A 57,671-nucleotide genomic window follows, 5' to 3' on the forward strand; every position below is an offset into this window, starting at 1 on the left:
TGACTTATCACAAGATAAGAGAACTAGCGTTTTACGTAAGTTCAAAGCTGGTAAATTAGAGTTCCTTGTTGCAACTGATGTTGCTGCTCGTGGTTTGGATATTTCTGGTGTATCACATGTTTATAACTTTGATATTCCTCAAGATCCTGATAGCTACGTTCACCGTATTGGCCGTACTGGTCGTGCCGGACACTCTGGTGTGTCAGTAACTTTCGTTACACCTAACGAAATGGGTTACTTACGTACAATTGAGAACCTTACAAAGAAGCGTATGGAACCATTAGCTCCACCAACTGATAAAGAAGTTCTTAAGGGACAACTTGAATCAGTTAAGGAAGATATCAAAGATACCTTGGCACATGACAAGCACTTGGATCGTTTCAACGATGCAGTTGAAGAATTGTTGTCAGAATATTCTGCTGATAATATTGCTCGTATATTCTTGAGCGAGTCAATCAAGGATGCTGAAAGTGTTCCTGTTAAGATTGCTCCTGAAAGACCACTTCCATCAAGAAAAGTTAGTCACAGCCGTTCAGGCCATGGCCGTCGTGGTAATGGAAGAAGCAATGGTGATCACAGTAATGGTGGTAACCATCGTGGTGGCGGAAACAGACGTAGTAGTGATCGTCACAGTAGTGGCAGTCGTAATCATGATGATAAGGGTGGCAAACGCCGCGAACATGACAACAAACGTAATGGTCGTAGCAAGAAGTCATTCAAGATCAGAACAAATCTTGAAAAATAATTAGAATTTTAAAAAAGACAAGGTAAATTATTTTACTTTGTCTTTTTTTGTACAGTAAAATGGCTAAAGGATGCCGTTTCCAGAGCTGAAAGTATTCAATTGCTGCGCGGAACGGCCCGAGCCTGGGAAGCGGTCTCGAGCCTCGGTTGAAGCCTCGCAAAACCTGCGAGTCTCCAACGCGCCCGGTGGTGTAATTGCTAAAGCAATAACTCCACTTTCGCTGCAAATGAATACTTTCAACTCTTCCAACTAGGTTTTTAATAATAAGAATGTCCAATTGTAATTTTTTGCTGTTTAAATAAATTGGTAAATAAATTTTATTTAGGACTGTCACAACAATGTTTATATTACTTTTTTACCTTTCAACCTTCCGCAAAATAAATATACTGAAGTATTTTGCGGGTGATAGACGGGGATGTAGTCTGCTGTGAGGTTGGTAAAACACTAATAAAACAGCACTATAACTGTGAAATTCATCCGAATCCACCATATACCAGTGTCTTATTTTGTTTTAATATTTTTAAAACCCTCGAGAATTTCAAATTGTGTGTATAATCAAATTTTTGAATAATTTTTTAGAGGGATACCATCAGATCTAGAGCTGGCATAACGCCAATCGTATTAAACAATGTAAGTTTGCATATGAACCTGTATCTATATAACTATTACTATGTAACTGTGTTTATATCAATGGTATGTGGTTAGTCAATGTTATCCACAGGAAACAAATTGATATGTTTTATGTGTTAATGCTCTCATCTCTGGAGACGGGAAAAGAAAAATTGAGTATACTCTAGGTATTAAGTTTTATGAATTTTATAAAATGGAGAAAAACATATGATCAAAGGTTTAGGTATTGATATTGCGGAGATCGACCGTGTGCGTAAGATTTATGGTCGTCATCCAAGATTCTTGGAAAAAATTTTGAATGCTGATGAAATGGAAATTTTTAATTCTTTGAACACTGAGAAATCGAAAATGTCTTACTTAACAGCTAGATTTTCAGTTAAGGAGGCTTTCACAAAAGCTATGGGAACTGGCTTGCGTGGAATTGGCTTTCATGATTTGAGCGTTTTGAACCACGAGTCAGGGCAGCCTTACATTAAGACTGATATTTTTAAAGGTAATATCCACGTTTCAATCTCGGATACAGATGAACTAGTAATAACTGAAGTTATTCTAGAGGAGGCAGAGTAAAATGTTACCATCAATTCACCGTCCAGCCTATGTTGAAGTAGACTTGAAGAAGTTACAACAGAATCTTAAAAATGAACTTGCACGAGTTCCAGAAGGCACAAAGGTTTTTGCGGTTGTGAAAGCTAATGCTTATGGTCACGGATTGGTTCGTGTGGCTAAGGCAGAAATTGAATTCGGAGCAGGTGGATTATGTGTTGCTACATTAGATGAAGCTTTGGAACTTCGTAATAACGGCATAGAAGCACCTATTTTAGTTCTGGGTATAGTTCCTGTTGAATATGCCAAAGTCGCAGCACGTGCTAATATTTCGCTAACCGTGGGTAGTTTGGACTGGTTGATGATTGCTGTTCAACTTAGAACAACCAATTTGAAAGTTCACTTAGGAATTGACAGTGGTATGGGTCGAATCGGTTTTCAAAAAAAAGCCGATTTAATTGAGGCTTGCAAGTTTTTGAATGACCATAAACAGGCCTTTATTCCGGAAGGGTTGTTCACACACTTTGCAACAGCCGATAATCCTGATGAAAAATATTTTGAAAAGCAAGTCGAAACTTTCAAAGAAATGTCGAGCGATTTACCAACTAAATTCACATACGTTCACTGTGCTAATTCAGCTACTGCGCTTTGGCACAAAGACTTGGCAATCAATATGGTCAGATATGGTATCGCATTGTACGGATTGAATCCATCACAAACTGATATTCCAGATTTGCCATATACATTGCAACCAGCCTTAAGCTTGTATTCTGAATTGGTTTTTGTTAAGAAAGTTAAGGCAGGAGACAGTATCGGTTACGGTGCTACATATACAAGTGAGAAGGACGAATGGATCGGGACCGTTCCGATTGGTTATGCGGATGGCTGGTTGAGAAGAATGCAAGGGTCAGACGTTTTAATCAATGGTGAACGTTGTCAAACTGTTGGACGTATTTGTATGGATCAGTTTATGGTACGTTTGCCAGGAGAATTGTCTGTTGGAACTAAGGTAACGATTTTGGGAAAAGATGGCGATGAAGAAATTACGGCCACCGATGCTGCCCAATATTCAGGAACAATCAATTATGAAATTCTTTGTTCATTGAGTGAGAGATTACCTAGAGTTTATAAGAATTAAAGATGATTGAGGCTATGAATTTTTCAATGTGTATGACAAAATAATAGCCGTTGATAGGTCAATAAACAGTTTCTATGGCGTTGTTTAGCATAATTAAGTCAAATACCAATATAAATTATAAAAGGGCGACTGAGAGCCTGTACGTATGTTTAAAAAATGTTCCGCTGCTCCTGAGTTGAAATAATATAATTTATTCAAAAAAAATCCATACCGGTTGCGTCGGTATGGATTTTTAGGTTTTGTTTTAGAACGGGTTTTGTTTTTAGAAACATTTAAAACAAATTACAAAGTATTCTTGTCGATAATCTTTCCAGACTTCAAATCATCAATTTCAGAAACGATGAAACTCTTCTTTTCCAAACGCTTGATGATTTCCTTCAATGTATCAATATCAGTTCCTGATGGCAATGTGAATAATGTTCGACGGACAACTTCATTTGATTTGGCGTCCAAGGTCATACAGGCAGCGACTGAAACATACTTTGCAAAGATTTTTGACATCTTTTCAAGATCTCCACGATCACCGGAAGAACTGACAGTTAGTACGTAGCTACTAATGTCGAGGTTCCAAGCATCTGACAACATGCTCAAGAGTCTTGAGTGAGTCAAAATACCGTAGAAAAGATTAGTTTCATCAAGAACAGCGATATATGGCAAGTCCTTGATGTTGAAAAATACTTTGAAGAAAGGTGAGTCAACACTGATTGTTTTTGTAGCATTTTTCATCAAAGTTGTTACTGGTAAACTCATGTCGCCACCACGTGACTTGTGGCGGTAGATGTGCATCTTATAGATGTTACCCCTAAATATTTGTCCGCTCTCGTCAAGAATTGGTACACAGCGATAGCCGGAATCTTCGAGGACTTTTAAGGCTTCCTCTAGTGTTACAGTTTCTTTAACTGTAGTAAGCTTGTCCTTTTTCAGTACAAGTGATTTCACTAACATATATATTCACATCCATTCAATTATAATTGAATTAATAATACAGTAATTCCGCGAAAAAAAAAAGCTGAAACAAATTATTCATTTGTTTCGGCTTTTTAAAAGCATGATATTTCGGATTATTGACGACCTTCGATACCTGTTGCTTCGAAACCATCTTTAAGAATTTTTTCAAGTTCTGCAGCTGATTTCTTCATTTGTGCTGATTCTTCATCATTCAATGGTACTTCGATGATTTGTTTTAGACCTTTACGGTTAATGATAGCAGGTGAACCGATATAAATGTCTGAAACGCCATATTGGCCAGTCATCATGTTTGATAATGGAAGAACAGTGTTTTCGTCGTTTAGCAAAGCCTTGCAGATTCTTGCAAGAGCAGTACCAATACCGTAGAATGTAGCACCCTTAGTATTGATGATGTCGTAAGCAGCGTTAACAACCTTCTTGTAGATTGCGTCAAGAGTAGCTTGTGTAACTTCTGGGTGTTGTTCCATCCATTCAGCCATTGTTACTCCACCGATTGACAAGTGTGACCATGCAGCAAATTCTGAGTCACCATGTTCACCCATGATGTATCCGTTAACTGCACGAGGGTCGATGTCTAATTCTTCACCAACGAATTTTTGTAGTCTAGCTGAGTCAAGTGATGTACCTGAACCAATTACACGTTCCTTAGGGAAGCCTGAAAGTTTCCAAGTAGCGTATGTCAAGATATCAACTGGGTTAGCAGCAACCAAGAAAATACCATTGAATCCTGATTCAACGATTGGGTCAACGATTGTCTTCAAGATGTTCAAGTTCTTGTTAACAAGGTCAAGTCTTGTTTCACCTGGTTTTTGTGGAGCACCAGCAGTGATAACAACGATATCAGCATCTTTAGCATCTGAATATTCACCAGCGTGAATGTTCTTTGGGAATGAGAATGGAAGTGCATCTGCAAGATCCATTGCGTCACCCTTAATCTTGTCTTTTGCGATATCACAGATAACTAGTTCTTGTGCAATACCTTGAAGTGTCATTGCGTAGGCGAAAGTTGAACCTACAGCACCGTCACCAACTAGAAGTACTTTTTGGTGATTCTTTTCATTTGTTGGAGTTGTCATTATAAAATATCATCCCTTCGAAAATAATATGTTCCGTGGTTCATTATACAAATAATTAAGGGTAATTAACAAGTTGATTGTGAAAAAAGTGAGAAATTAATGAAATTATGGTTTTGGGCCGCCTCCGGTTGTCAGTGAATTATCCGCTGTGAGGACCGGCTCGAGCCAAAGTGCGGTCTCGACCCTCGATTTTGAGCTTCGCAAAAAACGCGAATCTCAAAATACGTCCAGTGGTGTAAGACCGGAAAATCGCCGGTCTAACACCACTTTCACTGCAGAATAATTCACTGACAACCGGAGGCTAGTGTTTTTAAGGGGCGATGGATTACTAAGATTATTTGTTTTGAAACTTTGAAGATTTAAACATCAAAAAAATGAAAGAATTGTTGTAATATATCTAATCGCAATTTATTTATTAATGATAATATCGGTAATCCATTTGTGATAATAGTGAATAAAATATTCTTAGTCTCTAGAGACAGAAAACTTTCAACTCATCATGAAATTAACATGATATAATGTAAGTTCGAAATGAGGTATTAATATGAAACTAATTGTTGGCCTAGGAAATCCAGGTAAAAAATACGATCGTACAAAGCATAATATGGGCTTTATGACCATCGATAAATTGATGGATGAATACGGCCAATCACAAATGAAAAAAGACTTTGAAGCTGAATACTGTAAATTCAAAGTTGATGGCGAGACTGTCTTCTTAGTTAAACCTTTAACGTTCATGAATGAATCAGGGCGCGCTGTTAATTTTTTGATGGGCTACTATCAAATCCAACCTGATGAAATGATGGTCATTCAAGATGATCTAGATATGCCAATTGGTAAAGTTAGATTACGGACAAAGGGTTCTGCTGGTGGTCATAATGGTATTAAGAGTATAATCTCTGCTGTGGGTACGAAAGACTTCAGCCGTATCAAAATTGGTATACAACATCCCTCTAAGCAATCTGTTGTTAATTGGGTTTTGACACCATTTTCTAAAGATGAAGAACCTGTCGCTTTAGCCGGTATTGATCAGGCAACAGCAATGGTTAAAGATTGGGTCAATGGTACGTCAATTGATCAATTAATGAATAAGTATAATTAAATACGCAAGGGGGCAAAAATTGGATTTAATAAATTTCATTACGAATAAGCTCGACCTTGGGGAATTTATTAATCAAGTTAAGCCAGACACGAAGAATTTATTGACTGGTTTGACTGGATCAACGATTTCCCTTTTTGCACTGGAAACTTTGAAACAAAAGGGCAAAAAAATTCTAATTGTGGAAAATACTAATTTTCACGCTAACAAGATTTACGATGATCTTAATTTGTTAAACAGCGATGCAGTTCATATTTTTCCAGTTGAAGAATCTATTTCAACGGAATTAGCAACAAGTTCACCGGATGAATTGAGTCAGCGACTTGATTCTTTGAGCTTTTTAGCTAGTGATGAGGCTGGGATCTTGGTGACCTCAATTGCCGGGATGGAATATGAATTGTCAGCTAAGGAATTATTTAAAGCTGCTCAATTAGATATTAAAGTGAATGAAGAGTATGACCTAGAGAATCTTAATCAAACATTCGTACAGATGGGTTATGTTAAGGATAAGTTAGTTGCTAAACCTGGGGATTTTGCGATCCGTGGGGATATTGTCGACATCTATCCATTAAATGTTGATAACCCTGTACGAATTGATTTCTTTGGTAATCAAGTAGAAAAAATTAAATTTTTTGACACTGAAACGCAACGTAGTATGGAAGAACTTACTGAAATTAAAGTTTTACCTGCTAAGGATAGAATTGTGACTGACGAGCAAGTGGCAACTGGTTTGAAAAAACTTCAAAAGAGTTATCAACGCCAACTCGATTCAACTAAAGATAAAGATATTAAAGAAAATCTTGAAGTCAATTTCGGACAGACGATTGAAGAATTATCTGAAGGAATGCGTCCAGAAAATATCGGTCGGATTGCGGACTATATTTTGGAACACCCAAGTAGCTTGTTAGATTATTTGGGTAGAGACGATATTATTTTATTTGATGAATATAATCGTTTGATCGAACAGTCAAATGACAGTGCTGCCGAAAATCAATCATGGCTGGCCAGTCAATTGGAATTTGGTAAAGCTTTGCCTGAGCAAAAAATTCGTCAGAGTGTAACTGATTTGATCAAGGAAGATGAGCATGCCCAAATTTATATTTCGGCGTTCCAACAAGGAATGGGACATATTCGTCTCAATCAGCTACACAATGTGTCAATCCGTTCAATGCAACAATTCTTTAGCCAAATGCCGCTTTTAAAATCAGAAGTTGAGCGTTGGCAAAAACAGGATTATACCGTTATTTTGGTGATCAATAACGAGAAACGAATCGGTGCTATCAACAATACATTGGTTGATTTTGGCATCAAGGCTACTTTAACTGGTAAAGATAAGGTGATTGAAGATCAAACACAGATTCTCAATGCAAGTCTTAGTGCCGGCTTTGAAATGCCTGATGAGAAGCTTGCTATTATTACCGAAAAAGAACTCTTTAACAAACAGCCTAAGAAACGTCGTCATCAAACCTTGGCGAATGCGGAACGTTTGAAGAGTTATAACGAATTAAAACCTGGAGATTACGTTGTCCATGTCAATCATGGTATCGGTAAATTTATCGGTATGCAGACAATGGAAGTTGATGGCAAACATCAAGATTATATTACGATTGAGTATCGTGATGATGGACGCCTATTCATTCCGGTTACGCAATTGGATATGGTTCAGAAGTATGTTTCTGCTGAAGGTAGATCACCTAAGATCAATAAACTTGGTGGAAACGAATGGCAAAAGACCAAACGAAAAGTGCAGTCAAACATTGAAGATATTGCGGATGATTTGATTGATCTCTATGCCAAACGTGAGGCTGAAAAGGGCTTCCCATTTCCTAAAGATGATCAAATGCAACATGATTTCGATAACGCCTTCCCTTATCCTGAAACACCAGATCAATTGCGGTCAGTCGATGAAATTAAACGTGATATGGAAAAGCCACATCCGATGGATCGTTTGTTAGTCGGGGATGTTGGTTTTGGTAAGACTGAGGTTGCCTTAAGAGCAGCCTTTAAAGCCGTTGAAGCAGGTAAGCAAGTCGTGTTCTTAGCGCCAACAACGCTACTGGTTCAGCAACATTATGAAACTATGAAAGACCGCTTTGAAGATTTCCCCGTCAATATTGGAGTATTGTCACGTTTTCAAACTCGTAAACAAAGTAAGGAAACAATCGAAAAACTCGAAGATGGTTCGATTGATATTGTAGTTGGAACTCATCGATTACTATCAAAAGATGTTAAATTCAATGATATTGGATTATTGATCATTGATGAGGAACAACGATTTGGCGTTAAGCACAAGGAAAAAATTAAGCAACTAAAGGCTAATGTTGATGTCTTAACCTTAACAGCGACACCAATTCCACGTACTTTGAACATGTCAATGCTCGGCGTTCGTGATTTGTCATTGATCGAAACAGCTCCAAGTAATCGTTATCCTGTACAAACTTATGTTATGGAACAGAATTACGAAGTTATCGCAGGTGCTATCAAACGAGAAATGGCTCGTGGTGGACAAGTCTTTTATCTGCATAATCGAGTTGAGGACATGGATCAAGTGGCAGGTCAATTGCAGGCTTTGATTCCTGAGGCACGTATTGCTACAGCTCACGGACGAATGACGGAAACTCAGATGGAAGGCGTAATTGCCGATTATTTAAATGGTGAATATGATGTCTTGGTCACGACAACAATTATTGAGACGGGTGTTGATATGCCTAACACCAATACATTGATTGTGGAAAACTCCGATCGATATGGACTCTCACAGCTTTATCAAATTAGAGGACGAGTGGGTCGTTCTAATCGTGTTGCCTATGCTTATTTGATGTATAAACCCAACAAGGTTTTAACAGAAGTTGGCGAACAGCGATTGGAAGCTATCAAGAACTTTACTGAATTAGGATCAGGATTCAAAATTGCTATGCGTGATTTGTCGATTCGTGGTGCTGGGAACCTATTGGGTAAGCAACAACACGGTTTCATTGATTCTGTTGGTTTTGACCTCTATACACAAATGTTAAATGACGCTGTTGCCAAAAAACGTGGCCATACGAAAGCTGAAAAAACTAATGCTGAAGTTAATCTGGCACTTGAGGCTTATTTACCGGCTGATTACATTACCGATCAACGCCAAAAAGTTGAATTGTATAAGCGAATCAGACAGATCGACTCTTTGGAAAATTACCAAGAAGTGAGATCGGAATTATTGGATCGTTTTGGCGAATATCCTCAGGAAGTTGAAAACCTATTAGATATCAGTTTGTTGAAGAATTCTTTCGACGAGTCATTAGTTAAGAGTGTCATCATGCGAAATGGTATGATTGCGATTAAGTTTTCAAAGAAGGCTAGTGATTATTTAACTGGTGATTTAGTGTTTAAATTCTTAGCTAATACGACAATGAAAGCTAAGGTTAACGACAAGAATGGTGAATTTACGATCACCTTAGATTCAGGTAGTGTTAAAAAAGACGATTGGTTCGGTCAATTACAGACATTTGCCGAGAAGATGGCAGCTGAGTTCGATAATTTAAAGAAAGAAAAAATTAAAAACTAATATGCAAAAAGAAGTGTCTAGGGCTATTAAGGGGACCTGGATTCTGACTATCGCCTCACTGTTCTCGGAACTTTTGAGTGCTATTTATCGGATTCCATTACAGAATATTGTTGGGGATCGTGGCTATTTTATTTATCAACAGGTGTACCCCATTTACGGTATTTTTTCCGTTTTGGCTTTGTCTGGTTTGCCAGTAGTTATTTCTAAGACATTTGCTCAACAGGAGACGATTGCTGCAAAACATAATTTGTTGAAGAAAACATTCGGAATTTTGATGGCTGGTAGTGTGGTCATTACAGGACTTCTGTGGGTGTCGGCTAGGTATCTGGCTAGTTTGATGGGAGATCCTAACTTGTATCCAGAAGTACGAGTGGTGGCATTGACTTTTCTATTGGTTCCCTTTGAAGCGAGTCTGAGAGGATATTTTCAGAGTGATTTAATTATGGAACCGAGTGCTATTTCACAAGTATCAGAGCAATTCTTCCGTATTGTTATCATTATTGGAAGTGCCTTGTTATTTGGACATGGAATTTTGGATGTTTATCAGATGGGAACATTAGCCAATTCAGGAGCGTTTATCGGTGGTTTATTGGCAGTGGCAATCTTAGTCATTAAGTTTTTAAAAACTAAAGCGACGGAAGTTGAGACGCCAAAAGCCGATAATTCTATTAAATTGGAACATGGTTTAGCGTTAGAAATTGTTTTGATCGTAGTTTTTACAGGTATCACAATTTTTTATCAGTTTATCGATTCCTTTTCTACCGTGAGATTATTGTTACACACAGGGATGGCTTTAGATTTAGCTGAGGTTCAAAAAGGTGTCTTTGATCGTGGACAACCGTTGTTACAACTGGGAATTGTTATTTCCTTATCATTTGTCTCAACTATCATGCCGCAATTGAAGGAGACCAATCGAGTTAAACAAAATAAGAGTATGATTCAAAAGATGGTTCGTGTCTGTTTGTGGTTATCAGTAGCGGAAACGGCGGGTTTGATAGCGTTAATGCCTGAAATAAATACAATGCTTTTTACCGATACAAACGGTTCCAGGACCCTGAGCATTTATATGCTATCGATATTAATTGTTTCATTTATTAATTTATTAATAGCTGTTACAAGTGGTGATGATGAAAAAAACTTTCATAAGTTGATTTTATTCGGGATGTCATTAGTTACGAAGGTCGCCTTGAATGTTATTTTAGTGCCGAAGTTTGGAATTGCTGGTGGAGCTCTGGCGACAGTTTTGAGTGAATGTGTAATCTTGTTTGGGATTTTGACGATTTATAAGTTTGATCGAAAATTCTTGTCACTGGATAAGAAATTTATTCATAATATGATTATGCTTGGTTTGATTATGGCAATTTTTGTCAGGATTGTTGTCAAAATTTTGGCTGGATATCTAGTTATGACGCGAGCCAACTGTGTTTTGATCAATATTATTGCAATACCTTTGGGAGCGTTCGTCTACTTGAAGCTTTCAAAGCGCTGGCATCTGTTGACCAAAGAAGAGTGGGAAATTTTACCAATGGGTAAATATATTACTAAGTTTATGAAAATAGAGGATTAATTATGAGATTAGATAAGTATCTAAAAGTAAGCCGTATTATCAAGCGCAGAACTGTTGCTAAAGAGTTTGCAGACAATGGTCGTGCCTCAATCAATGACCATGTTGCCAAATCGTCTAGTGAAGTTTCAGTGGGTGATGTATTAGAATTACACTTTGGAGAGAGAACCATGAAAGTTAGAGTTCTCAATATCAAAGAAACAACTAAGAAAACTGATTCTACGGATATGTATGAAGAGGTTTAACTAGCGTATTGGGTAAGTATGCCGTATGCCGTTTCCAGAGCTGAGAGTATTCAATTGCTGCGCGGAACGGCCCGAGCCTGGGAAGCGGTCTCAGACCTCGGTTGAAGCCTTACCACAAACCGGTAAGTCTCCAACACGCCCGGTGGTGTAATTGCTGAAGCAATAACGCCACTTTCGCTGCAAATGAATACTCTCAGCTCTTCCAACTAATTTATTTTTTATGGCAGGGACAATGGAGTGAAGATTTCTGAATATTTAAATAAATTAGTTCGGGGTCCGTAACAACAATAGTTATATTGATTTTTCGTTGTTAAATCTTCGGTTGTGTAGAATTGGTTTTAAATAACAATTGATTATTAACTAGCAAAATACGTTTAACTAAGGATATTGTATTTGGAGTTGATTCGAGTATGGAAAAATGTTTCGAACTCTTCAGCTTTTTCAACTAATTTGTTTTTTTATGTTGGTTGAATTAACCTGACTTAGGTGAATTATGCAAGCGTGTAAATGTCCGCATTAATTATATTTGGTAAATTAAATTTTAGAATTTGTCTTTAAAAAGGTCGGATATAAAAGCAATTGAATATTTTTACATTCAAATAATAACGATTAATTAGTCGGAAGAGCTGGGAAATATTTGTGTGCCGTGGAAGTGTTGTAATGGCTTTAGCCATTACAACACCGGGCGTGTTTGGAGACTTGACGAACTATGTCAAGGCTTCAAACCGAGGTTCGAGACCGTCTCTCAGGCTCGGACCGGTCCGCACAGCTAGTGAATATTTCCCAGCTCTGTAGACGGGATACTTACTTAGCACCACACGTTAATTAATAGAAACATATTGATTTATTTTACCCGCTCAATCGGCAGCAGCATTTTTTAATAAAAAAATTCAACCTAAAAATTAGAAATGCATTAAAATTAGCAATTTAATCATTCAAATAATGGCTTAAACTTGTTATACTCAAAGTAATCATTTCTAGGGGAGTAGTGGCATGGAAATACGTAAACTAAATTCTAACGTTTCTGTATTACAACCAAAAAAAGCACCAACTCCTAATCCTGGTCATCATGACTATGCTAAAAAAGTGCATCGCAGACGGATGGCTATGATTGGAATTGTTTTTGCAGTGATTTTGGTTGTATTTGGCGTTCAAATTTTCAATTCTCATCGAACTTATGCCAATACGATGGAACAGATAGAAATTAGCAAACAGAAGTTGAGCAAGCAAAAATCGACACAGCGTGATTTGAAGCTTGAAGTGAGTCAGCTTCATGACACGAATTATATCGAAAAGTATATTCGTGAAAAGTACATGTATAGCAAACCGGGTGAACAAATCTACAATTTGCCTGATGATGTGAAGACCACTACTATTCAAAAATAGGGAAAGGAATTATTTTTAATTAGATGACAGTTGAAGTAGGAGCTAAAACAGAAGGTAAAGTAACGGGAATTACAAATTTTGGGGCTTTCGTAGACCTTGGAGAAGGACAAAGCGGAATGGTGCACATCAGTGAAGTTGCTGATGGTTATGTCAAAGATATTCATGATGTGCTAAACATTGGCGATACTGTTAAGGTTTTAGTTCTTAGTGAGAAGGATCATAAAATTGCACTTTCAATTAAACAAGCTTCAGATAAGCCTAAGCCAAAATTTCATGCACATCGTTCACATGAACGTAATGATAGAAAACCACAACAACGTAAACCAGAAAGCTTCGACGATATGATGTCTGGATTCATGAAAGAAAGTGAAGAAAGACTCAGTGTTATCAAGAAGAATACAGAAGGTAAACGTGGTGGTCGTGGCGGACGCCGTAGTTAATAAATGTAAATCAGGGGTTGGGACGATGTCTCAGCCTTTTTTAGTTTTATGGAGGGGCAAACGATGGATCTAGATAATCGAATTATAGATGTAGTAAAAAAAGTTTTACAACAATATCATGCTCAAAGGGTTTTGATTGCCGTCTCCGGTGGAGTTGATTCAATGGTCTTGTTGAATGTTATCGCCCAAATTTTGCCACGAGATAAGTTTGCCGTCGTCAATGTTGATCATGATCTACGGCCAGAAAGCAGTGCTGAAGTTGCTTTTGTCCAAGACGGTTGTGTTAAAAATGATTATCAATTTTTTACCACTAAGTGGGAAAATCAACCGAGTGATGATATTGGTATGGAAGCGTCAGCTCGCAAGTTTAGGTACGGATTTTTTAAAAAGATTATGGCATCGGGGCATTTTGATACGTTATTGACAGCGCATCATGGCAACGATTTGGCTGAGAATATTTTGATGAAATTGATTCGTTCAGGTAATGCATTTGAAGTCGTTAGTTTGAAAGAACAACGTCCTTTTGGAGAGTCTGGACAAATTTTACGACCATTGTTGGATTTTTCTAAACGTGAATTATCTGAATATGCGGATATCCATAATATAAAACATGTTCAGGACGAAACTAACTTTGATAATATAACGTTAAGAAATCGACTTCGAAATAATATCTTCCCTGAATTACAAAAGGAGAATGGTCAGATGCTGGCACATTTCCGCTTTTTTGACCAGCAATTAACAGCTTTGATTAGTCTTGCAAAGCAGCAATTCAGCCAAACTGAAACTGAAATGTCGTTGGAAGAGTCACCGCAAAAAATTATCGGTTTGATAAAACCGATATTAAAATTAGATGCTGACCAACAAACGTTATTCTGGGGTAATTTTTTTACGAAGCGAAGACTTGATATTTCAATCAGTAATCGTCAAATTAGGCAAATCATTGAAATCGTCTGTTCAGATGACGCTAATGCTGCAATCAATTTAGAAGATTCTTGGCAATTTATTCGAACTTATGACCAGTTTGTTGTCAAAAAAATAGCGCCACAAGTATTAACTGAGCTCGTAGTGCCTCTGAATAAAAAAATAATATGGAATCATAAAACTTTGACCGTGACAGCTGACGATAATGATTACACATTAGCTGTTGAGAGTATTCCAGAGACGATTACATTGAGAACACGCCGTGCCGGTGATAAGTTGCTTTTGTCGAATGGCCGCCATCAAAAATTAAATAAACGTTTTATAAATGAAAAAGTTCCTGCTTATGAACGTGATGATTATTTAGTTTTATTATTTGATAATCAGATAGTTTGGGTTGAAAAAATTTATAATTTGGGTGATTATTTACAAAAAGGTAAAAATCATTACAAAATTAACTTTGTTGAGGTAAAAGAATGAATTCAGATATTGAGAAAGTTTTAGTTTCTAAAGAGGAGATTGAAGCAGCCAACCTACGTCTTGGGAAACAATTAACTGAAGAATACCGTGGGAAGAATCCGTTGTTTGTCTGTATCTTACGTGGTGCCGCCATGTTTATGATGGATCTAGTTAAGCAACTGGATCTTGAAATGGAATATGATTTCATGGACGTCTCCAGTTATGGTGGTGAAAATACTGTGACAACGGGTGATGTTCGAATTATTAAGGATTTGGATACACCGATTCGTGATCGTGATGTCGTTATTATTGAAGACATTATTGATACTGGATACACTTTGGATCGTCTGAAGGAACTTTTTGATGCTCGTTATGCTAAATCCGTTAAGATTGTTTCATTCTTGGATAAACCTGCGCGTCGAATCAAGCATGTCAAAGTTGATTATGTTGGTGTTCAAATTCCTGATGAATTCGTTGTGGGTTATGGAATGGATTATAATGAGCATTATCGTAATTTACCTTATGTGGGTGTATTGAAACGAGAGGTATATAGCACAAAATAATTTAGTTAGAGTTACAATTATTATTGTGTTACTGTTCACCAATGTTACAATATGTAACGTCTAAGTAATTAGGAGGAAATGTATGAAAAATAATCGAAATAGGTTAATCAATAATAGCCTGTTTTACATCTTGCTCTTTGTTGTTTTGGTTCTTGCAGCGAGTTGGTTTGCTGGTGGTCAATCCTCAGACCAATCAAAAACATTAAGCCAAGACCAATTCATCACACAATTGAAGCAAGGTAAAGTGAAAAACTTCAAGCTAGAGCCTATTGGTGGAGCTTATCAAGTAAACGGTGAATACAAGAAAGCTCAAAAAGCTGAAACAACTCGTTCCGTTTCTTTGTTCAGCCGTAACCAAGCTACTACTACTAGTGAAGTAACTTCATTTAGTTCAACTGTTTTGCCTAACAACGATACGTTAAAGATGATCAATAGTGCCGCAATGGCTAAGGGAGTTAAAACTACAGCTGCTCCTAAGTCACAGTCCGGACAATGGATTTCATTGATCTTAACGGTTATTGTTCCATTTGCATTATTCTTCTTTATAATCTTTGCAATGATGGGCCGAGGAGGCCAAGGTGGTGGCGGTGCAAACCGTGTCATGAACTTTGGTAAATCCAAGGTTAAACCAGAAGATCCAAAGAAAAATAAAGTTAGATTTTCTGATGTTGCCGGTGCTGAAGAAGAAAAACAAGAACTTGTTGAAGTTGTTGAATTTCTAAAAGATCCAAGAAAATTTGTCTCCTTAGGTGCCCGAATACCAGCTGGTGTTCTTCTAGAGGGTCCTCCCGGGACTGGTAAAACTTTACTAGCTAAGGCTGTTGCTGGTGAAGCTAAAGTTCCTTTCTATTCAATCTCTGGTTCAGATTTCGTTGAAATGTTTGTTGGTGTTGGTGCATCACGTGTTCGTGACTTGTTCGAAAATGCCAAAAAAGACGCTCCATCAATCATCTTTATTGATGAAATTGATGCCGTTGGTCGTCAACGTGGTTCTGGTACCGGTGGTGGTAATGATGAACGTGAACAAACTCTTAACCAATTATTGATTGAGATGGATGGATTTACAGGTAATGAAGGTGTCATCGTTATGGCTGCTACTAACCGTTCCGATGTACTTGATCCTGCCTTGTTACGTCCAGGTCGTTTTGACAGAAAGATTCTTGTTGGTCGTCCTGACGTTAAAGGCCGTGAAGCTATTCTTAAAGTTCACGCTAAGAACAAACCATTTACAGATGATGTTGATTTGAAAGCAATTGCTCAACAAACTCCAGGTTTTGCTGGTGCTGATCTTGAAAACTTACTTAATGAAGCTGCACTTGTTGCTGCAAGACGTGGTAAGCAAAAGATTGATCCAACTGACCTTGATGAAGCTGAAGATCGTGTTATTGCAGGTCCAGCTAAGAAGAACCGTGTTATTCCTGAACAAGAACGTCACACAGTGGCTTACCACGAAGCAGGACATGCTTTAATTGGTTTGGTATTGAGTGATTCTCGAGTTGTTAGAAAGGTTACCATCGTACCTCGTGGACGTGCCGGCGGTTACGCTATCATGCTTCCTAAGGATGATCAAAACCTTGCTACTAAGAAGGAATTGAACGAACAAATTACTGGATTACTTGGTGGTCGTACAGCCGAAGAGATTATCGTCGGTCAACCTTCATCAGGTGCTTCAAATGACTTTGAACAAGCAACACAAATTGCTCGTACAATGGTTACTGAATATGGTATGACAGATCGTTTAGGTACTGTTCAACTTGAAAAGAATGGTCAACCATTCAGTGGCGGTAATTACCGTGCTGAACCAGCATATTCACAAGATACTGCTATGGCTATTGATCAAGAAGTTAAACGCATTATCGATGAAGATCACGAACGTGCTAGAGAAATTCTTCAATCACATCGTGAACAACATAAGATTATTGCCGAGGCTTTGTTGAAGTATGAAACACTTGATGAAAAGGAAATCTTGAGTTTGTATAACACAGGAGCAATGCCTGCAAACGATGCAAATCAACAATTCCCAAGTGAAAGTGCTGCAACATTTGAACAAGCTAAGAAGGCTGCTGAAGCCAAAGATGCTGCTAAACAAAAATCAGAAGAATCAACTAAAGATGATTCATCAACATCAGATGATACTGACGTTGATAAAACAGCATACCCTTCAGAAAATGTTGATAAACCAGCTGATGATACTAAATCAGATACTGATTCATCTAATGACAATTCTAAGGATAATAATTCTGACGATTCAAACAGCAACAATGATGATAATAATAATCAATAATAATCAATCAAAAAAAGCGACTCGAGAGAGTCGCTTTTTTGAACGGAGGAATCAAATATGACGGATACTTTAACCAAAGCAGTTTCAACTAATGGTAAATTTCGTGCTTATGTTGTAAACGCTACAGAAATGATTCAAGAGGCACAGAAGCGTCATGATACATGGAGAAACTCAAGTGCTGCTTTAGGCAGGACCATGGTTGGGTCACTATTAGTTGCCACTTCAACTTTAAAAGAGGATGAAGTTTTGACAACAAGAGTACAAGGTGATGGACCAGTCGGAACAATTGTTGTTGATGCTAATGCTAAAGGTGATGTTAAAGGATATATTTCCAATCCACATATTGCTTTGAAGGCTAGAGAAGATGGACACATAGATGTTAAAGCAGCCGTCGGAACTAAAGGTACATTGAGCATCACTAAAGATTTACATTTGAAAGCACCATTTACCGGCTCAGTGCCATTAGTCTCTGGAGAAATTGGGATGGACTTTGCGTATTATATGGCAAAATCTGAACAAATACCTTCAGCAATCGGTGTGTCGGTTTTCGTAAATCCTAACGAAACTATCGGAGCTGCCGGCGGCTTTTTGATTCAAACGTTACCAGGAGCAACAGATGCAGATATTGATAAAATTGAAGCCAATTTAAAAGTTGTCCCCAACATTTCGACGTTGCTGAAAGAGGATTTGAGTAATAAAGACATCATGGAAAAAATTATGAATGGTGTTGAAATGAAGTATCTTCAAGACATGCCAGTCCAATTTCAATGTGACTGTTCCAAAGAAAGATTTTCAAAAGCTTTAGCAACACTTTCAAGAGCAGAATTGCAAGCAATGATCAAAGAAAATCATGGTGCTGAAACAGTCTGCAAGTTCTGTGGCAACAAGTACCAATTCTCAGAAGCAGAACTTAAAGATATCGTTGCTAACAAAGACTAAAGTATAAAATTTAATTTACCAAATACATGTGGTGCTAGTTAAGTATGCCGTCTACAGAGCTGGAAAATATTCATTAGCTGTGCGGAACGGTCTGAGCCAAAATACGGTCTCGAATCGGTCCGCATAGCAGGTTAATACTCTCGGTTCTGGAGACGGCAAAAAAGAAAGAACCGTCAGTTTATCATTGTCTTTTAGGTAGAAAATTTGTTATTATTACGAGTTGTAATCGAATAATAAGAGGTAAAAAGCATGGAGTGGAAAATAGGCAACGTAACAATTCCTAATCAAATTGTCGTTGCACCTATGGCAGGTATTACCAATTCGTCCTTTCGAGTTACGGCTAAAGAATTTGGTGCAGGATTAGTTGTCTGTGAAATGATCAGTGATCAGGGTATTAAGTACCGCAATCTAAAGACTTTGGGCATGATGTTCGTTGATCCGAAAGAACATCCAGTCAGTATTCAAGTTTTTGGTGGTACGACTGAATCTTTGGTCAATGCTGCTAAGTATGTAGCTGAAAATACGGGTGCCAATATTATTGATATTAATATGGGCTGTCCAGTGAAAAAGGTTACTAAGATTGGTGCTGGCTCAAGCTGGCTTCGTGATCCTGATAAACTTTATAATATGGTCCGAGAGGTTACTTCAGCTGTTAACAAACCAGTTACCGTAAAAATGCGGACTGGTTGGGACGGTGACCATATTCTGGCTGTTGAAAATGCTTTGGCAGCTCAAGAAGCTGGAGCAGCGGCAGTGGCAATGCATGGACGGACCAAATCACAAATGTATTCTGGCCATTCCGACTGGGAACTTTTACATGAAGTAGCTCAACATTTAACTATTCCATTTATTGGTAATGGTGATGTTAAGACGCCTCAAGACGCCAAGACAATGATTGATGAAGTAGGCGCTGATGCTGTAATGGTTGGCCGGGCAGTCCTCGGTAACCTATGGCTTTTAAATAAAATGAACCATTATTTGGAAACTGGCGAGATACTTCCTGAACCAAGTGTTGGAGAAAAAATTAATATAGCTAAACTTCAACTCCAACGTCTGGTAGACTTAAAAGGTGAGCATGTTGGTGTTCCAGAATTTCGTCAACAGGCAGCATATTATCTAAAGGGGATTCCCCACGCAGTCAGAACTCGTGCTAAAGTAATGAATGAAGATTCGATGCAGGAAGTTTTTGACACATTAGATCAATTTGTTGAAAGTTACGAACAACGAGAAGCGAGATCTTCAAAAATTTCGTAGACAGGGGGAAAAATTTTGAGTAACGAAAATAATAAGAAGCAACCAACTAAAGAAGATATAAAGAAAACAAGAGTCATGAATGACCAACTACGGGTTAGACGTGAAAAACTTCAAGAATTGTATGATGAAGGCGTTGATCCATTTGGTTCAAGATTCGAAAGAACTGCTTTAGCCCAAGATATTCACGATAAGTATGGTGACGAGGACAAAGAAACTCTTGAAGAACAAGATTTGCCTGTAGTTATTGCTGGTCGTATGATGACAAAACGTGGTAAAGGTAAAGTTGGTTTTGCCGATTTACGTGATAGAAGTGGTAAGATTCAAATTTACGTTCGTAAAGATGTTGTCGGTGAAGAAAACTATCACATTTTCAAGCGTTCTGATATTGGTGATCACCTTGGTATTCATGGTGAAATTATGAAGACAGACATGGGTGAATTAACTATTAAAGCAACCCACGTCACAATGCTTTCTAAATCACTTCGTCCATTACCTGATAAATTCCATGGTTTAACAAACGTTGAACAAATTTATCGTCAAAGATATTTGGATTTGATTGCTAACCAAGACAGTTTTGACCGTTTCAAGAAACGTACTAAAATTATTTCAGCTGTTCGTGAATATTTAGATGGTGAAGGATTCATGTCTGTTGAAACTCCCGTTTTGAATACTCAAGCCGGTGGGGCTAGTGCTCGACCATTTATTACACACCACAACGCCTTAGATATGGAAATGTATCTACGTATTGCTTTGGAATTACCTTTGAAGAGATTGATTGTTGGTGGTTTCGAACGTGTCTACGAAATTGGTCGTGCTTTCCGTAATGAAGGATTGGATACGCAACATAACCCTGAGTACACTTCATTGGAAACATATGCTGCTTATTGGGATATGACGGACGTTATGAAAGAAGTTGAAGGAATGTTCAGACATGCTGCTGAAAAAGCTAATGGTTCACAAATCGTTAGTTATCAAGGCGGAGAAGTTGATTTGAGCAAACCTTTCAAACGTATCAAGATGGTTGATGCTATTAAGGAACAAACAGGTATCGACTTTAGCGAAGATATGGATCTTGAACAAGCTCGTAAATTAGCTGACGAGAAAAAGGTTCATTATGAAGAGTTCTGGGGAGTAGGGCACATCATCGCCGAATTCTTCGAAGAATTTGTTGAAGATACTTTGCAAGAACCAACATTCATTTACGAATATCCACTTGAAGTTTCACCATTAGCTAAGAAGAGTAAGGATAATCCTAAATTTACCGATCGATTTGAAGTTTATATTTTAGGTCATGAATTTGGTAATGCCTTTACTGAATTGAATGATCCAATTGATCAAAGAGAGCGTTTTGAAGCTCAAGCTGCTGAACGCGAAAAGGGTAATGACGAAGCCGAACATATTGATAACGATTATGTTGAAGCTATGGAATACGGTATGCCACCAACTGGTGGACTAGGAATCGGTATTGATCGTTTGGTTATGCTATTAACCGATGCACCTTCGATTCGTGACGTTATTCTGTTTCCAACAATGAGACCAGAAGATAACAATGAAGATTAAATTTTAATGTAAGTAAAACCTGTAATTAGATTTAGATTCTTTTTCAAATTTGGTTATAAGGGAGAACATTACAGAAGTATCATTGTCTGATTAGTAATACGAACAAAGAAGTTGTCCACTTAGGATAGCTTCTTTTTTTCGTATTACTAAATATTGAACTAAAGGTTGAAAGTTTAATTAAGTATGCCGTTTCCAGAGCTGAGAGTATTCAATTGCTGCACGGAACGGCCCGAGACCGAACCTCAGGCTTGAACCGGTCCGCATAGCAGGTTAATATTCTCAGCTGTGGAGATGGCACCCAAAATTAATTAAAAATTCTGTTGACAGTTTTCTAGCTCAAAAGGTATACTAATATAGTTGTTTCAAACGAAACACATATGGAGGATTAGCTCAGCTGGGAGAGCATCTGCCTTACAAGCAGGAGGTCACAGGTTCGATCCCTGTATCCTCCATTAAGCAAAATGCTTAGTGGAATGTAATAAGTTTTTTGCGGGTGTGGCGGAATTGGCAGACGCGCTAGATTTAGGTTCTAGTGTCCAGTGGACATGAAGGTTCAAGTCCTTTCACCCGTATTAATAATTGGTCTTGCAAAATGATTAATTATTATGTATTATGTTAATTGTTGTTGACATAATGCCGACTTAGCTCAGTTGGCAGAGCACCTGTCTTGTAAACAGGGGGTCGGAGGTTCGAATCCTCTAGTCGGCATCGTCATAATGCGGAAGTAGTTCAGTGGTAGAACATCACCTTGCCATGGTGGGGGTCGCGGGTTCGAATCCCGTCTTCCGCTTTAGAGAAATTGATAAATAAAAGGGTAATTAATTCTAAACGTAGAATTGATTACTTTTTTTTCGTTCTCTAAAAATAAATCTAGCATATATGTATATCTGAATTGAGTATATTAATTCCTTGAATGTGGTACGATTCTTAAAGAGGGCAATTATTTTTATACTTTTTGCCCCCTCCGTCATACCTAATAAGTAGTGCGTGGTGCTAGTTATTCGTAGCAATTGTATTTTAGAATCTGAAGATTGAAAGGCGAAAATTAATCTAATCATTGTTATTACAGCCTTAGAACTAATTTATTTAAACAGCTAAAAAATCTTTGTTTTATATTGTTCCTGCTATTAAAAATAAACTAGTTGGAAGAGATGAGAGTATTCATTTGCAGCGAAAGTGGCGTTAGGACTTTAGTCCTTACGCCACCGGGCGCGTTGAAGACTCGCGGATTTTGCGAGGCTTCAACCGAGGTCTGAGACCGCACTTTGGCTCAGGCCGTTCCGCGCAGCAATTGAATACTCTCATCTCTGGAAACGGCATACTTATCTAAACTCTCAACCTTCAGTTTAGAATTTAAAATAGACGGATATTTAACTAGCACCACACGTAATAAGATAAATTAATTGCTTTTTTAGAAAACACAATTATACTTTCTAAACAGACACTTAAAAAGTAGAGGTAACATTAATGGACAAAGTATTTACCGAAAGCGCCAAGAATGCACTTGTTCTAGCACAAGAACAAGCTAAAAAATTTCATCATAATGCCGTAGGAACAGAACATATTCTGCTGGGCTTAGTAATGGAAAATGATGGTATCGCCGGTATTACTTTGAGGGATCTAGCTGTTAGTGATCGAGATGTTGAAGAGGAGATTGAACATCTAACTGGTTACGGCGATGTCTCATCTAATACTGCAAAGGGGATTTATTTACCATATTCTCCAAAGGGACAATTGATTTTAAGTGAATCAGAAGAAACTTCAAATTTATATAAGGCCAATCGAATCGGAACAGAGCATATTTTATTAGCTATTCTTGATGATACTGATAATTTAGCAAATCGTATTTTGGTCAATTTAGGACTCAGCTTAGCCAAGACTAAGTCGTTACTATTGAGCAAAATGGGCGTTTCTAACAAAGCTGCTCGTCGAGGATTTGCCGCCAATGTAGCTGCAGCCCAAAAGAAACAACAGTCTAAAGCTAATGGTAATGGTGGTACTCCAACACTTGATTCGTTATCGCGTGATTTGACAAAGATGGCTCAGGAGAATCAAATTGATCCTGTTATCGGACGTAAGCCTGAAGTTGAAAGAACTATTCAAATTCTTAGCCGAAGAACTAAGAATAATCCTGTCTTAGTCGGTGAACCAGGTGTTGGTAAAACAGCGATTGCCGAAGGATTAGCTATTGCTATCGTTAAAAAAGACGTTCCTATCGACATGCAAAATAAACGTATCATGATGCTCGATATGGGTTCATTAGTAGCTGGTACTAAGTATCGTGGTGAGTTTGAAGACCGATTGAAGAAAGTTATTGAAGAAATTTATCAAGACAAGCATGTTATTTTATTTATTGATGAATTGCATACTTTGATTGGGGCCGGTGGTGCTGAGGGTGCTATTGACGCTTCAAATATTCTGAAACCTGCTTTAGCTCGTGGCGAGTTGCAATTGATTGGTGCAACAACTTCTAATGAATATCAAAAATATATTGAAAAAGATACTGCGCTAGAACGTCGTTTTGCCAAGGTTCATGTTGAAGAACCTAGTGCTGATGATTCAATCAAGATTTTGGAAGGACTTCGTCCAAGATATGAACAACACCATGGCTTGACGATTTCTGACGACGCAGTGGAAGCTGCTGTTCGCTTGTCGACACGTTACTTAACAAATCGTTTCTTACCTGATAAGGCCATCGATTTAATGGATGAAGCATCAGCTAAAGTGAGAATCCATAACGTATCGAAGAATAACAAACTTGAAGAGCTAACAGATCAATCAATGAAATTATTGAACGATAAGAATAATGCCATTCTTGATCAAGATTTTGAAAAGGCTGCTAAGATTCGTGAAGAAGAGCAAGATGTTCAAGAACAACTCACTAAACTAAAGAGCAAGAAAACTGCTGCCAATAAGAAACCAGTTGTTACAGCCGATGATATTGCTGAAGTTATCGCTCAATGGACTGGAGTTCCTGTTAAGCAAATTACTCGTAAAGAGAGTGAGAAACTGCTTAACCTTGAAAAAGAGCTCCACAAGCGTGTTATTGGACAAGATGATGCTATCAATGCAATCTCACGTGCTATCCGACGTGCCAGAAGTGGTATGAAAGATCCAGCTCGTCCAATTGGTTCATTTATGTTCTTAGGACCTACTGGTGTAGGTAAGACTGAATTAGCTAAGTCAATTGCTGAAGTAATGTTTGGTTCTGAAGACAATTTGATTCGTGTCGATATGTCTGAATACATGGAACAATACAGCACTTCGAAGTTGATTGGTTCAGCTCCAGGTTACGTTGGATTTGACGAAGGTGGTCAACTAACTGAAAAAGTTAGAAATGAACCATACTCAGTCGTCCTACTTGATGAAGTTGAAAAGGCTCATCCAGATGTCTTTAATCTTTTATTGCAAGTCCTTGATGATGGTATTTTAACTGATGCCAAGGGCCGTAAGGTTGATTTTAGAAATACAATTATTATCATGACTTCAAACCTAGGCGCTAGATCACTTGAAGAAAACAAGTCAGTTGGTTTTGGTGCTCGTGACGTTCATGATGACTATAAGGAAATGCAAGATCGAATCAATACTGAATTGAAGAAGTTCTTCCGTCCAGAGTTCTTGAATCGTATCGATGAAACTATCGTCTTTAAGTCACTCAACAAAGAACAACTTAAGGCTGTTGCCAAGATTATGAGTAACAACTTGAGAAAACGTCTTGCTGAAAGAGATATCAAGCTAGTTATCTCACCATCAGCTTACAGTGACCTTGTTCGAGATGGGTATAATCCAGAGTATGGTGCTCGTCCAATGAGAAGAACGATTCAACGTGAAATCGAGGATCCAGTCAGCGAACAACTCCTAATGGGGAATGTTAAAGCTGGAGACGAAATTAAAGTTGGTTCTAAAAAGGATAAGTTAACAGTAGTTGTTAGCAAGCCTGAAGAAAAGAAAACACTAACTCATCAAAAGTAAGACCTTGACTATTGACATTAATAGTGGTTAAGAGTATTATCTTTTTTGAGATTCAAAGTTCAAATCGCATATCACGATCTATTGTCCGTGGTTATGCTAAATAAAAAACACAAAAATAGATATTTGATTCTATTTTTGGTTTTTTTTTGCCTAAAAATGGTTTAAAAAACCGCTTTCATGCAAAATGTAATCAAACTGTAATATTCAGATTTGATTGCGATTTGGACAAATTAAATGTTGAGGTGAAAAATTTGACTTATCATAACGTTAATTATGGTGCACACCGTGTTCGTCGTAGTTATGCAAAGATCAAGGAAGTTCTTCCACTGCCAAATTTAATTGACATTCAAACAAATTCTTATAAGTGGTTCTTAGATGAAGGACTTAAAGATATGTTTGACGACATAATGCCAATTGACGATTTTGCGGGAAATCTTTCTTTGGAATACGTTGATTACAAGTTACTAGAACCAAAATATACTGTTGAAGAAGCTAGAGCACATGATGCTAACTTCTCAGCACCATTACATGTAACTTTGAAATTGACTAATCATGAAACTGGTGAAATCAAAACCCAAGATGTTTTCTTCGGTGATTTCCCTATCATGACTGATGAAGGAACTTTCATCATCAACGGTGCTGAACGTGTTATTGTTTCTCAATTAGTACGTTCACCTGGTATTTATTACAATCAAGATACTGATAAAAATGGCCGTGTAAACTTTGGTACAACTGTTATCCCTAACCGTGGTGCTTGGTTGGAATATGAAACAGATGCTAAAGGTCTTGGTTATGTAAGAATCGATAGAACTAGAAAATTGCCTATTTCTGAGTTAGTTAGAGCCTTAGGTTTTGGTGAAGATTCAGAAATTCTTGATATTTTCGGTGATAACGATACTTTGAACCTTACTATGGAAAAAGATGTTCATAAGGATACTAGCGATTCACGTGTCGAAGAAGCCTTGAAAGACGTTTATGAAAGACTTCGTCCTGGTGAACCAAAGACTGCAGATAGTTCTCGTTCATTGCTATATGCTAGATTCTTTGACCCACGTCGTTATGATTTAGCTCCAGTTGGTCGTTATAAGATCAATAAGAAGTTAAACCTTAAGACAAGACTTTTAAATAAAACTTTGGCTGAAACACTTGCTGATCCAGACACTGGTGAAGTTGTCTTAGCTAAGGATACATTGCTTGATCGTGAAGCTATGCAAACTTTGAGTACATATCTTGATCGTGAAGACTTTAAGACTGTTACATTGAATCCTTCTGACGAAGGTGTTTTGACAGATCCTATTACTGTCCAAATTATCAAAGTTTACTCAGAAAATGATAATGAAAAAGTTGTTAACATAATTGGTAATGGTCACATTCCAGCAACTAACCGTACAATTACACCCGCTGATATTTTGGCTGGTATCAACTACTTCTTGAACCTTAAAGAAGGTATTGGTACAACTGATGATATTGATCACTTGGGTAACCGTCGTATTCGTTCAGTTGGTGAATTGCTACAAAACCAATTCCGTATTGGTCTATCACGTATGGAACGTGTTGTACGTGAAAGAATGTCAATTCAAGACTCAGCAACTGTTACACCTCAACAATTGATCAATATTAGACCCGTTGTTGCTTCAATTAAGGAATTCTTTGGTTCATCACAATTGTCACAATTCATGGATCAAACTAATCCACTTGGAGAACTAGAGCATAAGCGTCGTCTATCAGCCCTTGGACCTGGTGGTTTGACTCGTGATCGTGCCGGATATGAAGTTCGTGATGTTCACTATACTCACTATGGTCGTATGTGTCCTATTGAAACTCCCGAAGGACCTAATATCGGACTTATCAATAACTTGGCCTCATACGCTATCATCAACAAGTATGGTTTCATCGAAACACCATATCGTCGTGTTTCATGGGATACACATAAAGTAACTGATAAGATCGATTATTTGACTGCTGATGAAGAAGATAACTATGTTGTTGCTCAAGCAAATACACCATTGGATGATGATGGTTCATTTACTGATGATTCAATTTTGGCTCGTCACAAGGATGACAATATTGAAACAACTCCAGAAAAAGTCGATTACATGGATGTTTCACCTAAACAAGTAGTTTCTGTAGCTACTGCATGTATTCCTTTCTTGGAAAATGATGATTCAAACCGTGCCTTGATGGGTGCTAACATGCAACGTCAAGCTGTTCCTTTGATCAATCCACATGCTCCAATCGTTGGTACTGGTATGGAATATATTGCTGCCCATGATTCTGGTGCTGCTTTGTTAGCTGAACATGCTGGTATCGTTGATTATGTTGATGCTAAGAAAGTTACTATCAAACGTGACGAAGATGGCACAACTGATGAATATAAAGTAACTAAGTTCCGTCGTTCAAATAATGGTAAGAGTTACAACCAAAGACCTATTGTCCACAAAGATGAGGTTATTAAGAAGGGTGATATTATTGCCGATGGTCCAGCAATGGAAAACGGTGAATTAGCTCTTGGTCAAAACCCATTGATTGCCTTTATGACATGGAACATGTACAACTACGAAGATGCGATTGTACTTTCAGAAAAATTAGTGCGTGAAGATGCTTATACTTCAATTCATATTGAAGAGTACGAATCAGAAGCACGTGATACAAAACTTGGACCTGAAGAAATCACACGTGAAATTCCTAACGTTGGTGAAGATTCATTGAAGGATCTTGACGAATTCGGAATTATCCGTATTGGTGCTGAAGTTCGTGATGGCGATATCTTAGTTGGTAAGGTTACACCTAAGGGTGTTACAGAATTATCAGCCGAAGAAAGATTGCTACATGCTATCTTTGGTGAAAAAGCTCGTGAAGTCCGTGATACTTCACTTCGTGTACCACATGGTGGTGGCGGTATTATCCAAGATGTTAAGGTCTTCACTCGTGAAGCCGGTGACGAACTTGATCCTGGTGTTAACATGTTAGTTCGTGTTTACATTGCTCAAAAGCGTAAGATTCAAGTTGGTGACAAGATGTCTGGACGTCATGGTAACAAGGGTACTGTTTCAATTGTTGTACCTGAAGAAGATATGCCTTACATGCCAGATGGTACTCCAGTAGATATCCTATTGAACCCAATGGGTGTTCCATCACGTATGAATATCGGACAAGTTCTTGATCTTCACTTAGGTATGGCTGCTAGAAAACTTGGTATCCATGTTGCAACACCTGTTTTTGATGGTGTTAGTGATGATGAATTATGGGACATTGTTAAAGAAGCTGATATGGATTCTGATGGTAAATCAATTCTTTATGATGGACGTACTGGTGAACCATTTAAGAACCGTGTTTCTGTTGGTGTCATGTACTACTTGAAACTAGCTCACATGGTTGATGATAAGATTCATGCTCGTTCAATCGGACCTTACTCACTAGTTACTCAACAACCACTTGGTGGTAAAGCACAATTTGGTGGTCAGAGATTTGGTGAAATGGAAGTTTGGGCTCTTGAAGCTTACGGTGCCGCTTATACACTTCAAGAAATTTTGACATACAAGTCTGATGATGTTGTTGGACGTGTTAAGACTTATGAAGCTATTGTTAAGGGTGAAAGTATTCCTAAGCCTGGTGTTCCTGAATCATTCCGTGTTCTTGTCAAAGAATTACAAGCTCTAGGACTAGACATGAAAGTTCTCGATTCACACAAGAAGGAAATCGAACTTAGAGATATGGACGATGACGAAGATGCTGTAAGTATCGACGCTCTATCTAAGTTTGCTAAACAACAAGAACAAAAACGTGCTGAAGAGGAAGCTAAGAAGCTTGAAGCCTCAAAAGATTCAGCTGAATCAACTAGTACAAAATCAGAAAACTAGTCAAAACTTTAGGGAGGTTACCTTTTGATAGACGTTAATAAATTCGAAAGTATGCAAATTGGTTTAGCATCTCCGGACAAGATTCGTAGTTGGTCTTATGGAGAAGTTAAGAAACCAGAAACTATCAACTACCGTACTTTGAAACCAGAAAAAGATGGTCTATTCGATGAAAGAATTTTCGGACCAACTAAAGACTGGGAATGTGCCTGTGGTAAATACAAACGTATCCGTTATAAGGGTATTGTCTGTGACCGCTGTGGTGTTGAAGTTACACGTTCAAAGGTTCGTCGTGAACGTATGGCTCATATCGAACTAGCTGCACCAGTCTCACATATCTGGTACTTTAAAGGTATCCCATCACGTATGGGACTTGTTTTGGACATGAGTCCAAGAAACTTGGAAGAAATTATCTACTTTGCATCATACGTAGTTATCGATCCAGGCGAAACAGATCTAGAAAAGAAGCAACTTTTAACTGAAACTGAATATCGTAAGAAACGTGAAGAATTTGGTAACAAATTCGTTGCTAAGATGGGTGCCGAAGGTATTCGTGATTTACTTAGCCAAGTTGATATGGTGACAGAAGTTAAAGAACTTCGCGAGACTTTAAAGAGTGCTCAAGGTCAAAAACGTACACGTGCCATCAGACGTTTGGATATTTTAAGTGCTTTCCAAAAATCAGGTAACAAGCCAGAATGGATGATCATGGAAGCTATTCCCGTTATCCCACCTGACTTACGTCCTATGGTTCAACTTGAAGGTGGCCGTTTCGCTACTTCTGATTTGAACGATTTGTACCGTCGAGTAATTAACCGTAACAACCGTTTGAAGAGATTGTTGGACTTAAATGCTCCTAACATCATTGTTCAAAATGAAAAGAGAATGTTGCAAGAAGCTGTTGATGCTTTGATCGATAATGGTCGTCGTGGCCGTCCTGTTACAGGACCTGGTAACCGTCCATTGAAGTCACTTTCTCACATGCTTAAAGGTAAGCAAGGACGTTTCCGTCAAAACTTACTTGGTAAGCGTGTTGATTATTCAGGACGTTCAGTTATTGATGTTGGACCTACATTGAAGTTCTATCAATGTGGACTTCCACGTGAAATGGCTTTGGAATTGTTCAAACCATTCGTTATGCATGAACTTGTTAAACGTGAAATTGCTTCTAACGTTAAAAACGCTAGAAGAAAAATTGATCGTCAAGATGATGACATTTGGGATGTTCTAGAAGACGTTATCAAAGAACGTCCAGTATTGCTTAACCGTGCCCCTACACTTCACAGACTTGGTATTCAAGCTTTTGAACCTGTTTTGGTTGATGGTAAGTCAATGCGTTTGCACCCACTTGCTTGTGAAGCTTACAATGCCGATTTTGATGGTGATCAAATGGCTATCCATGTGCCACTATCAGACGAAGCTCAAGCTGAAGCACGTATGTTGATGCTTGCTGCCCACCATATCCTTGCTCCTAAAGATGGTAAGCCTATCGTTACTCCTTCACAGGATGTTGTTTTGGGTAACTACTATCTAACAATTGAAACAAGACATATGACTGGTGAAGGTAAGATCTTCAAGGATTCTAATGAAGTTCAAACAGCCTTATTGAACGGTGATATTCACTATCACACAAGAATTGGTATCGCTGTTGATTCAATGCCTAACAAGCCATTCAAGGATGATCAAATAAGCAAGATTATGATTACTTCTGTTGGTAAGGTTATCTTTAACGAAATTCTTCCTGAAGATTTCCCTTACTTGAATGAACCAACTGATGACAATTTGATGCATGGTGTTCCTGATAAATACTTCCTTGGTAAAGGTGAGGATATTAATCAACGTCTTGACGAAATGGATTTGACTGACCCATTGAAGAGTGGTTATCTTTCAGATATCATTGCTCAAGTCTTCAAAGTTTACCGTGTTCAAAGAACATCATCATTGCTTGATGACATGAAAGAATTAGGTTACACAATTTGTACACTTTCTGGTTTAACAGTTGGTGTTACTGATGTTCCTAATTTGACTGAAAAACCTGAAATTATTGAAAAGGCCCACAAACAAGTTGCTGCAATTTCTAAGCAATTCCGTCGTGGACTAATCACTGACTCAGAACGACATGATCGTGTTATTAGTGTTTGGAATGATACTAAGGATGATATTCAACAAAGATTGATCGATTCCTTCGATCCTACAAACCCTATTAACTTGATGTCTGATTCTGGTGCCCGTGGTAACATCTCAAACTTTACACAACTTGCTGGTATGCGTGGACTTATGGCCGCTCCTAATGGTGGTATGATGGAAATCCCTGTTATTTCTAACTTCCGTGAAGGCCTATCTGTTATGGAAATGTTCATGTCAACCCACGGTGCCCGTAAAGGTATGACCGATACAGCCTTGAAGACAGCCAACTCTGGTTACTTGACTCGTCGTTTGGTTGATGTTGCTCAAGATGTTATTGTTCGTGAAGAAGATTGTGGTACTGACCGTGGACTTGTTGTAAGTTCAATTATGGAAGGTACAGACATGATCGAACCATTGTATGACAGACTTGTTGGTCGTTATACACAAAAGGCAGTTAAGAATCCTGAGACTGGCGAAGTTATCGTACCTCGTGGTGTCATGATGGATGAAACTATCTCACAAAAGATTGTTGATGCCGGCGTTACACACGTTACAATTCGTTCAGCATTCACATGTGATACAAAGCATGGTGTATGTAAGAAGTGTTACGGTCGTAACCTTGCTACTGGTGAAGAAGTTGAAATTGGTGAAGCAGTTGGTACTGTTGCTGCTCAATCAATCGGTGAACCAGGTACACAATTGACAATGAGAAACTTCCATACCGGTGGTGTTGCTGGTGGTGACGATATTACACAAGGACTTCCTCGTGTTCAAGAAATCGTTGAAGCTAGAAACCCTAAAGGTCTTGCTATCATTTCAGAAGTTGACGGTATCATTACTTCAATCGATGAAAATCAAGCAGAACATACTAAGGAAATTACTGTCGAAGGTGACATTGATTCTAGATCTTATAGTGTTCCTTATACATCAAGCGTTGCGGTTGCCGAAGGTGATCACGTTAAACGTGGTGGTAAGTTGACACAAGGTTCAATCGATCCTAAGGAATTGATCAAAGTTACAAACGTTCTACATACAGAAAACTACTTGCTTGCTGAAGTTCAAAAAGTTTACCGTATGCAGGGTGTTGATATCTCTGATAAGCACTTTGAGGTTATGGTTAGACAAATGCTCAGAAAGATTCGTATTCTTGATCCTGGTGATACAGATGTCTTGCCTGGTCAACTGATGGATATTGCTCAATTTACTGATCATAACCGTGAAACATTATTTAATGGTGGTATTCCAGCTACTGGACGTCCAGTTCTTCTTGGTATCACTAAGGCTTCTCTTGAAACAAACAGTTTCTTGTCAGCCGCTTCCTTCCAGGAAACAACAAGAGTTCTTACTGATGCTTCAATTCGTGGTAAGAATGATCCACTTCTTGGACTTAAGGAAAATGTTATTATTGGTAAACTTATCCCTGCCGGTACTGGTATGGCTAAGTACAACCACATGGAACCAAAGAAAGTTGGTCCTATGGCAGATAACTCATTAAATGGTGCCTACACAATTTCTGACATCGAAGCTCAAATGAAAGCTGAAGATGCAGCTAAAACAGAAAAACGTTAATCAATAAAAGACGACCCTCGGGCCGTCTTTTTTTGTATAATGATATGGTAATTGTGATATGCTAGCCACGGATTTGGTGTGATGAGTGTTAATAGAAACTATTTAGGTAAGTATGCCGTTTCCAGAGCTGAGAGTATTCAATTACTGCGCGGAACGGCCCGAGCCAAAGAACGGTCTCGAACCTCGGTTGAAGCCTCGCAAAACCCGCGAGTCTTCAACACGCCCGGTGGTGTAATTGCTGAAGCAATAACGCCACTTTCGCGGTAAATGAATACTCTCAGTTCTTCCAACTAGTTTATTTTTTCATGGCAGGAACAAATAAAAGGAAGACTTCTGCTTACTTAAATAAATTTGTTCTATGCCTGTAACAATAATGGTTATATTAGTTTTTCATCTTTCAACCTTTAGCATAGAAATAAAGGAATATTATTGAGATATCACTGGTGCAATCCGTTACCAATATATTTCCATTTATTAAAGAAAAAGCCGCAAAAAACTAGTCGGAAGAGTCGAGAGATATTTGTGGGCAGTGGAAGTGGTGTTAGAGCTTCAGCCCTTACACCACCGGGCGTGTTTGTAGACTTACCGTTTTTTGGTAAGGCTTCAACCGAGATTCGAGACCGCTTCCCAGGCTCGTGCCGGTCTGCATAGCAGGTGAATATTCTCAGCTCTGGAGACGGCACAAACAAAAAATGTTCAATAATTTTGGAGGTCAAGATTTTGCAAAAACAAGAATTAGCTTATCAAGATACTAAATTTAACTTGGATACTTACTGGGTTGATCCAATCGCTGACTTTGGAACGCCAAATAAACGTCCTTTGGCTATAATTTGTCCAGGTGGGGCCTTCAAATTTTTAACTGACCGTGAAGCTCAACCAATTGCTTTTAACTTTAATTCATTGGGTATGCATGCCCTTGTTTTGGACTATCAATTGGTTGATGATGAACACAGTGTTTATCCATTAGCATTGCAAGAATTGGCTACGACTTTGAATTGGTTGAAATCTCAAGAAGATACACATCATATTGATTTGAGCAAAGTCGTCTTAGTTGGTTTTTCGGCCGGAAGTCACGTTGTAGCTGACTTTAACTCGATTGTTTTGGATCCGGATCAAAAAGAGAAGGTCTTTTCTGATGAACTAACTGTTATTCCAGCTGTCGACATTCTCTGCTATCCGGTAATTGATATGACTATTGGTTGGCCTAAAGATGAAGATTGGGCGATGAAGATTGCTCCTGATATTTATTATTGGCAGGCTCAAGAACATTTAACTAGTCATGGTAGACCAACGTTTATTTGGCAGACGGTGACTGATGCAAGTGTGCCAGTAATGAATTCGATTTTGTATGCTCAAAAAATGGATATGCTGGGAATTCCTTACGAAATGCACCTCTTTGGCTCTGGAGCACATGGATTGTCTCTGGCTAACTATGTGACTCAAAATCCTGGTAATGAAGCTAATTTGAACGCTTATGATACAAAATGGTGGGAATTATGCGTTAACTGGCTCAAGTTGCGGGAGATTATACCTAATCGTTAAATTGTAAGTATGTTAAAAGATAAGATCATGTAGATGAAACCTGTTGCAATCGCAATGTATGGGATAAATCTGAATGATCTTTTTTGGTTGAATAAGAAACTGATGATACAAAATAGGCAAGCAATCATTAGAATCCAAAGCGCCATCTTCAAGCCTAATATCAGACTTAGAATTGCTAGAATTTCGATGTCTCCTAAACCAAAGGGATATTTTCGGCTGATCAATAAGAGGGCAAAGTAGGTCAGAAGAGCATTTAGAATATGTAATGGTGTGAAAAATAGTGTAGGTACTATTATGAGATAAGTTATAGGGTAAACATAACCGTAGTACGCATCGGTGAATGCTAAAATTACTAAGCCAATGAATAATGGTAGGTAAATTAAGTCCCCAAAATGAATCATGCTCAGGAATATTATGCCGCCAATAAATTCCCAGAAAGGATTCCAAAAATCAATTTGATTTTTACAGCTCAAGCACTTACCATTAGTTATGAAATAGCCCGCTATAGGGATGATTTCGAACCATCGTAAGATCCTACCGCAGTAGTCACAATGTGAGCGACGTTTGACGTCGATTTGCGGATAATCATGTGCAATTACTTTTAGAAAGGAGATAATGCAAGCTCCTAGTATGAAAATGATAAAGTATAGAAAGTATTTCAATTTAATCACCTCAGTAGAAATTACGGGGACTTGTGGATAACTTTTTAAAAATGTTGCATTGACATGGCTTTTTTAAGATGGTATTCTAGTAGACGTGCTTTTATTGGCAGCAATATTAGTTTGTTTATTAAATATAAAGCTCATAACGTACGCCACTCATGTGGTTTATTATTTTACAAAATTATGAACCACCTGGATGTGTGTACTTAAAATTTTTAGGAGGAACTTTGAATGCCTACAATTAATCAATTAGTTCGCAAAGGCCGTAAGTCACAAACTTCTAAGTCCGATGCACCTGCATTGAACTACGGCTACAATAGTATGAAGAAAGTTGCCACAAAGAACCCTGCACCACAAAAACGTGGTGTTGCAACTCGTGTCGGAACAATGACACCTAAGAAACCTAACTCTGCCCTACGTAAGTATGCCCGTGTTAGATTATCAAACCTTATTGAAGTAACAGCTTATATCCCTGGTATTGGCCATAACCTACAAGAGCATAGTGTTGTTCTTGTCCGTGGTGGACGTGTAAAGGATCTACCTGGTGTTCGTTATCACGTTGTCCGTGGTGCCTTAGATACTGCCGGTGTTGATGGCCGTATGCAAAGCCGTTCAAAATATGGTGCTAAGAGACCTAAGAAATAACATAAATTAATTATTTTGAAATAATGTAATAACGGAGGAATTTAATATGCGTAAAGGTAGAGCTCCAAAACGCGATGTTTTGCCAGATCCAATGTACAACTCAAAGCTAGTAACTCGTTTGATCAACCATTTGATGTATGATGGTAAAAGAGGTACAGCTTCAACAATTTTATATCGTGCATTCGATATTATTAAGGATAAGACAGGTAACGAACCATTGGACGTGTTTGAAGAAGCAATGAACAATGTTATGCCTGTACTTGAAGTTAAGGCTCGCCGTATCGGTGGTTCTAACTATCAAATTCCTATCGAAGTTCGTCCTGACCGTCGTACTACTTTAGGACTTCGTTGGATCACAAGTTATGCTCGTCTACGTGGCGAACACACAATGGACCAACGTCTTGCAAATGAAATTATGGATGCAGCTAACAATACTGGTGCTGCTGTTAAGAAACGTGAAGATACACATAAGATGGCCGATGCTAACCGTGCATTCGCTCACTATCGCTGGTAGAATCTAGTTTTTAAAACTAGTTAAATTGAGAGGAGAAACAATTTTTCATGGCTAATAAACGTGAATTTGCACTAGAAAAAACCAGAAATATTGGTATCATGGCTCATATCGATGCCGGTAAAACTACAACCACTGAACGTATCTTGTACTATACTGGTAAAATTCATAAAATTGGTGAAACACATGATGGTGCTTCACAAATGGACTGGATGGCTCAAGAACAAGAACGTGGTATTACTATTACATCAGCTGCTACAACTGCTGAATGGAAAGGTAATCGTATTAATATCATCGATACACCAGGACACGTTGACTTCACAATCGAAGTTGAACGTTCACTCCGTGTGCTAGATGGTGCTATCACGGTTCTTGATGCTCAATCTGGTGTTGAACCACAAACTGAAAATGTTTGGCGTCAAGCTTCAACATATGGCGTTCCACGTATTGTCTTTGTTAACAAGATGGACAAGATTGGTGCTGATTTCGATTATTCAGTTGGTACACTTCACGAAAGACTTCAAGCTAATGCGCATGCTGTTCAAATGCCAATTGGTGCCGAAGATAAATTCGAAGGTGTTATCGACTTGATCGAAATGAAAGCCGACCTTTATGATGAAGATGAATTAGGTACAAAGTGGGATACAGTTGATGTTCCTGAAGAATACCGTGCTGCAGCTGAAAAGAAACGTTCAGAGTTGATTGAAGCTGTTGCCGATGTTGATGACGATATCATGGAGAAATATCTTGATGGTAAAGAAATCAGCAACGATGAAATTCGTGCAGCTATTCGTAAAGCTACAATCGATTTGAAGTTCTTCCCAGTTCTTGCAGGTTCTGCCTTCAAGAACAAGGGTGTTCAAATGTTGATGGATGCGGTTGTTGATTACCTACCATCACCACTCGATGTACGTCCTTATAAAGCTACAGATCCTAAAGATGATTCAGAAGTTGAACTTATGGCTGATGACAGCAAACCATTTGCTGGTCTAGCATTTAAGATTGCTACTGACCCATTCGTTGGACGTCTAACATACATCCGTGTATATAGAGGTTCACTAGAATCAGGTTCTTATGTCTTGAACTCAACAAAAGACAAGCGTGAACGTGTTGGTCGTTTGTTACAAATGCATTCTAACCACCGTAAAGAAATCCCTGAAGTTTTCTCAGGTGATATCGCCGCTGTTATTGGTTTGAAGAACACTACTACTGGTGATTCTTTGACTGATCCAACAGATCCATTGGTTCTTGAATCATTGGATATTCCAGATCCAGTTATTCAAGTTTCTATCGAACCTAATTCAAAGGAAGATAGAGATAAGATGGATATTGCTATCCAAAAACTTTCTGAAGAAGATCCTACTTTCCAAGCTGAAACAAATCCTGAAACTGGTGAAACACTTATTGCCGGAATGGGTGAATTACACTTGGATATCATGGTCGACCGTATGAAACGTGAATTCAACGTTGCATGTAAGGTTGGTGAACCTCAAGTTGCTTACCGTGAAACATTTACACAACAAACAAGTGCTCAAGGTAAGTTCGTTCGTCAATCTGGTGGTAAAGGTCAATATGGTGATGTATGGGTTGAATTTACACCTAATGAAGAGGGTAAAGGCTTCGAATTCGAAGACGCTATCGTCGGTGGTGTTGTTCCACGTGAATACATTCCATCAGTTGAACAAGGTTTGAAGGAATCAATGGAAAATGGTGTTCTTGCCGGTTATCCATTGATCGATGTTAAGGCTAAGTTATATGATGGTTCATATCACGAAGTCGATTCATCAGAAGCTGCCTTCAAGATTGCCGCTTCAATGTCACTACGTAACGCATCTAAGACTGCTGGTGCCGTAATTCTTGAACCTATTATGAAGGTTGAAATTGTTACACCAGAAGAATATCTTGGAGATGTTATGGGACAAGTTACTGCTCGTCGTGGACGTGTTGAAGGAATGGAAGCTCGTGGTAATGCACAACTTATCAATTCTTTCGTACCGCTAGCAGAAATGTTCGGTTACGCTACAACACTTCGTTCAGCAACTCAAGGTCGTGGTACATTTACAATGACAATGGATCACTACGAAAAGGTTCCTAAGTCAATTCAAGCTGAAATTATTAAGAAAAACGGTGGTAACCCTGAAGACTAGTCTTTAGGATGAAACCAAAAAAGAGAAGATCAATTTGATCTTCTCTTTTTTTTGCGTTCACATAAACTGCTAATAATTGAATGATTAAGACTCACTGTAAAAAGCAACGATACTTCCTTTATCACCAGATACAAAGCCGAACTTTTCATAAAAATTTCTAACGTCCGGAGCTTCTTCTGTCAATAATACCTTTTGACGAACGTCTTTATATTTATTCAAAATTTTATTCATTAAATTGGTTCCAATATTTCTATTTTGAAAATCAGGTTTAACCAAGATATCTTGAATGTATAATATCGTATACCCATCACCGACTACTCGAATTAAACCAACTAATTGATCCGAGTGCCATGCAGTGATTACTAATAAAGAATTCTCGACAGCTTTTTCTAACGTATCTAGGTCATTAGTATAGGCAAACCATCTGACACTAGAATAAAGTTGACCCAGATTCTTTTTGTCTATTTGAGCGTTCACTTTGTAATTTATCATTATATATCTTCCAACACATGGTGCTAGCACCATAAGTATCTTCCTAATTAATTTTGTAGTTAAATGACGCATTCCTTCTATTATAAACAGCAACAAGTAATAGAATCGCTACTGCAACGAATAGCCCGGTCTCAAAAACGGTTAAGAGGCTGTCGACGATTGTTACCTTGCCGGACATCAATTCGCCTGAGACGCTAAATACTAATGTATCAAGCAGGGTGTGAAAAATCACCGGTATATAAAATAAATCGGTATAGAGATAGATGCCACACATCAATAGTCCCATTCCAAAGGCAAAAATGGCTTGATTAACAGTATTAGCCAAGCTTTGTCCCGCTGACACATTACCTAAGTGAATCAGGCCAAAGCAGAGACTACTAATTCCGGCAGCGTAGAAGATTTTATAACGATTATTTTTAAAGGCTACTAATAAGATAGTAAGAAATGCATATCTGAATAGTAACTCTTCAGCAATCCCGGCTTCCAAGCCACTGAGGATAAATTGGGGTTTCCAAGAGATCCCGGCAAAACTAAATGTGAAGAAGGATTTCAACAAACTGTTGCCACCGCCAAAAGCGTTCCACATGATAAACCAGATACTTACTATTAATAGAGGAACCATAACCTTCAAACTGGCAGACTTTGACAAACGCATCTTTGGAAAACCATAACCCCAACGACGCATAATGAATAATGTTAAGACTAGAAATATTATCGCACCAAGAAAGGCAGAATTAGTTATTACTCCAATAAAAGGATTGAAGTAAAGTATCGTGCCATATGTGACAATGCTAGAAGCACCCATAGCTACTATTTCAAATAGAAAGAAGACGACTAGCAGCTGCAGTAACTTATTCCTGATTCTTCCATAGAATACCAATGTATATGGAATGTACATGACGAGCATTGAAACAAGTAGCAGTCCGATTGAACTTGGTAGGTTCCAATTATATAGATGCATCGTGACACTGATCAGGTAGAAGTATGATTCTGCAATGATAAAAACTTGGAAGAACAATTGAAAAATGAAATTAATCCGCTCTAGAATTTTTTCGGGATTAGGTTTAATGTACAGAGCTAGCAAATTAAGAATGATGGGACCAAACAAATATAGGTTTTTAGTCGCGGCACTGTAGCTAAATATAAAGAGAGCATTTAAGATTACTTGGGTCTTAAACAAAATAAAATAAAGTTTATCTTTATTATTTGTTGGAAACCTGTTATTATAACTAAATTCGAGATTATTATTCAAATCACACCTCCACGTTTTCTTTTAGAGTATAGTTGAAAATTGCATTTTAAGAAAGCGGCAAACAATTTTAAAAATGCTTGATTTTACCTTGAAAATGTGAAGTTCATCGTGTAGTATTATAAGAGTGCTTATTTCATATAGAAGTATGTACCAAATTGATATTAAAATAATATCGACGGCTTAGAAGTGAGAGGTTGCGACACACCCGGCCGCTTTGCCACGGCAGGGCTGTTGGAAATTTTCACGGAGCCGGTCATCTTGAAAGAGATAAAAAGGAGGTAACCCCATGGCAAGTCAAAAGATTCGCATTCGTTTGAAGGCTTATGAACATCGTATTCTAGATCAATCAGCTGACAAAATTGTGGAAACAGCAAAGAGAACTGGAGCTCAAATTTCAGGTCCAATTCCATTGCCTACAGAACGCTCACTATATACAGTGCTAGCTTCACCACATAAGCATAAGGATTCTAGAGAACAATTCGAAATGCGTACACATAAAAGACTTATCGACGTTGTTAACCCAACAAAGAAGACCGTAGATTCACTTATGAAGTTGGATCTACCATCTGGTGTTGACATTGAAATCAAATTATAATTATTAAAAATAAATTATTGGAGGTGCAAACATGGCCAGAAAAGGAATTCTTGGTAAAAAAGTCGGAATGACTCAAATTTTCACTGACAACGGAGAACTTGTTCCCGTTACAGTTGTTGAAGCAACACCAAACGTTGTTATGCAACTTAAAACAGTTGAAAATGATGGTTATGAGGCCGTTCAACTAGGTTTTGAAGATAGACGCGAAGTTCTATCAAACAAACCAGCCAAGGGTCATGCAGAAAAGGCAAATACAACTCCTAAACATTACATTCGCGAATTTCGCAATGTTGAAATGGGAGACTATGAATTAGGTGCCAACGTTACAGTTGATACATTTAATTCTGGAGATATTGTCGACGTTACAGGAACAACAAAGGGACACGGAATGCAAGGTAACATCAAGATGTTTGGACAAGCTCGTGGTCCTGAAACTCATGGTTCTAGATATCACCGTATTGCTGGTTCAATGGGTGCCATCATCAACCGTGTATTTAAAGGTAAGATGCTTCCCGGTGTCATGGGTAACAACCGTGTTACTACACAAAACCTTGAAGTTATCAAAGTTGATACTGAACGTAATGCAATCATGATCAAGGGAAATGTTCCCGGTGCAAACAAATCATTAGTTAAAATTCAAACAGCTATTAAAGCTAATCAAAAATAGGAAGGAGGAACTGAGTTATGACAAAAATCACAGCTTACAAAGATAATGGTGCTGAAAACGGTGCTGTTGAAGTAAAAGACACAATCTTTGGTATCGAACCAAACAATAGTGTTGTTACAGATGCAGTACTTATGCAACGTGCATCAATGAGACAAGGTACTCATGATGTTAAGAACCGTTCTGAAGTACGTGGTGGTGGTAGAAAACCATGGCGTCAAAAGGGTACAGGACGTGCTCGTCAAGGTTCAATTAGATCACCTCAATGGGTAGGTGGTGGTGTCGTATTCGGCCCTACACCAAGATCTTATGCTTATCACCTTCCTAAGAAGGTTAGCCGTTTGGCATTGAAGTCTGTACTTTCACAAAAGGCTGCTGACGGTAACGTAATCGTTATTGACTCAATTTCATACGACAAACCAAGTACAAAAGCTTTTGCACAATTACTAAACACATTAGGTGCTGACAACAAAGCTCTTGTAGTTCTTGAAGATGGTAACGACAACGTTGCTTTATCAGCAAGAAACATTGATAAAGTTACAGTTGTTGCTCCAGAAGGTGTCAACGTACTTGACGTTATTAACGCTAACAAGCTAATTGTTACACAAGCAGCACTTTCTAAGATTGAGGAGGTGCTTGGATAATGAGCGCAAGAGACGTAATTATTCGCCCCGTTGTAACTGAAAGCTCAATGGATGCTATGAGCGACAAGAAATATACTTTCGATGTTGCCCTAGATGCTAACAAGGTTCTTGTTAGACAAGCCGTTGAAGAAGTTTTCGGTGTTAAGGTTAAACAAGTAAATATCATGAATGTTTCTGGTAAGAAGAAGCGCCAAGGCCGTTATGTTGGTTTTACAGCAAAACGTCGTAAGGCTATTGTTACTCTTACAGCAGATTCAGACGAAATTAAGATTTTTGACGAAGAATAAATAAGGAGGTCCAATAATGGCGATTATCAAGTATAAACCAACCACAAACGGTCGTCGTAATATGACAGGTTCTGACTTTTCCGAGATCACTAAGACAACTCCTGAAAAGACACTTCTAGAATCTCAAAGCCATACTGCTGGTCGTAATTCATACGGTCATATTACAGTGCGTCACCGTGGTGGTGGACACAAACAAAAGTACCGTGTTATTGATTTCAAACGTATTAAAGATGATGTAAAAGCTACAGTTAAGTCAATCGAATATGATCCTAACCGTACTGCTAATATTGCACTTATTCAATATTCAGATGGTGTTAAATCATACATCTTAGCTCCTAAAGGTCTTGAAGTAGGACAAGTTATTCAATCTGGTAAAGAAGCAGATATCAAACCAGGTAACGCACTTCTACTTTCTGACATTCCTGTTGGTTCAACAATCCATAACGTTGAATTGAAACCTGGCAAGGGTGGTCAAATTGGTCGTTCTGCTGGTACTTCAATCCAATTGTTAGGTAGAGATGGAAAGTATTCAATCCTACGTTTGCCTTCTGGTGAAGTTCGCTTGGTTCTTTCAACTTGCCGTGCAAGTATTGGTTCAATCGGTAATGAACAACATGAACTTATTAAGATTGGTAAAGCTGGTCGTAAGCGCTGGTTAGGTATTAGACCTACAGTTCGTGGATCAGTTATGAACCCTAACGATCACCCACACGGTGGTGGTGAAGGTAAAGCTCCTATCGGTCATCCATCTCCTATGTCACCATGGGGTAAGAAGACACTTGGTAAGAAAACTCGTTCAACTCATGCCAAATCTGAAAAGCTTATCGTTCGTCATAGAAAAGGTAAGTAGACTATTTATTAGAATAATATAAGGAGGACATAAGATGAGTCGTAGTTTAAAAAAAGGACCATTCGCTGATGCACACCTTCTAAAGAAGATCGATGCACAAGCAGATTCTGACAAGAAGTCAGTTATTAAAACATGGTCAAGACGTTCAACAATTTTTCCTAGTTTCGTAGGATATACAATCGCAGTTCATGATGGACGTAAGCATGTTCCAGTTTATATCCAAGAAGATATGGTTGGACACAAGTTAGGTGAATTCGTACCTACACGTACATTCCATGGTCACGCAACAGATGACAAGAAGACAGTTAAGAAATAAGAAGGGAGACTTAAATGATGGCAGAACAAGAAATTACATCTGCAACAGCTAAAGTTACTAACGTGCGTATTGCACCTCGTAAAGCTCGCCTTGTTATTGATCTTATCAGAGGCAAGCAAGCTGCTGAGGCACTTGCAATTTTGCAATTCACACCTAGAGCAGGCTCTCCAATTATTGCTAAAGCTCTTAAGTCAGCAATTGCAAACGCAGAACATAACTTTGATTTAGATGCACAAAACTTATTCGTTAGCGAAGCATTCGTAGACGAAGGACCAACTCTAAAACGTTTCCGTCCTAGAGCTAAAGGTTCAGCATCACCAATTAACAAGAGAACAAGTCACATTACAGTAGTTGTAAGTGAAAAAGAATAGTATTGGAGGTAACTTGAGTGGGTCAAAAGATTAATCCAGTCGGATTCCGTGTCGGCGTTATCCGTGACTGGGATGCCAAATGGTATGCAAACAATAAAGACTTTTCTACATTTTTACATGAAGACCTTAAGATTCGTAAGTATATTGAAGACAAACTTTCAAATGCTTCTGTCTCAAGAATCGAAATCGAACGTACTGCAAAGAACGTTACTGTTTCAATTCATACTGCTAAACCTGGTATGGTTATCGGTAAGGGTGGTTCTGAAGTTGAAAAATTACGTAATGAATTAAATAATTTAACTGACAGAAGTATTCACATCAACATCATCGAAATCAAGAAACCTGATCTAGATGCAAAACTTGTTGGTGAAAGTATCGCTCGTCAACTTGAAGGTCGTATTGCTTTCAGACGTGCACAACGTCAAGCAGTTCAACGTTCAAGACGTGCCGGTGCTAAAGGTATCAAGGTACAAATTTCTGGTCGTTTAAACGGTGCCGATATGGCTCGTCGTGAATGGCATACAGAAGGAACTGTTCCTTTGCACACATTGCGTGCTGATATCGATTATGCTTGGGTTGAAGCAAAGACAACTTATGGTAATTTAGGTGTTAAAACTTGGATTTACCGTGGTGAAGTTCTTCCTGCAAAGCCACAACATAACAATGAACCCAAAAATGAAGGGAAAGGAGAATAATCTATGCTAGTACCAAAACGTGTAAAACACCGTCGTGAATTCCGTGGAAAGATGCGCGGAGAAGCTAAAGGTGGCAAAGAGGTTACATTTGGTGAATATGGCTTGAGAGCACTTGACTCAAGTTGGATCACTAACAGACAAATTGAAGCAGCTCGTGTTGCTATGACTCGTTACATGAAGCGTGGTGGTAAGGTTTGGATTAAAATCTTCCCTCATAAATCATACACTGCTAAAGGTGTAGGTGTTCGTATGGGTAATGGTAAAGGTGCTCCAGCTGGATGGGTAGCTCCAGTTAAACGTCAAAAGATTTTGTTTGAAATCGGTGGCGTTACTGAAGATGTTGCTCGTGAAGCTTTAAGACTTGCATCACACAAACTACCTGTAAGAACTAAGTTTGTAAAACGTGAGGAAGTAGGTGGCGCTGATGAAGGCTAGTGAAATCAAAGAGCTAACTGCTGCTCAATTGCAAGACAAAGTTAAAGAATATAAAGAAGAACTATTCAACTTGCGTTTCCAACAGGCTACTGGTCAATTGGAAAACACAGCCCGTTTAAAGGCTGTAAGAAAGAACATTGCAAGATTAAGAACAGCTCAAAACCAAAAGAATAACGAAAAATAATAGACAGGAAGGGGACATCAAGTTGAGCGAAACACAAGAAACTCGTAACCGTCGTAAGGTATATCAAGGACGCGTCGTTTCAGATAAGATGGATCAAACAATCGTTGTAGTTGTTGAAACTACAAAGCAACATCCAGTTTATGGAAAACGTGTCAGATATTCTAAGAAATATTACGTTCAAGACGATAACAACGAAGCAAAAGTTGGAGATATTGTACGTATCATGGAAACTCGACCTTTGTCAAAGACAAAGCGCTTCCGTTTATTAGAAATCGTCGAAAAAGCAGTCAAAATCTAGACTATAACTGATGAGAGGAGGGCCTAAACGTGATTCAACAAGAAAGTCGTCTAAAAGTTGCAGATAATTCTGGAGCTCGTGAAATTCTAACAATTAAAGTTCTTGGTGGTTCAAACCGCAAGACAGCTAATATCGGTGATATTATTGTTGCTACTGTTAAACAAGCAACACCAGGTGGCGTTGTTAAAAAGGGTGACGTTGTTAAAGCTGTAATCGTAAGAACTGTATCAGGTGCTCACCGTACAGATGGTTCTTACATCAGATTTGACGAAAACGCCGCAGTTATTATTAATGCTGATAAAACACCAAGAGGAACACGTATCTTCGGACCCGTTGCTCGTGAACTACGTGATAACGATTTTATGAAGATCGTATCCCTAGCACCAGAAGTGCTATAGAAAGAACAATTAAATTCAGGAGGTGCTGATTAGTGTTTGTAAAAACTGGAGACAATGTCAAAGTTATTGCAGGTGATGCTAAAGGTAAGACAGGCGTAGTTAAACAAGCTATTCCCGCTACTAACAAAGTTATCATCGAAGGCGTTAACGTTGTAAAGAAGCACTCTAAGGCAAGCAGCTCACAACCCCAAGGCGGGATTGTTGACGTTGAAAGACCTATTAGCGCAACTAACGTTAAAGTTGTAAGTAAGACAACTGATAAAGAAGATAAATAAGAAAGGAGAAAACTAAATGGTTAACGCATTAAAAGAAAAGTACGTTAGCGAAATCACACCATCAATGATGAAGAAGTTTAACTATTCATCAATCATGGAAGCACCTAAGGTTGAAAAGATCGTTTTGAACATGGGTGTTGGTGATGCAATTGCTAACTCAAAGAATCTTGACGAAGCTGTTGAAGAATTAGGTTTGATTGCTGGTCAAAAACCTTTGATCACAAAAGCTAAGAAATCAATCGCTACATTCAGACTTCGTGAAGGTATGTCAATCGGTGCTAAGGTTACACTTCGTGGTGACCGTATGTATGACTTCCTTGACAAACTAATCAACATTGCTTTACCACGTGTTCGTGACTTCCGTGGTGTATCAACACGTTCATTCGATGGTCGTGGTAACTACACACTCGGTGTTAAAGAACAATTGGTTTTCCCAGAAATTGACTACGATAAGGTTAACAAAATTCGTGGATTGGACATCGTTATTGTTACAACTGCTAACACCGATGAAGAATCACGTGAACTATTAACTCAAATCGGTATGCCATTCACAAAATAATAGGAGGTAAATTCATTGGCTAAGAAATCACAAATCGTACGTAATCACAGACCTGCAAAGTTCTCATCACAAGCTTATACACGTTGCGAACGTTGTGGACGTCCACATTCCGTATATCGTAAATTTAAGCTTTGCCGACTTTGCCTTCGTCAATTGGCTCATGAAGGTCAAATCCCTGGTATGAAAAAAGCTAGCTGGTAAGATTTTTAATATAAAAAGGAGGCAAATCAAATGGTCATGACAGATCCTATTGCAGATTACCTAACACGTATTCGTAATGCAAACATGGTTAAACATGAATCTCTAGACATTCCTGCTTCAAACATCAAGAAGAGTATGTCAGAAATTCTTAAGAATGAAGGATTTATCAAGGATTACGAAGTTATCGAAGATAACAAGCAAAACGTACTTCGTATTTTCTTAAAATATGGTAAAGATCAACAACGCGTCATTTCAGGCTTGAAACGTATTTCAAGACCAGGTTTACGTAGTTATGTTGATTCAGATAACGTGCCAAAGGTTCTTAATGGATTAGGTATCGCTATTCTTTCAACTTCAAAAGGTGTTATTACTGACAAAGAAGCCCGCGCTCAACACGTTGGTGGAGAAGTAATCGCTTATATTTGGTAATATACTTATAAAGTAAGGAGGTGCACTAATTTGAGTCGTATCGGTTATAAAGTAATTGAAATTCCAGCTGGAGTAACAGTTACTCAAAAAGATGAAAACATCACTGTTAAAGGCCCTAAGGGTGAATTAACAAGAGAATTCAACCAAAAGATCAAGTTAACAATCGAAGGTACTGAAGCTAAGTTCACACGTGAAAGCGACAATGATAAAGCTCTTCACGGAACAATGCGTTCAAACCTTAACAACATGATCATTGGTGTTACAGAAGGTTACGAAAAGAAGCTTGAACTACGAGGCGTTGGTTACCGTGCACAAGTTAAAGGTGACACACTAACACTTTCAGTTGGTTATTCACATCCAGTTGTTATGGATGCACCAACAGGTATCAAGATCGAATCTCCTTCAAATACAGAAATTAACATTCTAGGTATTTCAAAGCAACGTGTTGGTCAATTTGCTGCTGAAATCCGCGATGTACGTTCTCCAGAACCTTATAAAGGTAAAGGTATTCGTTATGTTGGCGAATATGTACGTCGTAAAGAAGGTAAAACTGGTAAATAGTAAATAAATCTATGAGGTGAAAATTGTGATTACAAAACCAGACAAAAACAAAGCACGTCAAAAACGTCAAAAGCGTATCCGTGCCAAAATCTCTGGTACTGCTGAGCGCCCACGCTTAAACGTATTCCGTTCGAATAAAAACATTTACGCTCAAATTATTGATGACGTAAAGGGTGTAACGCTAGCAAGTGCCTCAACTCTTGATAAAGAAATTAAAGATGGTTCAAAAGTTGAACAAGCTGAAGCTGTTGGTGCATTAATTGCACAAAAAGCACAAGAAGCTAAAATTAGCGATGTTATCTTTGATCGTGGTGGTTATTTATATCACGGACGTGTTCAAAGTCTTGCTGAAGCTGCTCGTGAAAATGGGCTAAAATTCTAGAAGGAGGAAACCAAATTTATGACATATATCGATCCATCTCAATTTGAATTAGAAGATCGCGTTGTCTCAATCAACCGTGTTACTAAGGTTGTTAAAGGTGGACGCCGTCTACGTTTTGCTGCTATCGTAATTGTTGGTGACAAGAATGGTCACGTAGGTTTCGGTACTGGTAAAGCTCAAGAAGTTCCCGAAGCTATTCGTAAAGCTGTTGAAGATGCTAAGAAGAACCTTATCAACGTTCCTATGGTTGGTTCAACAATTCCTCATGAAGTTATTGGTACATTTGGTGCCGGTAGAATCATGTTGAAGCCTGCTGAAGAAGGTTCTGGTATTGCTGCTGGTGGTGCCGTTCGTGCCGTTATCGAATTATCAGGTGTTGGTGATGTTACAAGTAAGTCACTTGGTAGAAATACACCAATCAACGTAATTCGTGCAACAATTGCTGGATTAAAACAACTTAAGACTGCCGAAAGCGTTTCAGAAATGCGCGGAATCTCAGCCCAAGAATTGCTTAACTAGAAGAAAGGTGTGTAATAATGGCTAAACTTAAAATTACTCTAATTAGAAGTGCAGCTCACCGCCTTCCTGCTCAACGTAAAACTGTAAAGGAATTGGGACTCGGAAGAGTTTCAAGTTCTGTTGTTAAGCCGGATGATGCTGCAATTCGTGGTGCTGTACGTAAAATCGCTCACTTAGTAAGCGTTGAAGAAGTTAAAGATTAATAAAATTACAAAAGATTAGGAGGTGCAATAATGGAACTAAACGAACTTAAGCCAAGTGCAGGCTCAAGACACTCAAGAAAGCGTCTAGGTCGTGGTACTTCAAGTGGTACAGGTAAAACTTCTGGTCGTGGTCAAAAAGGTCAATTGGCTAGATCAGGTGGTAAAACACGTATTGGTTTTGAAGGTGGACAAATGCCTTTGTTCCGTCGTATGCCAAAACGTGGATTCAATAACATCAACCGCAAGGAATATGCTATTGTCAACCTAAGTGAATTAAGTAAGTTTAATGATGGTGCTGAAGTTAATGTTGAAACATTAAAGGCAGCAGGAATCGTTAAGAAACAATATAATGGTATTAAGTTGCTTGCTAACGGTGAGGTTAGTGCTAAGTTAACTGTTAAAGTTGCTAAGAGTTCAGCCGCAGCTACTAAAGCAATTGAAGCCGCTGGTGGCACTGTAGAGGTGATCTAATGCTTGGAACTATCAGAGATGCTCTAAAGGTAAAGGAAATTCGTAAGAAAATCCTATTTACCTTGATGTTACTTGTTATATATCGTTTGGGATCACAAATCACAGTGCCTGGCGTTAATGCTGCGGCAATGGATAAGGTTGGATCTACTGGATTAGTTCCTTTGTTGGATACTGTTACCGGTGGTGGTCTTTCAAACTACTCTATTTTCTCAATGGGTGTTTCGCCATTCATTACGGCCCAAATCGTTGTGCAACTTCTACAAATGGACATTGTTCCAAAATTTGTGGAATGGAGCAAACAAGGTGAAGTTGGTCGTAGAAAGTTAAATCAAGTAACGAGATATTTGACGATTGTTTTAGGTTTTGTTCAGTCAATCGGTATTACTGCCGGTTTTAACCAATTAAGTGGTTTGGGATTAGTTAAATCTCCTAATATGAGAGCCTTCATTACTATCGGTATTATCTTAACTGGTGGTACGATGCTTCTTACTTGGATTGGTGAGCAGATTACTGACAAAGGTTTGGGTAATGGAGTTTCCGTAATTATCTTCGCCGGTATTATTGCTAGATTCCCTAAGGGGATCGAACAAATTTACCGTGATTATATTACGAACGCTAGCTCTGCAGATCTTGCAAAGAATATCGGATTCTTGGTTGGCCTTGTGGTCATCATCTTGATTGTTGTGCAATTTGTTACATTTGTTCAACAAGCAAGTCGTAGAATTCCTATTCAATACACAAGACGTGCAGCAGGTAGTGGTAGTGAAAGTTTTCTACCATTGAAGGTTAACGTTGCTGGTGTTATTCCTGTTATCTTCGCTAGTTCATTTATTGTAACGCCTCAAACAATTTTGATGGCATTCCAAGCAAATCATAGTGGAGATCAATGGTATCAAGTATTAACAGAAATATTCAGTATGCAAACTACAACAGGTTCGATCATTTATACATTGTTGATTGTATTATTTACATTCTTCTATGCATTTGTTCAGGTAAATCCCGAAAAGCTTGCAGAGAACCTACAAAAGCAAGGGGCTTATATCCCTGGCGTTTGGCCTGGTAATGAAACAATCAAGTTCATGTCAGGTGTATTGATGAAGCTATCAACCGTCGGAGCTGCGTTCCTAGGTTTGGTTTCATTGCTTCCATTATTGGCAGCTAACTTGTTCAATTTACCTCAATCCATCGGATTAGGTGGTACGAGTTTATTGATCATCGTTGGTGTTGCTTTGGAAATGGATCGTCAATTACGTGGTCTTTTGATGAAGCGTGAATACGTTGGATTTATTAGATAATTGGAGATGTGACAATGAATATTGTATTGATGGGGTTACCCGGTGCTGGTAAAGGTACTCAAGCAGAAAAGATTGTTGAAGATTTTAAAGTTGTTCATATTTCAACTGGTGACATGTTTAGAGCAGCCATGGCTAACAAGACAGAAGTTGGTCTAAAGGCTAAAGGGTTCATCGATAAAGGTGAACTTGTTCCGGATGATGTTACCGAAGCTATCGTCGAAGAACGTTTAGCTGAAGATGATGTTCAAAAAGATGGATATATGTTAGATGGATTTCCGAGAACTCTTGAACAGGCAAACGCTTTACAGACAATTGCAATGAATGTAAACAAACCGATAGATGCTGTCATCTATATCGATGTTAAGCCTGAAGTATTAGTTGATCGCCTATCTGGAAGATATATTTGTTCTAATTGTGGAGCAACATATCATAAAATCTATAACCCCACTAAGGTAGAAGGTACATGTGACGTCTGTGGCGGACATGACTTCTATCAACGTGAGGACGACAAGCCTGAGACTGTTAAGAATAGATTGAAAGTTAATATTGAAATGAATACGCCATTAATTGATTTTTATGACAAGTTACACTTGTTACACAAGATCAACGGTGAACAGGGAATAGATGAAGTTTATAACGAAGTTAAAAAAGTTTTACAAAACTTGTAAGACTTTTTGCTTTGAATGTTTACATGTACGGAAAATTATTGTATAATTCGCCAGTATATGCAGAATAATTTCATCCCGTATGGAGGTTAATATCTTTGGCAAAAGAAGATGTCATTGAAGTAGAAGGTACAATTTCAGAAACATTGCCTAATGCAATGTTTAAGGTAAAGCTTGAAAATGGTGCTACAGTTTTAGCCCATGTATCAGGAAAAATCCGTATGCACTATATTAAAATTTTACCTGGTGATAAGGTTACCGTGGAATTATCCCCTTATGATTTAACCAAGGGAAGAATTACATATAGATATAGATAATAAGTTTTTTAATGGAATGGAGGTTCCACAATATGAAAGTAAGACCATCCGTTAAACCTATGTGCGAACACTGTAAGGTAATTAAGAGACGCGGTCGCGTCATGGTTATTTGCTCTGCAGATCCAAAGCACAAACAAAGACAAGGATAATAAAAATAGGAGGTGCTAATTAATGGCTCGTATAGCAGGTGTAGATTTACCTCGTGATAAGAGAATCGTTATCGCCCTTACATACATTTTTGGTATTGGCGAAACAACAGCTCAAAAAGTGCTTAAAGATGCAGGCGTATCTGAAGATATTCGTACAAGAGATTTAACTCCTGACCAAGAAGATAAAATTCGTGCAGAAGTTGATAATGTACGTGTCGAAGGTGACTTACGTCGTGAAGTAAGCATGAACATCAAGAGACTACAAGAAATTGGCTCATATCGTGGTATGAGACATCGTCGTGGTTTGCCAGTTCGTGGACAAAACACAAAGAACAATGCAAGAACTCGTAAGGGTAAGAAAACTACCATTGCAGGTAAGAAGAAGTAATAATAAGATAGGAGGTTAATCATGGCACAAAGTAAAGGTCGTAAGCGCCGTACTAAGAAACATATTGAAGCTGGTGTTGCACATATTCACTCAACTTTCAATAACACACTTGTTATGATCACTGATGTTAACGGTAATGCCGTTTCATGGTCATCAGCTGGTGCACTTGGATTCAAAGGTAGTCGTAAATCAACACCATTTGCTGCACAAATGGCTGGAGAAGCAGCTGCTAAGGAATCAATGGAACATGGTATGAAGACAGTTGAAGTAGCTGTTAAGGGTCCTGGTTCAGGTCGTGAAGCTGCAATCCGTTCATTACAAGCTACTGGTTTGGAAATCACTGCTATTCGCGATGTTACACCAGTTCCTCATAATGGTTCTCGTCCTCCAAAGCGTCGTCGTGTATAGAATGGTTGTATACCCATATGAACTACGCTACACACATTTCGTTTTGAAAGGGGAACTAACCGAATGATCGAATTTGAAAAGCCATCTATTACTTCTGTTGAAGAAAGTAGTAGTTATGGTAAATATATTATCGAACCGCTTGAAAGAGGTTATGGTACAACTTTGGGTAATTCATTACGTAGAGTTTTATTAGCATCATTACCTGGTACTGCGGTATCTGATATTCAAATAGACGGTGTATTGCATGAATTTTCAGCTGTTGATGGCGTAATTGAAGACGTTACACAAATCGTGCTTAACGTTAAGAAGTTAAAGCTAAAGTCTTACGCTGAAGACAGTTTAAAAGCCGAAATCGACATCGTCGGTCCCGCTACTGTTACAGCGAACGATATCAAAGCTGATGATGACTTGGAAATCCTCGATCCAGAACAATTTATTTGTACTGTTGCTGAGGGTGGACACTTCCACATGCAAATGACAATTAAAAATGGTCGTGGATATACTCCTGCAGAACAAAATAAGACGGACGAAACACCTATTGGTGTTCTTCCAGTTGACTCAATTTTTACACCTGTAGAAAAAGTTAACTATCAAGTTGAAAACACTCGTGTGGGTAAGAGAAACGACTTCGACAAATTAACAATCGATATCTGGACAAATGGTTCAATTGGACCACGCGAAGCTATTAGTTTGTCAGCAAAGATTCTTACAGAACATTTAACAAGTTTTGTAAATCTTACTGAAGAAGCTAAGAGCGCTGACATGATGATCGAAAAAGAGGAAACTCAAAAAGAGAAGAAACTTGAAATGACTATTGAAGAACTTGATTTATCAGTTCGTTCATATAATTGTTTGAAGCGTGCCGGTATTAATACTGTGCAAGAGCTAACTGAAAAATCCGAAGCAGATATGATGCGTGTTCGTAATTTAGGACGTAAATCACTTGTTGAGGTTAAGGAAAAGCTTGCTGATCTTGGATTATCATTGAAGCAAGAAGACTAATAATATCAAATTCAAACAGGAGGTATAGACATGGGCTACCGCAAATTAGGACGTAACAGTTCACAAAGAAAAGCAATGTTACGCGATTTAACTACTGATTTAATCATTAACGAACATATTGTAACAACTGAAACTCGCGCAAAAGAGATCAGTCGTACAACTGAAAAAATGATAACCTTAGGTAAACGCGGAGATTTGCATGCTCGTCGCCAAGCTGCTGCTTATGTTAGAAACGAAGTTGCTAACATTACAGAAGATGATGACGCAGTTGTTGTTCAATCAGCTCTTCAAAAACTTTTTAGTGATATTGCACCTCGTTACAAAGAACGTAATGGTGGATACACACGTATTTTGAAGACAACTCCACGCCGTGGAGATGCAGCTCCAATGGTTATTATTGAATTAGTTTAATAATAATTGTTTATTAATAATTAAAAAATCAGTCATTCTGATGAATTAGTGAGTGTTAAGATGATGGTCGTGTTTACGGCTAAGTCTATCTCTGAGATCTCTGTAAAAAGAGACACTAATTTATCGAATGATTTTTTTTTGCCCAAATTTGGTATTATATAGCTAGTATTATTAGTAATCTCGTCTCCAGATTTGAAAAGTATTCACTGCCATAATTATTTCTAGGCACTTTCGATTAAGTAATGCTTATTTCATTTGATATAAAGTGTTTTGAGGATTGAAGAAGTCAAATCGGATATAATAATTATTAGTAATAGTAACTATTACGAATTGTTTAATGTTAATCTAAACATTCATGAGATAATTTGTACTAAAGAAAATAAATTAGTCAGAGGACGGGGAAGTATTTGTGTTCTGAGGTTCGAGACCGTACTTTGACAAGCTAGTGAATATTTCCAGATCTGTAGACGGAATATTTAACTAGCACTAAACGTTAATATATAAACAACACATCTTCAGGGGAGACACTTTTGGAAAAAATCATTTCAATTAAAGACTTAAATTATACGTATCCAGAAGCAAAACGTTCAGCTATCAAGAATTTATCGCTCGACATTTATAAAAATGAATGGCTATCGATTGTGGGAAAGAACGGTAGTGGAAAGTCAACGTTGACAAAATTAATCGATGGTTTGATTGAGGCAGATTCCGGAACGATTGAAGTTGCTGGACAGATAATTAATGAAGAAAACATTTGGGAAGCGCGGACTAAGATTGGCATCATCTTTCAGAATCCTGATCATCAGTTTGTTGGGGCAACAGTTGAGGACGATGTAGCATTTGGTTTGGAAAACCAGGGTATGCCACGTGAAGAGATGGTCAAAGCAGTTGATGAGGCACTAATCTTGGTCAAGATGGCAGACTTTAAGGAACGTGATCCACAGTCATTATCAGGTGGTCAAAAGCAACGTGTGGCTATTGCCGGTGTTTTGGCGACAAAACCACAGATTGTTATTATGGACGAATCGACTAGTATGTTGGATCCAGATGGGCGTAAAACCGTTTTGAATCTTGTTCAACAACTGCGCAGTCAACAAGACCTAACAATTATTTCAATTACGCATGACATTGAAGAGACCGAATTGTCGCAAAGAATCGTAGTTTTGAATGATGGTCAAATCGTCAGTGATGGTAAACCTGAAGAAATCTATGATTTAGGGGCTGATTTGCAGAAATTTGGTCTTGAGGAGCCGTTTACGAGTGAATTGGTATCAACGCTAAGGGATACAATTAAATTGCCTGACGGCTATTTAAACGAAGAGGAGCTAAAGGAACAATTATGGAAATTACATTCGAACATGTAACACATTCATATAACCCAAATAGTCCGACGGCTAATCTGGGTTTAGATGATGTTTCGTTCAAGATCCAAGATAAGAAATTTACCGCCATTGTCGGACAAACCGGTAGTGGAAAATCAACACTGGTTCGACACATCAATGCCTTGTTAAAACCGACGTCTGGAACGATAACAGTTGGTGATAGAGTGATTACACCAGAGACTAATAATAAGAATCTCAAACCTTTACGTAAGCAAGTGGGCATGGTTTTCCAATTTCCAGAGAGTCAATTATTTGAAGATACTGTGGAAAAAGATATTATGTTTGGACCAATGAATTTTGGCGCTAGTGCTGATGATGCTAGGGAATCAGCTCATAAGATGATTAAACTAGTGGGGCTAGATGAATCATTGTTAGAACAGTCACCTTTTGACCTATCAGGGGGACAGATGCGTCGTGTGGCTATCGCTGGTGTTTTAGCTAGTGATCCAGAGACAATTATTTTGGATGAACCGACAGCGGGGCTTGATCCAGTTGGTCGTCAGGAGATTATGGATCTATTTAAGAGCTTGCAGCAAGATGGCAAGACAATAATCTTGATTACTCATAATATGGATGACGTGGCTAATTATGCTGAAGAAATGGCAGTTATCCACCGTGGAAAACTTATTGCACAAGGAATTCCTCAAGAAGTTTTCAACAACCAGGAGTTATTGAAAGAGGATTTGCTGACTTTGCCAAAAAGTGCTGCTTTTGCGAAAGAATTAACTGAAAAAGGTTTCTCATTTGAGAAGCTACCAATTACAATTAATGAGTTAGGAACTGAGATTGAACAACAGTTAAATGGTGATTAAGTAATGGATAAAATTATTTTGGGGAGATATTTACCGGGGGATTCACTAGTTTATCGCTTAGATCCACGTGGTAAATTCTTATTAACGTTTTATTTTGTGGGGATAGTTTTTCTAGCTAATAATGTGGCTTCATACGCTTTCTTACTGGCATTTGTTATCTTTGCGGTCTTTCTTTCAAAAATTAATTTTGGCTTCTTTTTAAAGGGACTGAAACCAGTGTTTTGGCTGATTCTATTTACAGTCGCGCTACAGCTCTTATTCACGCCAAGTGCAAATCCGCTGTGGCATTGGGGAATCTTCACGTTTTCTAAAGAAGGTTTAGTTATTGCGGGTTACATTTTTATCAGATTTATATTAATTATTTTTATTTCGACATTATTGACATTGACGACGACACCAATTGAGATTTCCGATTCGATCGAGAGCATTCTCAAGCCATTGAAAAAAATTAAATTTCCGGTGACTCAAGTTGCTTTAATGTTGTCGATTGCATTGCGATTCGTGCCATTACTAGTTGATGAAACAACTAAGATCATGGATGCACAACGTGCTCGTGGTGTTGATTTTGGTGAGGGTGGGTTGATCAAACGTATCAAATCATTTGTACCAATTCTGATTCCACTTTTTGTCAGCAGTTTTTCTATTGCCTATGATTTGGCTATTGCGATGGAGTCACGTGGTTATAAAGATGGTGAAGGACGAAGCAAGTATCGTGTCTTGAGCTGGGATAGACGAGACAATATCATGGTTATCTTTATGGCAGCAGTAACAGGCATTCTATTATTTTTACGGAGTTATTAATTTATGACAAGATACAAATTAACTATTTCTTATGATGGTACAAAGTTTCATGGCTTTCAGCGTCAAAATGAATTACGAACGGTTCAAGGTGTCATGGAGAAAGCCTTGACTAAGATGACTAAGGGACAACACATTGATATTGTTGGTTCTGGTAGAACTGATGCCGGTGTTCACGCCTTTGGACAGGTTATCCACTTTGATTATCCAGGTGAGATACCAGCGGAAAATATGCTTCGAGCTCTTAACTCACTCATGCCGCTAGATGTTTTAGTAAAAAAGGCAACAATTGTGGATAAAAATTTTCACGCTCGTTTTGGCGTTAAGAGAAAAACTTATCAATATCGAGTTGATTGTGGACACTATACGGATCCGTTCAAAAGGTTTTACACAGGGCATTATCCTTATAATTTGGCTGTGGATAAAATTCAAACAGCCTTAAAAGATCTTGAGGGTGAACACGATTTCACAAGTTTTGCTGCATCTGGTGGAGTGATAGAAAATAAAGTTAGGACTATCTATTCTGCTACATGTGTGTATAATAGGAACAATGACGAATTAGTTTTCGAATT

The 57,671-nt window shown here is 38.3% G+C and carries 60 protein-coding genes and 4 tRNA genes (2 of these 64 cut by a window edge); 59 read left to right on the plus strand and 5 right to left on the minus strand.

Annotated features, from left to right (window positions below; genetic code table 11):
* From cshA to alr, 3 genes are all read left to right on the plus strand, one after another.
* Nucleotides 1-745, plus strand: the 3' end of a protein-coding gene (cshA, locus tag FFM71_RS04710; RefSeq protein WP_137611041.1) for a degradosome RNA helicase CshA. Its footprint begins 812 nt before the window's first position; the window shows 745 of its 1,557 coding nt (coding positions 813-1,557); its start codon lies off the left edge, out of view; it ends in the stop codon at nucleotides 743-745.
* 837 nt (nucleotides 746-1,582) lie between these two features.
* Nucleotides 1,583-1,942 carry a holo-ACP synthase gene (gene acpS / locus FFM71_RS04715; protein ID WP_137611042.1) on the plus strand — a complete coding sequence of 120 codons (360 nt, stop codon included), beginning with the start codon at nucleotides 1,583-1,585 and terminating at the stop codon, nucleotides 1,940-1,942.
* Nucleotide 1,943: 1 nt separating this feature from the next.
* A complete protein-coding gene (alr, locus tag FFM71_RS04720; protein WP_137611043.1) occupies nucleotides 1,944-3,056 on the plus strand; it encodes an alanine racemase in 1,113 nt (370 codons plus the stop codon).
* A 282-nt stretch (nucleotides 3,057-3,338) separates the two neighbouring features.
* Here the strand turns inward: alr and cbpA are convergent, their stop codons facing one another.
* Nucleotides 3,339-4,001, minus strand: coding sequence for a cyclic di-AMP binding protein CbpA (gene cbpA / locus FFM71_RS04725; RefSeq protein ID WP_137611044.1), 663 nt, complete (start codon nucleotides 3,999-4,001; stop codon nucleotides 3,339-3,341).
* Between the two features lie 116 nt (nucleotides 4,002-4,117).
* Nucleotides 4,118-5,101 (minus strand): L-lactate dehydrogenase, encoded by a 984-nt coding sequence (locus tag FFM71_RS04730; protein ID WP_137611045.1) that lies wholly within the window; start codon nucleotides 5,099-5,101, stop codon nucleotides 4,118-4,120.
* Between the two features lie 544 nt (nucleotides 5,102-5,645).
* Here FFM71_RS04730 and pth point away from each other — a divergent pair.
* The 20 genes from pth (at nucleotide 5,646) to FFM71_RS04830 (ending at nucleotide 34,426) form a co-directional block, all read left to right on the plus strand.
* Nucleotides 5,646-6,203: an aminoacyl-tRNA hydrolase gene (gene pth / locus FFM71_RS04735; RefSeq protein WP_137611046.1), complete on the plus strand. Its 558-nt coding sequence runs from the start codon at nucleotides 5,646-5,648 to the stop codon at nucleotides 6,201-6,203.
* A 19-nt stretch (nucleotides 6,204-6,222) separates the two neighbouring features.
* Nucleotides 6,223-9,747 (plus strand): transcription-repair coupling factor, encoded by a 3,525-nt coding sequence (gene mfd / locus FFM71_RS04740; RefSeq protein WP_137611047.1) that lies wholly within the window; start codon nucleotides 6,223-6,225, stop codon nucleotides 9,745-9,747.
* A 1-nt stretch (nucleotide 9,748) separates the two neighbouring features.
* Complete coding sequence (locus FFM71_RS04745) at nucleotides 9,749-11,314, plus strand: putative polysaccharide biosynthesis protein (protein ID WP_137611048.1); 1,566 nt, start codon at nucleotides 9,749-9,751, stop codon at nucleotides 11,312-11,314.
* Between the two features lie 2 nt (nucleotides 11,315-11,316).
* On the plus strand, nucleotides 11,317-11,556 hold the full coding sequence (locus tag FFM71_RS04750; protein WP_041501310.1) for an RNA-binding S4 domain-containing protein: 240 nt from the start codon (nucleotides 11,317-11,319) through the stop codon (nucleotides 11,554-11,556).
* Between the two features lie 993 nt (nucleotides 11,557-12,549).
* Entirely contained in the window at nucleotides 12,550-12,942 is a 393-nt protein-coding gene (locus FFM71_RS04755; RefSeq protein ID WP_137611049.1) for an FtsB family cell division protein, read from the plus strand.
* Nucleotides 12,943-12,965: 23 nt separating this feature from the next.
* The gene (locus tag FFM71_RS04760) at nucleotides 12,966-13,382 is read left to right on the plus strand and encodes a S1 domain-containing RNA-binding protein (RefSeq protein ID WP_137611050.1); all 417 of its coding nucleotides are present in this window, start codon (nucleotides 12,966-12,968) and stop codon (nucleotides 13,380-13,382) included.
* Between the two features lie 63 nt (nucleotides 13,383-13,445).
* Nucleotides 13,446-14,780 (plus strand): tRNA lysidine(34) synthetase TilS, encoded by a 1,335-nt coding sequence (gene tilS, locus FFM71_RS04765; RefSeq protein WP_137611051.1) that lies wholly within the window; start codon nucleotides 13,446-13,448, stop codon nucleotides 14,778-14,780.
* Nucleotides 14,777-15,322, plus strand: a complete 546-nt coding sequence (gene hpt / locus FFM71_RS04770; RefSeq protein ID WP_137611052.1) for a hypoxanthine phosphoribosyltransferase — start codon at nucleotides 14,777-14,779, stop codon at nucleotides 15,320-15,322. The genes tilS and hpt overlap by 4 nt, the downstream gene beginning before the upstream one ends.
* Before the next feature lie 82 nt (nucleotides 15,323-15,404).
* The gene (ftsH, locus tag FFM71_RS04775) at nucleotides 15,405-17,606 is read left to right on the plus strand and encodes an ATP-dependent zinc metalloprotease FtsH (RefSeq protein WP_137611053.1); all 2,202 of its coding nucleotides are present in this window, start codon (nucleotides 15,405-15,407) and stop codon (nucleotides 17,604-17,606) included.
* Nucleotides 17,607-17,663: 57 nt separating this feature from the next.
* The gene (hslO, locus tag FFM71_RS04780; RefSeq protein ID WP_137611054.1) at nucleotides 17,664-18,545 is read left to right on the plus strand and encodes an Hsp33 family molecular chaperone HslO; all 882 of its coding nucleotides are present in this window, start codon (nucleotides 17,664-17,666) and stop codon (nucleotides 18,543-18,545) included.
* Nucleotides 18,546-18,794: 249 nt separating this feature from the next.
* Complete coding sequence (gene dusB / locus FFM71_RS04785) at nucleotides 18,795-19,799, plus strand: tRNA dihydrouridine synthase DusB (protein ID WP_137611055.1); 1,005 nt, start codon at nucleotides 18,795-18,797, stop codon at nucleotides 19,797-19,799.
* Between the two features lie 75 nt (nucleotides 19,800-19,874).
* Nucleotides 19,875-21,359, plus strand: coding sequence for a lysine--tRNA ligase (lysS, locus tag FFM71_RS04790; protein WP_137611100.1), 1,485 nt, complete (start codon nucleotides 19,875-19,877; stop codon nucleotides 21,357-21,359).
* A 379-nt stretch (nucleotides 21,360-21,738) separates the two neighbouring features.
* A tRNA-Val gene (locus tag FFM71_RS04795) sits at nucleotides 21,739-21,811 on the plus strand.
* Nucleotides 21,812-21,848: 37 nt separating this feature from the next.
* Nucleotides 21,849-21,931, plus strand: a tRNA-Leu gene (locus FFM71_RS04800).
* Between the two features lie 63 nt (nucleotides 21,932-21,994).
* Nucleotides 21,995-22,067, plus strand: a tRNA-Thr gene (locus FFM71_RS04805).
* A gap of 10 nt (nucleotides 22,068-22,077) precedes the next feature.
* Nucleotides 22,078-22,149 (plus strand) — tRNA-Gly (locus FFM71_RS04810).
* Nucleotides 22,150-22,826: 677 nt separating this feature from the next.
* Entirely contained in the window at nucleotides 22,827-25,331 is a 2,505-nt protein-coding gene (locus tag FFM71_RS04815) for an ATP-dependent Clp protease ATP-binding subunit (RefSeq protein WP_137611056.1), read from the plus strand.
* Between the two features lie 251 nt (nucleotides 25,332-25,582).
* Nucleotides 25,583-29,191, plus strand: coding sequence for a DNA-directed RNA polymerase subunit beta (rpoB, locus tag FFM71_RS04820; protein ID WP_137611057.1), 3,609 nt, complete (start codon nucleotides 25,583-25,585; stop codon nucleotides 29,189-29,191).
* Nucleotides 29,192-29,215: 24 nt separating this feature from the next.
* Complete coding sequence (gene rpoC / locus FFM71_RS04825) at nucleotides 29,216-32,884, plus strand: DNA-directed RNA polymerase subunit beta' (protein WP_137611058.1); 3,669 nt, start codon at nucleotides 29,216-29,218, stop codon at nucleotides 32,882-32,884.
* A gap of 720 nt (nucleotides 32,885-33,604) precedes the next feature.
* Nucleotides 33,605-34,426 carry an alpha/beta hydrolase gene (locus FFM71_RS04830; RefSeq protein WP_137611059.1) on the plus strand — a complete coding sequence of 274 codons (822 nt, stop codon included), beginning with the start codon at nucleotides 33,605-33,607 and terminating at the stop codon, nucleotides 34,424-34,426.
* Here the strand turns inward: FFM71_RS04830 and FFM71_RS04835 are convergent.
* A complete protein-coding gene (locus tag FFM71_RS04835) occupies nucleotides 34,423-35,088 on the minus strand; it encodes a prepilin peptidase (RefSeq protein ID WP_171000474.1) in 666 nt (221 codons plus the stop codon). The genes FFM71_RS04830 and FFM71_RS04835 overlap by 4 nt on opposite strands.
* A 231-nt stretch (nucleotides 35,089-35,319) precedes the next feature.
* On the opposite strand from FFM71_RS04835, the gene rpsL reads away from it, so the two are divergent.
* Genes rpsL through fusA form a run of 3 tightly spaced genes read left to right on the plus strand, consistent with a single transcriptional unit; the run spans nucleotide 35,320 to nucleotide 38,391 of the window.
* Nucleotides 35,320-35,733: a 30S ribosomal protein S12 gene (rpsL, locus tag FFM71_RS04840; RefSeq protein ID WP_041501325.1), complete on the plus strand. Its 414-nt coding sequence runs from the start codon at nucleotides 35,320-35,322 to the stop codon at nucleotides 35,731-35,733.
* 46 nt (nucleotides 35,734-35,779) lie between these two features.
* Nucleotides 35,780-36,247: a 30S ribosomal protein S7 gene (gene rpsG / locus FFM71_RS04845; protein WP_102196878.1), complete on the plus strand. Its 468-nt coding sequence runs from the start codon at nucleotides 35,780-35,782 to the stop codon at nucleotides 36,245-36,247.
* 47 nt (nucleotides 36,248-36,294) lie between these two features.
* Complete coding sequence (gene fusA, locus FFM71_RS04850) at nucleotides 36,295-38,391, plus strand: elongation factor G (RefSeq protein ID WP_137611061.1); 2,097 nt, start codon at nucleotides 36,295-36,297, stop codon at nucleotides 38,389-38,391.
* Nucleotides 38,392-38,475: 84 nt separating this feature from the next.
* Here the strand turns inward: fusA and FFM71_RS04855 are convergent, their stop codons facing one another.
* Together FFM71_RS04855 and FFM71_RS04860 are read right to left on the minus strand one after the other, a co-directional pair.
* On the minus strand, nucleotides 38,476-38,883 hold the full coding sequence (locus FFM71_RS04855; RefSeq protein WP_137611062.1) for a GNAT family N-acetyltransferase: 408 nt from the start codon (nucleotides 38,881-38,883) through the stop codon (nucleotides 38,476-38,478).
* 43 nt (nucleotides 38,884-38,926) lie between these two features.
* Nucleotides 38,927-40,135: a CPBP family intramembrane glutamic endopeptidase gene (locus FFM71_RS04860; RefSeq protein WP_137611063.1), complete on the minus strand. Its 1,209-nt coding sequence runs from the start codon at nucleotides 40,133-40,135 to the stop codon at nucleotides 38,927-38,929.
* Nucleotides 40,136-40,421: 286 nt separating this feature from the next.
* Here FFM71_RS04860 and rpsJ point away from each other — a divergent pair, with 286 nt between their 5' ends.
* The 33 genes from rpsJ to truA all read left to right on the plus strand — a co-directional run.
* Nucleotides 40,422-40,730, plus strand: coding sequence for a 30S ribosomal protein S10 (rpsJ, locus tag FFM71_RS04865; protein WP_010018513.1), 309 nt, complete (start codon nucleotides 40,422-40,424; stop codon nucleotides 40,728-40,730).
* A gap of 31 nt (nucleotides 40,731-40,761) precedes the next feature.
* Complete coding sequence (rplC, locus tag FFM71_RS04870; protein WP_137611064.1) at nucleotides 40,762-41,397, plus strand: 50S ribosomal protein L3; 636 nt, start codon at nucleotides 40,762-40,764, stop codon at nucleotides 41,395-41,397.
* A gap of 17 nt (nucleotides 41,398-41,414) precedes the next feature.
* Entirely contained in the window at nucleotides 41,415-42,038 is a 624-nt protein-coding gene (gene rplD / locus FFM71_RS04875; protein ID WP_137611065.1) for a 50S ribosomal protein L4, read from the plus strand.
* Nucleotides 42,038-42,325, plus strand: a complete 288-nt coding sequence (rplW, locus tag FFM71_RS04880) for a 50S ribosomal protein L23 (protein WP_041501332.1) — start codon at nucleotides 42,038-42,040, stop codon at nucleotides 42,323-42,325. Before rplD ends, rplW begins: the two co-directional genes overlap by 1 nt.
* 16 nt (nucleotides 42,326-42,341) lie before the next feature.
* The gene (rplB, locus tag FFM71_RS04885; RefSeq protein ID WP_137611066.1) at nucleotides 42,342-43,175 is read left to right on the plus strand and encodes a 50S ribosomal protein L2; all 834 of its coding nucleotides are present in this window, start codon (nucleotides 42,342-42,344) and stop codon (nucleotides 43,173-43,175) included.
* Between the two features lie 34 nt (nucleotides 43,176-43,209).
* On the plus strand, nucleotides 43,210-43,491 hold the full coding sequence (gene rpsS, locus FFM71_RS04890) for a 30S ribosomal protein S19 (RefSeq protein ID WP_041501334.1): 282 nt from the start codon (nucleotides 43,210-43,212) through the stop codon (nucleotides 43,489-43,491).
* Nucleotides 43,492-43,508: 17 nt separating this feature from the next.
* Nucleotides 43,509-43,862, plus strand: a complete 354-nt coding sequence (rplV, locus tag FFM71_RS04895; protein WP_041501335.1) for a 50S ribosomal protein L22 — start codon at nucleotides 43,509-43,511, stop codon at nucleotides 43,860-43,862.
* A gap of 17 nt (nucleotides 43,863-43,879) precedes the next feature.
* On the plus strand, nucleotides 43,880-44,557 hold the full coding sequence (rpsC, locus tag FFM71_RS04900) for a 30S ribosomal protein S3 (protein ID WP_137611067.1): 678 nt from the start codon (nucleotides 43,880-43,882) through the stop codon (nucleotides 44,555-44,557).
* A gap of 3 nt (nucleotides 44,558-44,560) precedes the next feature.
* Nucleotides 44,561-44,992, plus strand: a complete 432-nt coding sequence (gene rplP, locus FFM71_RS04905) for a 50S ribosomal protein L16 (protein WP_137611068.1) — start codon at nucleotides 44,561-44,563, stop codon at nucleotides 44,990-44,992.
* A complete protein-coding gene (gene rpmC, locus FFM71_RS04910) occupies nucleotides 44,982-45,176 on the plus strand; it encodes a 50S ribosomal protein L29 (protein ID WP_010018524.1) in 195 nt (64 codons plus the stop codon). Before rplP ends, rpmC begins: the two co-directional genes overlap by 11 nt.
* 22 nt (nucleotides 45,177-45,198) lie before the next feature.
* Nucleotides 45,199-45,474: a 30S ribosomal protein S17 gene (gene rpsQ, locus FFM71_RS04915; protein WP_041501339.1), complete on the plus strand. Its 276-nt coding sequence runs from the start codon at nucleotides 45,199-45,201 to the stop codon at nucleotides 45,472-45,474.
* Between the two features lie 29 nt (nucleotides 45,475-45,503).
* Nucleotides 45,504-45,872, plus strand: a complete 369-nt coding sequence (gene rplN, locus FFM71_RS04920) for a 50S ribosomal protein L14 (protein ID WP_025084417.1) — start codon at nucleotides 45,504-45,506, stop codon at nucleotides 45,870-45,872.
* A gap of 32 nt (nucleotides 45,873-45,904) precedes the next feature.
* Complete coding sequence (gene rplX / locus FFM71_RS04925) at nucleotides 45,905-46,147, plus strand: 50S ribosomal protein L24 (RefSeq protein ID WP_137611069.1); 243 nt, start codon at nucleotides 45,905-45,907, stop codon at nucleotides 46,145-46,147.
* 16 nt (nucleotides 46,148-46,163) lie between these two features.
* Nucleotides 46,164-46,706 (plus strand): 50S ribosomal protein L5, encoded by a 543-nt coding sequence (gene rplE, locus FFM71_RS04930; protein ID WP_041501341.1) that lies wholly within the window; start codon nucleotides 46,164-46,166, stop codon nucleotides 46,704-46,706.
* A gap of 15 nt (nucleotides 46,707-46,721) precedes the next feature.
* Complete coding sequence (locus FFM71_RS04935; RefSeq protein WP_010018530.1) at nucleotides 46,722-46,907, plus strand: type Z 30S ribosomal protein S14; 186 nt, start codon at nucleotides 46,722-46,724, stop codon at nucleotides 46,905-46,907.
* Between the two features lie 30 nt (nucleotides 46,908-46,937).
* Nucleotides 46,938-47,336, plus strand: a complete 399-nt coding sequence (gene rpsH / locus FFM71_RS04940) for a 30S ribosomal protein S8 (RefSeq protein ID WP_137611070.1) — start codon at nucleotides 46,938-46,940, stop codon at nucleotides 47,334-47,336.
* Between the two features lie 30 nt (nucleotides 47,337-47,366).
* A complete protein-coding gene (gene rplF, locus FFM71_RS04945; protein ID WP_137611071.1) occupies nucleotides 47,367-47,897 on the plus strand; it encodes a 50S ribosomal protein L6 in 531 nt (176 codons plus the stop codon).
* A 16-nt stretch (nucleotides 47,898-47,913) separates the two neighbouring features.
* Entirely contained in the window at nucleotides 47,914-48,279 is a 366-nt protein-coding gene (gene rplR / locus FFM71_RS04950; protein WP_306437279.1) for a 50S ribosomal protein L18, read from the plus strand.
* An 18-nt stretch (nucleotides 48,280-48,297) separates the two neighbouring features.
* The gene (gene rpsE / locus FFM71_RS04955) at nucleotides 48,298-48,798 is read left to right on the plus strand and encodes a 30S ribosomal protein S5 (RefSeq protein WP_137611073.1); all 501 of its coding nucleotides are present in this window, start codon (nucleotides 48,298-48,300) and stop codon (nucleotides 48,796-48,798) included.
* A gap of 17 nt (nucleotides 48,799-48,815) precedes the next feature.
* Nucleotides 48,816-49,001, plus strand: a complete 186-nt coding sequence (gene rpmD, locus FFM71_RS04960; RefSeq protein ID WP_041501346.1) for a 50S ribosomal protein L30 — start codon at nucleotides 48,816-48,818, stop codon at nucleotides 48,999-49,001.
* A 30-nt stretch (nucleotides 49,002-49,031) separates the two neighbouring features.
* Nucleotides 49,032-49,472 carry a 50S ribosomal protein L15 gene (rplO, locus tag FFM71_RS04965; RefSeq protein ID WP_137611074.1) on the plus strand — a complete coding sequence of 147 codons (441 nt, stop codon included), beginning with the start codon at nucleotides 49,032-49,034 and terminating at the stop codon, nucleotides 49,470-49,472.
* Nucleotides 49,472-50,767: a preprotein translocase subunit SecY gene (gene secY / locus FFM71_RS04970; protein ID WP_137611075.1), complete on the plus strand. Its 1,296-nt coding sequence runs from the start codon at nucleotides 49,472-49,474 to the stop codon at nucleotides 50,765-50,767. The genes rplO and secY overlap by 1 nt, the downstream gene beginning before the upstream one ends.
* A gap of 14 nt (nucleotides 50,768-50,781) precedes the next feature.
* On the plus strand, nucleotides 50,782-51,435 hold the full coding sequence (locus FFM71_RS04975; protein ID WP_137611076.1) for an adenylate kinase: 654 nt from the start codon (nucleotides 50,782-50,784) through the stop codon (nucleotides 51,433-51,435).
* A 95-nt stretch (nucleotides 51,436-51,530) separates the two neighbouring features.
* Complete coding sequence (gene infA, locus FFM71_RS04980) at nucleotides 51,531-51,749, plus strand: translation initiation factor IF-1 (protein ID WP_137611077.1); 219 nt, start codon at nucleotides 51,531-51,533, stop codon at nucleotides 51,747-51,749.
* Between the two features lie 32 nt (nucleotides 51,750-51,781).
* Nucleotides 51,782-51,898, plus strand: coding sequence for a 50S ribosomal protein L36 (gene rpmJ, locus FFM71_RS04985; protein ID WP_010018546.1), 117 nt, complete (start codon nucleotides 51,782-51,784; stop codon nucleotides 51,896-51,898).
* Between the two features lie 22 nt (nucleotides 51,899-51,920).
* Nucleotides 51,921-52,286, plus strand: coding sequence for a 30S ribosomal protein S13 (gene rpsM, locus FFM71_RS04990; RefSeq protein ID WP_041501350.1), 366 nt, complete (start codon nucleotides 51,921-51,923; stop codon nucleotides 52,284-52,286).
* A 21-nt stretch (nucleotides 52,287-52,307) separates the two neighbouring features.
* Nucleotides 52,308-52,694, plus strand: coding sequence for a 30S ribosomal protein S11 (gene rpsK / locus FFM71_RS04995; RefSeq protein WP_041501351.1), 387 nt, complete (start codon nucleotides 52,308-52,310; stop codon nucleotides 52,692-52,694).
* A gap of 63 nt (nucleotides 52,695-52,757) precedes the next feature.
* Nucleotides 52,758-53,696 (plus strand): DNA-directed RNA polymerase subunit alpha, encoded by a 939-nt coding sequence (locus FFM71_RS05000; RefSeq protein WP_137611078.1) that lies wholly within the window; start codon nucleotides 52,758-52,760, stop codon nucleotides 53,694-53,696.
* 30 nt (nucleotides 53,697-53,726) lie between these two features.
* Nucleotides 53,727-54,107 (plus strand): 50S ribosomal protein L17, encoded by a 381-nt coding sequence (gene rplQ / locus FFM71_RS05005; RefSeq protein ID WP_041501353.1) that lies wholly within the window; start codon nucleotides 53,727-53,729, stop codon nucleotides 54,105-54,107.
* Nucleotides 54,108-54,637: 530 nt separating this feature from the next.
* Nucleotides 54,638-55,471 carry an energy-coupling factor ABC transporter ATP-binding protein gene (locus FFM71_RS05010; RefSeq protein ID WP_137611079.1) on the plus strand — a complete coding sequence of 278 codons (834 nt, stop codon included), beginning with the start codon at nucleotides 54,638-54,640 and terminating at the stop codon, nucleotides 55,469-55,471.
* A complete protein-coding gene (locus FFM71_RS05015) occupies nucleotides 55,447-56,301 on the plus strand; it encodes an energy-coupling factor ABC transporter ATP-binding protein (RefSeq protein ID WP_137611080.1) in 855 nt (284 codons plus the stop codon). Before FFM71_RS05010 ends, FFM71_RS05015 begins: the two co-directional genes overlap by 25 nt.
* Nucleotides 56,302-56,304: 3 nt before the next feature.
* Nucleotides 56,305-57,102, plus strand: coding sequence for an energy-coupling factor transporter transmembrane component T family protein (locus FFM71_RS05020; protein WP_137611081.1), 798 nt, complete (start codon nucleotides 56,305-56,307; stop codon nucleotides 57,100-57,102).
* A 3-nt stretch (nucleotides 57,103-57,105) separates the two neighbouring features.
* Nucleotides 57,106-57,671, plus strand: the 5' portion of a protein-coding gene (truA, locus tag FFM71_RS05025) for a tRNA pseudouridine(38-40) synthase TruA (RefSeq protein ID WP_137611082.1). It continues 181 nt past the right edge of the window; only the first 566 of its 747 coding nucleotides appear in the window; its start codon is at nucleotides 57,106-57,108; the stop codon falls past the right edge of the window.

It is taken from the genome of Companilactobacillus huachuanensis (assembly GCF_005404815.1).
Taxonomy (GTDB): Bacteria; Bacillota; Bacilli; order Lactobacillales; family Lactobacillaceae; genus Companilactobacillus; species Companilactobacillus huachuanensis.

Bases quoted from the DNA above. Each gene is read 5' to 3' on its own strand.
- rpsS (WP_041501334.1), top strand. From the start codon at position 43,210: ATGAGTCGTAGTTTAAAAAAAGGACCATTCGCTGATGCACACCTTCTA.
- fusA (WP_137611061.1), top strand. From the start codon at position 36,295: ATGGCTAATAAACGTGAATTTGCACTAGAAAAAACCAGAAATATTGGT.
- lysS (WP_137611100.1), top strand. From the start codon at position 19,875: ATGAATGACCAACTACGGGTTAGACGTGAAAAACTTCAAGAATTGTAT.
- rpsG (WP_102196878.1), top strand. From the start codon at position 35,780: ATGCGTAAAGGTAGAGCTCCAAAACGCGATGTTTTGCCAGATCCAATG.
- FFM71_RS04815 (WP_137611056.1), top strand. From the start codon at position 22,827: ATGGACAAAGTATTTACCGAAAGCGCCAAGAATGCACTTGTTCTAGCA.
- rpsM (WP_041501350.1), top strand. From the start codon at position 51,921: ATGGCTCGTATAGCAGGTGTAGATTTACCTCGTGATAAGAGAATCGTT.
- FFM71_RS05000 (WP_137611078.1), top strand. From the start codon at position 52,758: ATGATCGAATTTGAAAAGCCATCTATTACTTCTGTTGAAGAAAGTAGT.
- rplB (WP_137611066.1), top strand. From the start codon at position 42,342: ATGGCGATTATCAAGTATAAACCAACCACAAACGGTCGTCGTAATATG.
- FFM71_RS04760 (WP_137611050.1), top strand. From the start codon at position 12,966: ATGACAGTTGAAGTAGGAGCTAAAACAGAAGGTAAAGTAACGGGAATT.
- rplP (WP_137611068.1), top strand. From the start codon at position 44,561: ATGCTAGTACCAAAACGTGTAAAACACCGTCGTGAATTCCGTGGAAAG.
- rplD (WP_137611065.1), top strand. From the start codon at position 41,415: ATGACAAAAATCACAGCTTACAAAGATAATGGTGCTGAAAACGGTGCT.
- rplQ (WP_041501353.1), top strand. From the start codon at position 53,727: ATGGGCTACCGCAAATTAGGACGTAACAGTTCACAAAGAAAAGCAATG.
- rpmD (WP_041501346.1), top strand. From the start codon at position 48,816: ATGGCTAAACTTAAAATTACTCTAATTAGAAGTGCAGCTCACCGCCTT.
- rplW (WP_041501332.1), top strand. From the start codon at position 42,038: ATGAGCGCAAGAGACGTAATTATTCGCCCCGTTGTAACTGAAAGCTCA.
- rplO (WP_137611074.1), top strand. From the start codon at position 49,032: ATGGAACTAAACGAACTTAAGCCAAGTGCAGGCTCAAGACACTCAAGA.
- cbpA (WP_137611044.1), bottom strand. From the start codon at position 4,001: ATGTTAGTGAAATCACTTGTACTGAAAAAGGACAAGCTTACTACAGTT.
- tilS (WP_137611051.1), top strand. From the start codon at position 13,446: ATGGATCTAGATAATCGAATTATAGATGTAGTAAAAAAAGTTTTACAA.
- FFM71_RS04745 (WP_137611048.1), top strand. From the start codon at position 9,749: ATGCAAAAAGAAGTGTCTAGGGCTATTAAGGGGACCTGGATTCTGACT.
- secY (WP_137611075.1), top strand. From the start codon at position 49,472: ATGCTTGGAACTATCAGAGATGCTCTAAAGGTAAAGGAAATTCGTAAG.
- hslO (WP_137611054.1), top strand. From the start codon at position 17,664: ATGACGGATACTTTAACCAAAGCAGTTTCAACTAATGGTAAATTTCGT.
- rpsE (WP_137611073.1), top strand. From the start codon at position 48,298: ATGACATATATCGATCCATCTCAATTTGAATTAGAAGATCGCGTTGTC.
- hpt (WP_137611052.1), top strand. From the start codon at position 14,777: ATGAATTCAGATATTGAGAAAGTTTTAGTTTCTAAAGAGGAGATTGAA.
- rpsJ (WP_010018513.1), top strand. From the start codon at position 40,422: ATGGCAAGTCAAAAGATTCGCATTCGTTTGAAGGCTTATGAACATCGT.
- rplV (WP_041501335.1), top strand. From the start codon at position 43,509: ATGGCAGAACAAGAAATTACATCTGCAACAGCTAAAGTTACTAACGTG.
- FFM71_RS04730 (WP_137611045.1), bottom strand. From the start codon at position 5,101: ATGACAACTCCAACAAATGAAAAGAATCACCAAAAAGTACTTCTAGTT.
- FFM71_RS04750 (WP_041501310.1), top strand. From the start codon at position 11,317: ATGAGATTAGATAAGTATCTAAAAGTAAGCCGTATTATCAAGCGCAGA.
- rpsL (WP_041501325.1), top strand. From the start codon at position 35,320: ATGCCTACAATTAATCAATTAGTTCGCAAAGGCCGTAAGTCACAAACT.
- ftsH (WP_137611053.1), top strand. From the start codon at position 15,405: ATGAAAAATAATCGAAATAGGTTAATCAATAATAGCCTGTTTTACATC.
- rplE (WP_041501341.1), top strand. From the start codon at position 46,164: ATGGTTAACGCATTAAAAGAAAAGTACGTTAGCGAAATCACACCATCA.
- rplC (WP_137611064.1), top strand. From the start codon at position 40,762: ATGGCCAGAAAAGGAATTCTTGGTAAAAAAGTCGGAATGACTCAAATT.
- rpsK (WP_041501351.1), top strand. From the start codon at position 52,308: ATGGCACAAAGTAAAGGTCGTAAGCGCCGTACTAAGAAACATATTGAA.
- rpmJ (WP_010018546.1), top strand. From the start codon at position 51,782: ATGAAAGTAAGACCATCCGTTAAACCTATGTGCGAACACTGTAAGGTA.
- FFM71_RS04855 (WP_137611062.1), bottom strand. From the start codon at position 38,883: ATGATAAATTACAAAGTGAACGCTCAAATAGACAAAAAGAATCTGGGT.
- dusB (WP_137611055.1), top strand. From the start codon at position 18,795: ATGGAGTGGAAAATAGGCAACGTAACAATTCCTAATCAAATTGTCGTT.
- FFM71_RS04975 (WP_137611076.1), top strand. From the start codon at position 50,782: ATGAATATTGTATTGATGGGGTTACCCGGTGCTGGTAAAGGTACTCAA.
- acpS (WP_137611042.1), top strand. From the start codon at position 1,583: ATGATCAAAGGTTTAGGTATTGATATTGCGGAGATCGACCGTGTGCGT.
- FFM71_RS05020 (WP_137611081.1), top strand. From the start codon at position 56,305: ATGGATAAAATTATTTTGGGGAGATATTTACCGGGGGATTCACTAGTT.
- FFM71_RS04755 (WP_137611049.1), top strand. From the start codon at position 12,550: ATGGAAATACGTAAACTAAATTCTAACGTTTCTGTATTACAACCAAAA.
- rpsH (WP_137611070.1), top strand. From the start codon at position 46,938: ATGGTCATGACAGATCCTATTGCAGATTACCTAACACGTATTCGTAAT.
- rpmC (WP_010018524.1), top strand. From the start codon at position 44,982: ATGAAGGCTAGTGAAATCAAAGAGCTAACTGCTGCTCAATTGCAAGAC.
- pth (WP_137611046.1), top strand. From the start codon at position 5,646: ATGAAACTAATTGTTGGCCTAGGAAATCCAGGTAAAAAATACGATCGT.
- FFM71_RS05015 (WP_137611080.1), top strand. From the start codon at position 55,447: ATGGAAATTACATTCGAACATGTAACACATTCATATAACCCAAATAGT.
- alr (WP_137611043.1), top strand. From the start codon at position 1,944: ATGTTACCATCAATTCACCGTCCAGCCTATGTTGAAGTAGACTTGAAG.